At 59.9% G+C, this 57671-nt stretch carries 52 protein-coding genes (1 of these 52 running past the window's edge); 26 read left to right on the top strand and 26 right to left on the bottom strand.

Annotation, left to right across the window (positions count from 1 at the left end; translation table 11 throughout):
- The 11 genes from HNQ83_RS19280 to yaaA form a co-directional block, all read right to left on the bottom strand.
- Positions 1-953: the 5' portion of an alginate O-acetyltransferase gene (locus HNQ83_RS19280; protein WP_175390401.1), read on the bottom strand. The gene continues 223 nt to the left of window position 1, outside the view; the window shows 953 of its 1176 coding nt (coding positions 1-953); the start codon lies at positions 951-953; its stop codon lies beyond the left edge, outside the window.
- Positions 954-964: 11 nt separating this feature from the next.
- Positions 965-2530 (bottom strand): MBOAT family protein, encoded by a 1566-nt coding sequence (locus HNQ83_RS19275; RefSeq protein WP_175390400.1) that lies wholly within the window; start codon positions 2528-2530, stop codon positions 965-967.
- A 214-nt stretch (positions 2531-2744) separates the two neighbouring features.
- Positions 2745-3860 (bottom strand): mannuronate-specific alginate lyase, encoded by a 1116-nt coding sequence (locus tag HNQ83_RS19270; protein WP_175390399.1) that lies wholly within the window; start codon positions 3858-3860, stop codon positions 2745-2747.
- An 8-nt stretch (positions 3861-3868) separates the two neighbouring features.
- Positions 3869-5320, bottom strand: a complete 1452-nt coding sequence (locus HNQ83_RS19265) for an alginate O-acetyltransferase (RefSeq protein WP_175390398.1) — start codon at positions 5318-5320, stop codon at positions 3869-3871.
- 10 nt (positions 5321-5330) lie between these two features.
- Positions 5331-6917 carry a mannuronan 5-epimerase AlgG gene (algG, locus tag HNQ83_RS19260; RefSeq protein WP_175390397.1) on the bottom strand — a complete coding sequence of 529 codons (1587 nt, stop codon included), beginning with the start codon at positions 6915-6917 and terminating at the stop codon, positions 5331-5333.
- A gap of 26 nt (positions 6918-6943) precedes the next feature.
- Positions 6944-8428, bottom strand: coding sequence for an alginate export family protein (locus tag HNQ83_RS19255; protein ID WP_175390396.1), 1485 nt, complete (start codon positions 8426-8428; stop codon positions 6944-6946).
- Positions 8425-9921 (bottom strand): alginate biosynthesis TPR repeat lipoprotein AlgK, encoded by a 1497-nt coding sequence (gene algK, locus HNQ83_RS19250; RefSeq protein ID WP_175390395.1) that lies wholly within the window; start codon positions 9919-9921, stop codon positions 8425-8427. Before algK ends, HNQ83_RS19255 begins: the two co-directional genes overlap by 4 nt.
- A gap of 15 nt (positions 9922-9936) precedes the next feature.
- A complete protein-coding gene (locus HNQ83_RS19245) occupies positions 9937-11106 on the bottom strand; it encodes an alginate biosynthesis protein Alg44 (protein WP_175390394.1) in 1170 nt (389 codons plus the stop codon).
- A gap of 35 nt (positions 11107-11141) precedes the next feature.
- On the bottom strand, positions 11142-12623 hold the full coding sequence (gene alg8 / locus HNQ83_RS19240; protein ID WP_178132036.1) for a mannuronan synthase: 1482 nt from the start codon (positions 12621-12623) through the stop codon (positions 11142-11144).
- A gap of 151 nt (positions 12624-12774) precedes the next feature.
- Positions 12775-14091 carry a nucleotide sugar dehydrogenase gene (locus HNQ83_RS19235; protein ID WP_175390393.1) on the bottom strand — a complete coding sequence of 439 codons (1317 nt, stop codon included), beginning with the start codon at positions 14089-14091 and terminating at the stop codon, positions 12775-12777.
- Between the two features lie 809 nt (positions 14092-14900).
- A complete protein-coding gene (yaaA, locus tag HNQ83_RS19230; RefSeq protein ID WP_175390392.1) occupies positions 14901-15680 on the bottom strand; it encodes a peroxide stress protein YaaA in 780 nt (259 codons plus the stop codon).
- Between the two features lie 227 nt (positions 15681-15907).
- Here yaaA and HNQ83_RS19225 point away from each other — a divergent pair, with 227 nt between their 5' ends.
- The 6 genes from HNQ83_RS19225 (at position 15908) to HNQ83_RS19200 (ending at position 21221) form a co-directional block, all read left to right on the top strand.
- Positions 15908-16984 carry a polysaccharide deacetylase family protein gene (locus HNQ83_RS19225; protein ID WP_372241919.1) on the top strand — a complete coding sequence of 359 codons (1077 nt, stop codon included), beginning with the start codon at positions 15908-15910 and terminating at the stop codon, positions 16982-16984.
- Between the two features lie 378 nt (positions 16985-17362).
- Entirely contained in the window at positions 17363-18757 is a 1395-nt protein-coding gene (locus HNQ83_RS19220; RefSeq protein WP_175390390.1) for a PhoH family protein, read from the top strand.
- 240 nt (positions 18758-18997) lie between these two features.
- On the top strand, positions 18998-19471 hold the full coding sequence (gene moaC / locus HNQ83_RS19215) for a cyclic pyranopterin monophosphate synthase MoaC (RefSeq protein WP_175390389.1): 474 nt from the start codon (positions 18998-19000) through the stop codon (positions 19469-19471).
- Complete coding sequence (moaD, locus tag HNQ83_RS19210; RefSeq protein WP_175390388.1) at positions 19468-19710, top strand: molybdopterin converting factor subunit 1; 243 nt, start codon at positions 19468-19470, stop codon at positions 19708-19710. Before moaC ends, moaD begins: the two co-directional genes overlap by 4 nt.
- A gap of 2 nt (positions 19711-19712) precedes the next feature.
- Entirely contained in the window at positions 19713-20165 is a 453-nt protein-coding gene (gene moaE, locus HNQ83_RS19205) for a molybdopterin synthase catalytic subunit MoaE (protein ID WP_175390387.1), read from the top strand.
- Positions 20166-20444: 279 nt separating this feature from the next.
- Positions 20445-21221 (top strand): ABC transporter substrate-binding protein, encoded by a 777-nt coding sequence (locus tag HNQ83_RS19200; RefSeq protein ID WP_175390386.1) that lies wholly within the window; start codon positions 20445-20447, stop codon positions 21219-21221.
- A gap of 105 nt (positions 21222-21326) precedes the next feature.
- Here HNQ83_RS19200 and HNQ83_RS19195 read toward each other — a convergent pair whose 3' ends face one another.
- From HNQ83_RS19195 to HNQ83_RS19175, 5 genes are all read right to left on the bottom strand, one after another.
- A complete protein-coding gene (locus HNQ83_RS19195; RefSeq protein ID WP_175390385.1) occupies positions 21327-21968 on the bottom strand; it encodes a transcriptional regulator in 642 nt (213 codons plus the stop codon).
- A gap of 104 nt (positions 21969-22072) precedes the next feature.
- Positions 22073-23200, bottom strand: a complete 1128-nt coding sequence (locus tag HNQ83_RS19190; RefSeq protein ID WP_175390384.1) for an FAD-binding oxidoreductase — start codon at positions 23198-23200, stop codon at positions 22073-22075.
- Between the two features lie 151 nt (positions 23201-23351).
- Complete coding sequence (locus tag HNQ83_RS19185; RefSeq protein WP_175390383.1) at positions 23352-24296, bottom strand: ornithine cyclodeaminase family protein; 945 nt, start codon at positions 24294-24296, stop codon at positions 23352-23354.
- A gap of 141 nt (positions 24297-24437) precedes the next feature.
- Positions 24438-25910, bottom strand: a complete 1473-nt coding sequence (gene rhlB, locus HNQ83_RS19180; RefSeq protein WP_175390382.1) for an ATP-dependent RNA helicase RhlB — start codon at positions 25908-25910, stop codon at positions 24438-24440.
- Positions 25911-26021: 111 nt separating this feature from the next.
- A complete protein-coding gene (locus HNQ83_RS19175; protein WP_175390381.1) occupies positions 26022-26678 on the bottom strand; it encodes an alpha/beta hydrolase in 657 nt (218 codons plus the stop codon).
- A gap of 468 nt (positions 26679-27146) precedes the next feature.
- Between HNQ83_RS19175 and HNQ83_RS19170 the strand changes: the two genes are divergently transcribed.
- From HNQ83_RS19170 to HNQ83_RS19155, 4 genes are all read left to right on the top strand, one after another.
- The gene (locus HNQ83_RS19170) at positions 27147-28178 is read left to right on the top strand and encodes an amino acid ABC transporter substrate-binding protein (RefSeq protein WP_175390380.1); all 1032 of its coding nucleotides are present in this window, start codon (positions 27147-27149) and stop codon (positions 28176-28178) included.
- 65 nt (positions 28179-28243) lie between these two features.
- A complete protein-coding gene (locus HNQ83_RS19165; protein ID WP_175390379.1) occupies positions 28244-29425 on the top strand; it encodes an amino acid ABC transporter permease in 1182 nt (393 codons plus the stop codon).
- A gap of 10 nt (positions 29426-29435) precedes the next feature.
- Positions 29436-30533, top strand: coding sequence for an amino acid ABC transporter permease (locus tag HNQ83_RS19160; protein WP_175390378.1), 1098 nt, complete (start codon positions 29436-29438; stop codon positions 30531-30533).
- 28 nt (positions 30534-30561) lie between these two features.
- Positions 30562-31326 carry an amino acid ABC transporter ATP-binding protein gene (locus HNQ83_RS19155; protein ID WP_003178331.1) on the top strand — a complete coding sequence of 255 codons (765 nt, stop codon included), beginning with the start codon at positions 30562-30564 and terminating at the stop codon, positions 31324-31326.
- Positions 31327-31390: 64 nt separating this feature from the next.
- On the opposite strand, the gene HNQ83_RS19150 is transcribed toward HNQ83_RS19155, so the two are convergent.
- Positions 31391-31879 carry a type II toxin-antitoxin system MqsA family antitoxin gene (locus tag HNQ83_RS19150; protein ID WP_175390377.1) on the bottom strand — a complete coding sequence of 163 codons (489 nt, stop codon included), beginning with the start codon at positions 31877-31879 and terminating at the stop codon, positions 31391-31393.
- Positions 31876-32187: a type II toxin-antitoxin system MqsR family toxin gene (locus tag HNQ83_RS19145; RefSeq protein WP_175390376.1), complete on the bottom strand. Its 312-nt coding sequence runs from the start codon at positions 32185-32187 to the stop codon at positions 31876-31878. Before HNQ83_RS19145 ends, HNQ83_RS19150 begins: the two co-directional genes overlap by 4 nt.
- Before the next feature lie 165 nt (positions 32188-32352).
- Between HNQ83_RS19145 and HNQ83_RS19140 the strand changes: the two genes are divergently transcribed.
- The 5 genes from HNQ83_RS19140 to HNQ83_RS19120 all read left to right on the top strand — a co-directional run bounded on the left by HNQ83_RS19140 (position 32353) and on the right by HNQ83_RS19120 (position 36259).
- Positions 32353-33012 carry a FadR/GntR family transcriptional regulator gene (locus tag HNQ83_RS19140; protein WP_175390375.1) on the top strand — a complete coding sequence of 220 codons (660 nt, stop codon included), beginning with the start codon at positions 32353-32355 and terminating at the stop codon, positions 33010-33012.
- Positions 33002-34303 (top strand): CynX/NimT family MFS transporter, encoded by a 1302-nt coding sequence (locus tag HNQ83_RS19135; protein ID WP_175390374.1) that lies wholly within the window; start codon positions 33002-33004, stop codon positions 34301-34303. Before HNQ83_RS19140 ends, HNQ83_RS19135 begins: the two co-directional genes overlap by 11 nt.
- Positions 34304-34415: 112 nt before the next feature.
- Complete coding sequence (locus HNQ83_RS19130; protein WP_175390373.1) at positions 34416-34886, top strand: nuclear transport factor 2 family protein; 471 nt, start codon at positions 34416-34418, stop codon at positions 34884-34886.
- A gap of 40 nt (positions 34887-34926) precedes the next feature.
- Entirely contained in the window at positions 34927-35235 is a 309-nt protein-coding gene (locus tag HNQ83_RS19125) for a GIY-YIG nuclease family protein (RefSeq protein WP_175390372.1), read from the top strand.
- A gap of 88 nt (positions 35236-35323) precedes the next feature.
- Positions 35324-36259 (top strand): glutathione S-transferase family protein, encoded by a 936-nt coding sequence (locus HNQ83_RS19120; protein WP_175390371.1) that lies wholly within the window; start codon positions 35324-35326, stop codon positions 36257-36259.
- 143 nt (positions 36260-36402) lie between these two features.
- Here HNQ83_RS19120 and HNQ83_RS19115 read toward each other — a convergent pair whose 3' ends face one another.
- The gene (locus HNQ83_RS19115; protein WP_175390370.1) at positions 36403-36753 is read right to left on the bottom strand and encodes a glutaredoxin family protein; all 351 of its coding nucleotides are present in this window, start codon (positions 36751-36753) and stop codon (positions 36403-36405) included.
- On the bottom strand, positions 36753-37757 hold the full coding sequence (gene yejK / locus HNQ83_RS19110) for a nucleoid-associated protein YejK (RefSeq protein ID WP_175390369.1): 1005 nt from the start codon (positions 37755-37757) through the stop codon (positions 36753-36755). Before yejK ends, HNQ83_RS19115 begins: the two co-directional genes overlap by 1 nt.
- Before the next feature lie 394 nt (positions 37758-38151).
- Here yejK and HNQ83_RS19105 point away from each other — a divergent pair, with 394 nt between their 5' ends.
- Complete coding sequence (locus HNQ83_RS19105) at positions 38152-38433, top strand: HU family DNA-binding protein (RefSeq protein ID WP_003221909.1); 282 nt, start codon at positions 38152-38154, stop codon at positions 38431-38433.
- Positions 38434-38575: 142 nt separating this feature from the next.
- Here the strand turns inward: HNQ83_RS19105 and rlmF are convergent, their stop codons facing one another.
- The 5 genes from rlmF to HNQ83_RS19080 all read right to left on the bottom strand — a co-directional run bounded on the left by rlmF (position 38576) and on the right by HNQ83_RS19080 (position 46543).
- Entirely contained in the window at positions 38576-39595 is a 1020-nt protein-coding gene (rlmF, locus tag HNQ83_RS19100) for a 23S rRNA (adenine(1618)-N(6))-methyltransferase RlmF (protein ID WP_175390368.1), read from the bottom strand.
- Between the two features lie 233 nt (positions 39596-39828).
- Positions 39829-42675, bottom strand: a complete 2847-nt coding sequence (locus HNQ83_RS19095; RefSeq protein ID WP_175390367.1) for a valine--tRNA ligase — start codon at positions 42673-42675, stop codon at positions 39829-39831.
- 240 nt (positions 42676-42915) lie between these two features.
- Positions 42916-44232 carry an MFS transporter gene (locus HNQ83_RS19090; RefSeq protein WP_175390366.1) on the bottom strand — a complete coding sequence of 439 codons (1317 nt, stop codon included), beginning with the start codon at positions 44230-44232 and terminating at the stop codon, positions 42916-42918.
- Positions 44233-44473: 241 nt separating this feature from the next.
- A complete protein-coding gene (locus tag HNQ83_RS19085; protein ID WP_175390365.1) occupies positions 44474-45718 on the bottom strand; it encodes an HlyC/CorC family transporter in 1245 nt (414 codons plus the stop codon).
- A 12-nt stretch (positions 45719-45730) separates the two neighbouring features.
- A complete protein-coding gene (locus tag HNQ83_RS19080; RefSeq protein WP_175390364.1) occupies positions 45731-46543 on the bottom strand; it encodes an inner membrane protein YpjD in 813 nt (270 codons plus the stop codon).
- A 210-nt stretch (positions 46544-46753) separates the two neighbouring features.
- Between HNQ83_RS19080 and ffh the strand changes: the two genes are divergently transcribed.
- The 6 genes from ffh to HNQ83_RS19050 all read left to right on the top strand — a co-directional run bounded on the left by ffh (position 46754) and on the right by HNQ83_RS19050 (position 50829).
- A complete protein-coding gene (gene ffh / locus HNQ83_RS19075) occupies positions 46754-48130 on the top strand; it encodes a signal recognition particle protein (protein ID WP_095193056.1) in 1377 nt (458 codons plus the stop codon).
- A 249-nt stretch (positions 48131-48379) separates the two neighbouring features.
- On the top strand, positions 48380-48631 hold the full coding sequence (gene rpsP / locus HNQ83_RS19070) for a 30S ribosomal protein S16 (protein WP_003198088.1): 252 nt from the start codon (positions 48380-48382) through the stop codon (positions 48629-48631).
- A gap of 5 nt (positions 48632-48636) precedes the next feature.
- Complete coding sequence (rimM, locus tag HNQ83_RS19065; protein ID WP_077046480.1) at positions 48637-49173, top strand: ribosome maturation factor RimM; 537 nt, start codon at positions 48637-48639, stop codon at positions 49171-49173.
- Positions 49174-49175: 2 nt separating this feature from the next.
- Positions 49176-49928 carry a tRNA (guanosine(37)-N1)-methyltransferase TrmD gene (gene trmD / locus HNQ83_RS19060; RefSeq protein ID WP_175390363.1) on the top strand — a complete coding sequence of 251 codons (753 nt, stop codon included), beginning with the start codon at positions 49176-49178 and terminating at the stop codon, positions 49926-49928.
- 45 nt (positions 49929-49973) lie between these two features.
- Positions 49974-50324, top strand: coding sequence for a 50S ribosomal protein L19 (gene rplS, locus HNQ83_RS19055; RefSeq protein WP_003175895.1), 351 nt, complete (start codon positions 49974-49976; stop codon positions 50322-50324).
- Between the two features lie 91 nt (positions 50325-50415).
- A complete protein-coding gene (locus tag HNQ83_RS19050) occupies positions 50416-50829 on the top strand; it encodes an acyl-CoA thioesterase (RefSeq protein WP_064586120.1) in 414 nt (137 codons plus the stop codon).
- A gap of 21 nt (positions 50830-50850) precedes the next feature.
- Here HNQ83_RS19050 and HNQ83_RS19045 read toward each other — a convergent pair whose 3' ends face one another.
- The gene (locus HNQ83_RS19045) at positions 50851-52659 is read right to left on the bottom strand and encodes a sodium:proton antiporter (RefSeq protein WP_175390362.1); all 1809 of its coding nucleotides are present in this window, start codon (positions 52657-52659) and stop codon (positions 50851-50853) included.
- Positions 52660-52767: 108 nt separating this feature from the next.
- Here HNQ83_RS19045 and xerD point away from each other — a divergent pair, with 108 nt between their 5' ends.
- The 4 genes from xerD (at position 52768) to thrC (ending at position 57558) form a co-directional block, all read left to right on the top strand.
- Entirely contained in the window at positions 52768-53664 is an 897-nt protein-coding gene (xerD, locus tag HNQ83_RS19040; RefSeq protein WP_175390361.1) for a site-specific tyrosine recombinase XerD, read from the top strand.
- A 249-nt stretch (positions 53665-53913) separates the two neighbouring features.
- Positions 53914-54645: a bifunctional protein-disulfide isomerase/oxidoreductase DsbC gene (dsbC, locus tag HNQ83_RS19035; protein ID WP_175390360.1), complete on the top strand. Its 732-nt coding sequence runs from the start codon at positions 53914-53916 to the stop codon at positions 54643-54645.
- 132 nt (positions 54646-54777) lie between these two features.
- On the top strand, positions 54778-56082 hold the full coding sequence (locus tag HNQ83_RS19030; RefSeq protein ID WP_175390359.1) for a homoserine dehydrogenase: 1305 nt from the start codon (positions 54778-54780) through the stop codon (positions 56080-56082).
- Positions 56083-56148: 66 nt separating this feature from the next.
- A complete protein-coding gene (gene thrC / locus HNQ83_RS19025) occupies positions 56149-57558 on the top strand; it encodes a threonine synthase (protein WP_175390358.1) in 1410 nt (469 codons plus the stop codon).
- The last annotated feature ends 113 nt before the right edge of the window (positions 57559-57671 follow it).

Here is a 57671-nt window from a genome sequence, read left to right as displayed (position 1 = left end):
TGGCCGTCTTCGGCGTAATTGACCACGTCGCTGCGCAGGGCTTGCTTGAGCGCACCGACGAAATTCCAGTTGGGGTTGGCGCTGTAGCTGGTACCGATCAGCGCGACGGGAACTTCGGTGTTGGCGAACAAGGCGTCGTCACCGGCAGGCTGATCGCCCGCGGCCACGGTATTGCGCTTTTGCAACGGTTCTTGCGCCGGCATCAGGTTTTCGAACAGCGGGTCCAGCGGCAGGAACAGGCGCAGGTCGCCCTTGTGCGTGATCTTCTCCGCGGGCTCGGTGACGAAGTCTTGCGGATCGCCGCTCAACGGAAACTTGTCGGCAATGGTCCTGGCCAGGCGGTTGGCGGCGATCTCGGCGCCTTCCGGGGTCCAGTGGGTGTCGGTGCGCAGGAACACTTGCTTGCCGTCGTTTTTGGCGGCTTGCAGCGGGCCCAGCAGGTCCGGTGCCGGAATCCGGTCGGCCGCCAGGCGCTGGTGGAAGTCCTTGTAGAGGTTGGCGTGGATGCTGGCGGGTTTCACCTCGCCGAGGTGTTCCGGGTACAGGCGCACCTTGGCCGGTACCACGGCCATCACCAGTTGCACGCCTTTTTCTTTCAGGGTCTGGCGCACGCCTTCGACCAGCGCGTAGTTGCCTTGCAGGTTCAGCTCTTCGTTGACGACCGGATGGAATTCTTCATCGCTGTACAGCCACTGGTCGCGACCGAGCACCACGCCCGGACGGCCTTCGTTGAACAGCTTGAAATCCAGTGCTGCCCAGAGGTTGGTGCCCAGGCGCTTGATCGGGAACTCGTCGTCGTAGTGCGTCTCCACCGCCTTGGTCCAGCGGCCGTTGAGCACCGTCGCGTCGGCGTTGGTGCTGAAGCCCAGGAAGCTGCGAACCGACCACAGGCCCAGGGCCAGCAGGGTCACCAGAAACAGGGCGATGTAGAAGATGCGTAATGAGCGGGTCATGGTCAGATCCCTCAGAACTGGAAGTAAAGGAACGGCGAGAAGCTTTGCGCCGAGAGTTTGAGAATCGAGGCGATGAACAGCAGCAGCACCAGGGCGCGCATCGCATAGCGCGACCAGTCAGCGGTCCAGTAGGCCGGTTGCACCTGGGCTTCGACGCCGACGGTGTAACCAGGCTGGTGGATGCTCGCCGGGTTATCCCCAGGGACGGCTTTGATCGTTCCGGCTGTCGCGGCGGCCGGGCCGTCGGCATCGACGTTCACCTCAGGCTTGGTCTTGACCGGTGGCTGGTTGGTGTAGAAATCACGCAGGCCGAAGAACGCCAGGGTCACGTACGCCACAATCAGCGTCGCCACTTGCAGGCCGGTGAGGCTGGCCTGGTTGAGTTCCGACAGCGACCAGTCGCCGAAGCTGAACATCGCGCCGTACATGCGGCCGGCGACGTGCAGGTTTTCCGCCCGGAAAATCACCCAACCCATTACCACCAGCAGGAAGGTCAGCACCCAGCGAATCGGATTGAAGCTGCGCGGCGAGGTGTTCAAACCGAGGGCTTTTTCAATCGCCAGCCACATGCCGTGCCACGCACCCCAGACGATGTAGGTGATGTTCGCGCCGTGCCACAGACCACCGAGCAGCATGGTCAGGAACAGGTTGCGATAGGTCATCAGCGTGCCTTTGCGATTGCCGCCGAGGGTGATGTACAGGTAGTCACGCAGCCAGGTCGACAGGCTGATGTGCCAGCGGCGCCAGAACTCGGTGATCGACTGGCTGATGTACGGCTGCTTGAAGTTTTCCATGAAGCGGAAGCCCATCATCAAGCCCAGGCCGATGGCCATGTCGCTGTAGCCGGAGAAGTCGAAATACAACTGCGCGGTGTACGCCAGGGCGCCGAGCCAGGCATCGCCCGTGGTCGGGTTTTGCAGGGCGAAGCAATGGTCGGCCACCACCGCGAGGGTGTCGGCGATGAACACTTTCTTGATGAAACCCTGCATGAACCGCGTGCAGCCCTCGGAGAATTTGTCGAGGGTGTGGGTGCGGTTGTTGAACTGATCGGCGAGGTCGCGGAAACGCAGCACGGGACCGGCGATCAGGTGCGGGAAGATCGCCACGAACGCTGCGAAGTCGATCAGGTTGCGGGTTGCCGGGGTGTCACCACGGTAGACGTCGATGATGTAGCTGATGGACTCGAAGATGTAAAACGAGATCCCGATCGGCAACAGCACGTGGGTCAGGATGAACGGCTCCAGGCCCACCGACGTCATCATGGCGTTGATGCTGTCGACGCCGAAGTTGGCGTACTTGAAGTAGCCGAGGATGCACAGGTCGACGGCCACGCCGAGCAGCAGCCAGCGCTGCGCCGGTTTGGTCTTGACCCCGGCGGCACCGACTTTGAGGCCGATCCAGTAGTTCCACAGCGTGACGGCGGCGAACAGCGCCAGGAAGTCCACACGCCACCAGGCGTAGAACACGTAGCTGGCAATCAGCAGCAGTAAATTGCGATAGCGTTGCCCGCTCAGGTAGTACAAGCCGAGAAAGATCGGCAAGAACAAAAACAGGAACACGTTGGACGAAAAAACCATCCCGATCTCTCCTTGTTTAACCAACAGTCAAGGGCCAACGGCCCCCCCAAACCCCCCATCGAAAACCGGGGGGATAACCCACAAAACTAAAACTCGATACATGCCCCCTGTAGGAGCGAGCCTGCTCGCGATGAGGCCCTGTCAGTCGACATCGATGTTGGATGTCAGACCGCAATCGCGAGCAGGCTCGCTCCTACAGGTTTTTTTGTCTGTTCTAGGAACCCTTGTTGCCCTTTTCGTTTGCCGGGTCATAGACCTTGGTCAGGTCCCCCCCAAGGCGGAAGGTCTTGAACGGCTGCATCGAGTGCTTCTTCTGCAGCACATCCGGCGAACAGGTGTAGAGGGTGCAGAACGGTTCGAGCCAGGCGAATTTCATGTCCTCCTTCAGGTCGGTCATGTCCTGTTCCTTGCCGTTCTTTTTCTCGAACTCATCCGGGTCTTTCACCCCGGCGAGCACGCGATCACCCAGGCGTTTGAGCGCGCCGTTGTTTTCCTGACGCAGATCCACACCGTTGACCTGGGCAAAACTGGCGATCATCGCCAGCGGCGGCAGGGCGTAGTTGTGGTAGGCGAGGGCGCGTTGCTGGCGCTTGAGTTCGTTGGGCAGGTAGCCATCAGCGTCGACCTGATGGGCGCCGACCTTGTATTCCTTCACCGCCCAGTCGAACAGGTCGCGGCGGTTGGTGGCGATGGACGTTGCCATCACCGACCAGGCGGCCCAGTACGAATGGTTGTTGGTCTTGTCCAGCGGCAGGTTGTCCCAGTCGCTCACCACTTGATCAGCCATTTTGCTGAACCAGGCTTCGATCAACTGCGACTCCTGCTGATGGTTGGCCAGCGGGTGGGAGTCGGAAAATTTCAGGCGAATGTAGGACGACGCCATGCTGCCCAGCGCCCATTTGCGCATGGACTTGCCGGTGTGGTTGAAGTCCTTGGACATCAAGGCATCGGCCTTGGCCCAGGCCGTCAACCAGTTGAGCGTGCATTCCAGTTGTTCCGGGCGACCGTCACGCATGAACTGCATCACCCGCTTGCTGGTGCCGCGCTCGATCTTGGTGATGTCGGCGGTGCTGTCACGGAAGGCTTTTTCCGATTGCACGTTCAGCGTTGAACGGGCCTTGTCCGAGCCTTCGTACTTGCTGCGAAACTGCAGCGAGCCGGTGTACGGCGTCGGCATGGCATCGCAGCCTTCGCTCTTGTCGCCGGTTTTGACTTTCTCGATCGGCGCGAAGTAGCCCTGCGGCGGACGCAGTGGCGCGGCCGCTTGGGTTGCGCCGGCGAACATCGCCAGGCTCAACAGCGTCAGTGTTGCAAGTGTCGGATTTCGCATAGCAGACCTCATTGCCCGACCGAAGCAGTACGCTGCTCGGCGCCCGGGAATACGTTGCGTTTGCAGATTTTCGCTTCGACCTTCTGTGGCGCGGCACCTGCTTTTTCAGGCCCCTGGATTTCAACGGCCAGCAGATTCTGCGAGGCCCAGTCTTCGTCCGTGCGCAACTCGAAGGCGAAACGCCCGTCGGTGTCGGAGGTTTCCGGTTTGTCGATCTTGATGTCCTCGTGGCGCCCGTTCATGTACCAGAGGGTGGCTTGCAGGGTTTTCACCGAGGTGTCGGCGAAGCGGATGTCGACCTGGTGACTGCTGTTACGCAGGTCGAGGTTTTTGCTGTTGACCATCAATTCGTTCTTGCCCGGTTTCAAGGTGGTGCTGCCGGACATCTGTGCAGCCTTGCCTTCGCAACCGTTGTCCAGCAGCGCCATCATCTGGCGGTAGATGGTTTCCTGGTCGAGGCGATAGAGCGGCGAGAATTCCCAGATGAGAATCTTCGGCGGGTTTTTCTGGAACTCGTCGCTGCCCAGGTACTGCAGCATCGAACCTTCCAGGCCGCCGCCGGGGAACGCCACGTTGAGAATGTCGGCGCCGATGGCCTCTTCGAGGAAACCGGCGAAGTTGTAGTTCTTGCCACTGTGGCTGGTGCCGACCAGGGTGATCTGCGGATTGCCGGAATCGCCGAACAGGTCGCCATCGCCCGCTTCGCCTTTCGGCTCGGTGGTGAATTGATCCATGTACTGGATCGCGTAGCTGGTGCCACAGAGTTGACCGGCCATGTTGTGTAACGTTCCGGTCTTGCCCATGCGACCCGACTTATGGGTCTCGAATTCACGCTTGGGAATGTCGGCGAAGGCCGGGATCTGCTTGACCTTCTCGGCGACGATTTTCGCCGTGCGCTGGGCACCATAAGGCGTCCAGTGCTGGTCGCCACGGAAGTAGAAGTCGTGGGCGGGCAGGGTGTCGGGCAGTTGTTCGTTGGTCAGCGGCGAGAGGTCCGGCACCACGTAACCCATCTGCGCGAAACGCCCGAGCATGGTCTTGTAGTTGCGCAGCGCCTTGTCGAAATCGAAGCTGGCTTTCTCGGCCGGATTCAACTTGTTGCGGTTCACCAGGCCACGGGTCGGTTGATAAACAACAACGAGCTCCACGCCTTTGCTCTTGAACGCATCGTGTAGCTGTTTCATGCGTTTGTAGCCGGCGGGGGTGGTGTCGAATTCAGTGCGCAAGTCTTCCTGGGTACGGAACAGCCAGTCGCCCTGGGCCTGCACCAGCGTGGTGAAGTTCTGCTGGTAGCGGGTGGTGTAGTTCTTCGGGTCGTGGGCGGCCGGGCACAGGCTGCAGCACGGCTCGGCCGAGAATGTCGGCGCCTGGGATTCATCGGCGCGCACGCCGTTGCTGGCGGCAAGAATGCCGGCGGCCAGGGCCGACAGGCTGAGTAATTTGATCAGGTGTGGGTGCATAAAATTATCCTCAGTCCCGCATTTCGGTCTGGCGTTCGACAGGGTCGATCAGCACGGCTTTCTGCTGGCGCACCAGCAGGTCGAGAATTTCATCCTGGCGCTCGCCGAGAATCCCCGAGAAGCTGATGCCGCTGGATTTGGTCGGCGCGAGCATGGACACGCGATACAGCTCCACGCTCAACGGCGAGTCGATGGACAGCGGGCCGCTGCCGTTGGCCGCCAGTTCGCCGCCGACCACGATCAGCGACACTTGGGCGTCGAACGGGTCGAGCTTGATGTCGCGGTCGGTGTTGGACAGGTCCTTGATGTGGCCGTAGACGCCGGTCAGGCCGTTGGCCATGGCGACGTTTTCGTAGAGACGGATGTTCACGCTGTTACGAATGCGGATGCCGTGGCGACGGTTGCTGAGCACCTTGTTGCCCCACAGCAGGTTGTCGGCACTCTCGTAGAGGGTGATGCCGTCGGTGTGGTTCTGGTAGATCTCGTTGTGGGCAATGATGTTGTTGACGCTGTTACGGTCGATCACGATGCCGGACAACTTGTTGTCGTAGCTGCGGTTGTTGAAGATGAAGCTGTCGTTGACCTCACGGGAAATAATGATCCCGTGCTTCTTCTTGGTACCGAACACCGTGTTGTCGGCAATGATCAGACCGTGGGAACGGTCATGGGGGTCGATGCCGTAGACGATGTTGTCCTTGTAGGTATTGCCTTTGACCACGAAGTCGCGGGTTTCGTAGCAGTAGAAGCCGTACCACATGTCCGAGAACTCGGAACCGACGATCCAGCCAGTCGGTTCAGGACGCTTGAGCACCTTGGCCATGTTCGGGGTGTATTGGGAAATACTCACGCCGTAGGACTTACTGTTGGCGTAGCCGAAGCTGGCCATTTTGCTGTTGGCAATGTAGGTCTCGGTGCCGCCCCAGGCCAGCAGGAACGGGCGGAATTCCTTCGGCGAACGGAACGTCGCCGGACCGTTGTCCTTCTCGCGCCACCCGGTGATTTTGGTGTCACGGACAAACAACTGGCCGTCGTTGACCAGGAACGAGCCGGCCTCCTGGGACAGGCGCAATTCCTGGGTCTGCTGATCGATTTCCAGGATCCCGTGTTGACCCACCACGATCGGCAACCTGGCCAGGAACACACCCGGCGAGGTTTCGCTGAAGTACTGCTTGGGCAGTTTCTTCGCCAGGTCCTTGAGGTTCATGTAGCCGTCGTCGACAAAGATCGCCTGCGGGATGCCGTGCTGACGCACCACCCATTCGGCCATTTTGTTGTCGCCGCCGATGAAGTCCTTCAGGGCGTCTTCCTGCATCATCCGGCGCACGCTGATTTTGCCCGCCTTGCTGCGCACGACTTTCGCCGCGATGGCCTCGCTGGTGTAGCCCGAAAGGTCCGGCAGTTTCGGCGTGGCCAGTTCCAGCGGCGCCGTCGGCGCGCTGCTGACGGTGTAGGTCTTGGCTTGTTGCAGTCCTTTGGCCATGGTCGACGGCCTCGCAGGTTGAGGCGCTACCGGCTCCACACTGGCGAAGGTGGCCGCACTGGCCAGCAGCATTGCACCGGCCAGCAAGCTGATCGAGCCGCGCTTGCAATTGTTCATGTCGGGCACTCCCTTCGCGGTTTGCATCAGAAGCGCCAGATCACGTCGATGAACGCGCGGTGCATGTACGAATCGACTTCTTTGCCATAGGCGTCACCCGGCTTGAACACGCCGCCACGGAACCGCACCAGGGCCGAAGGTTCGTCGACCGCCTGGCTCAGCGAAGCCGGCAACAAGCCCTGCTTGAAGTACTTGGTGACCACCAGGTCCATTTCCTGACCCATGTCCTTTTCGCCATCGTTCAGCGGCAGCGAGGTGCTGGACAGCACGGCGCCGGTGACGTCATCGGTATCGTTCTGCACCGCGTCGATGCCGTTGCTGCCGACCGGCTTGTTGCCGTCGACGCGCCAGAATTTGTGGTAGATCAGGCTGGCGTCGTATTCGTCGTTGAGCATCCACGAACCGAACAGCGTCGCGGTTTGCAGGTTGTTCATTTCGCCACGGAAGGCCTCGCCGAAACGGTGCACCCGCGAGCGTGTACCGGTGAAGTTCGAGCGGTTGCTTTCCAGGCCGTTCTGTTCGTAATCGGCGCTGGCACGGGCGTAGGCCGCACCCACTTGCCATTGCGGATCGAGGCGCAGGCGTACACCCAGGTCGGTGGCCCAGCCGTCGACATCGCCACTGCGTTTGGCTTGTGCGGGCGCGCTGCCATCGGCGTTCAGCGGGTTGACCGTGTCGCGGTCGCCGCTCATGCCGGTGATGCTGCCCCAGTAATTGACGGTGTTGGTGTTGCGCCAGTTATAGGCGTCGCTGTCGGCGGTAAGGCCCAGCCAGCTGATGTCGCCGTTCTGTTTCTTGTCCAGGGTGTCGGCAGGTTCACCCGGCGTCGGGTAGTCGAGCTTGCCGTCATCGTGGGTGTGATGGCCGCGAATGCCGACCCAGTTGCCCGGTGTCCACTGGTAGGCGGCATCGGCGTAGGCGTGCAGGCGATCCTTGTCCTGGGGCGACAGTTCCTTCAGGTCGGTGCGGTACTCGCTGAAGCGTTCGGCGATACCGGCGTTGGCGCGCAACAGGGTGGTGTCGAACGTCCAGTTCAGGGCTTCGATGTTGGTGTCGCGCCATTGGCCGTCGTCATTGCGCAGGCGCTGGCGACCGAACTTGAGGATCTCGCCGGGGTAGGGTGTGAAGCCGCTGTAGCCGACCCAGAACTCGCGCATGGCCAGGTAGTTTTTCTTGGCCTTGCGATCGCCGTCATCGGTGGTTTCGGTGCCGTCGGCCTGTTGCAGGGTATCGGTCTCGATGATGTCGGTGGACGTCACCGCCTGGCCCATGGCGTAGGCGCTCCACGCGCCGCTCTCGCCATAGACCCACGGACGCAGGTCCAGGCCCACGCCATTGACGTCGCCACCGCTTTGGGTGCCGAGGTCGCGGTCGTCTTCGGACTGGCCGGTGATTTTCACGTCCAGGCCGAAGTTCTTGGTTTCTTCCGTCATCGCCGCGAGCGTCGGGCACGACCAGATCAGAGCGAACGTCAGGCCGATGCCGGCCTTCATGAATGGATTCAATTTCATAGGGATTCCTCGCCGTCTTCTTGCAGGGCCTGCAGTTGCGGTGTGTTCTGGCTCAGGGCACCACGGGTCGCCTGTTCCTGTTTCAACAGACGTTGGGCCTCAGCCAGCTGCGCAGGCGGCAGTTGGGCTTCGAGTGTTTGCGCAAGCTCGGTGGCTTGCGGGGTGTTCTGGGCTTTGGCGAGCTGGCTGAACACGTAGGCGTTGAGCGGGTCGGGCTTGGTGCCCTTGCCTTGGGAAAACAGTTGGGCGATGGCGAAGTCGGCGCTGTTCTGGCCGTTGCGCGCAGCGGTCAGCAGGTGGTCGAGGGCCTTCTGCGGATAGACCTTGCCCAGGTAACCACGGCGATAAATCTGGCCGAGGTAGTAATCGGCGGCGACTTCGCGGCCGACGGCTTTCTGGAAGTGCTCTTCGGCGACCTTGGCATCGGCCGGAACCATCTTGCCTTCGTAGTACAGCTTGCCCAGCAACAGTTCGGCGCGCGGTTGGTCGGCGGCACGGCCGTTGTCCAGGTACTTCATCATCTGGTCGACATCGCCCAGTTCGGGGAAGTCGTAGATCAGTTGCGCGAGGGTGACCCATGACGCCGGGTAGCCGGGGGCGATGGGTTCGAGCAGCGACTGCGCGGTTTTTTCGTCGGTCTTGCCCAGGGTCGAATCGGCGAGCACGCGAGCGACGCTGTCGACGCGCTGAGCGGAGACGGTGCCGCGACTGTGCGCCGCCTGCAGCTGCTTGATCAGCTCGGCCTGTTGCTCTGGCTGGGCTTTTTTCTGATAGACCGTGGCCAGTTCGACGTAGCAGATGTCGGTGGTATTGAGCGCGGCCTTGCAGATGTTTTCCACGTCATCCAGGTGCTGGTCGTAGGTGCCTTGGGTGCGGTACAGCAGCACTTGCGCCAGACCCGCTTCCGGCTTGCCTTCGGCGCGCCATTGGCTGATCTGCTTTTGCGCGTCGACGTTGGGGAAGCTGTGCGGGTATTGCAGGTACAGCATCGCCAACGGGATCAGGGTGTTGCCTTCGCCGGCGGCAGACGCTTTTTTCAGCAGGCCTTCGGCCTCCAGATGTTCGGCTTCGCTGGCGCCGGGCTTGGCCACCAGCAAACGACCGAGACGCGCCTGGGCACGAGGCGAAACACTGGCCGCCGCACGGTAGGTGGCTTCGGCCTGTTTCATCTGCGCCGGGTCGCGGCTGTCGACCTGGATATCGGCCAGGCCAACCTGGGCTTCGCTGTAGCCCAGGGCCGCCAGCTGCTGATAGTTCGCCGCGGCGGTGGCGGTGTCGCCACGCTTGAGGGCTTCGTTGGCCAGGCGCTGGTCGGGCAGGCCGGCGCAACCGGCGAGGCTGACTGCCAATGCCACTGCGCATAGAGATCCCATGTGGGAGCGAGCCTGCTCGCGAAGCAGGCGGCGCGGTGCATCAGACAAACCGAGTTGACCGCTTCGCGAGCAGGCTCGCTCCCACAGGGTCAGCGGTGTGTTGAGGGTAGGAGTACTCACAGGCATGTCCTCCGGTTACAGACCAGCTGCCATGGCTTTTTCGATCAGCCAGTTCAGGTTCGGGCCACGGTCGCTGTTCACTTCAACCGGGCGACCGGCGAGGGTGCTGTCCAGGGCTTCGTCCGGCTGGATCAGGACGCGGATGTCGGACGACAGGTCGGCGCTTTTCAGGCTGGTGCTGCTGACGATCTTGCCGGTGCGGGTCTTGTCTTCACCGGCGATCTGGAAGCGCACGGCAGTGCCTGGCAGCACGTCGCCGAACTGACGGTAGGAGAAGCGGGCTTCGACGTTGGCTTCGGTGTTGCGTGGCACCAGTTGGAAGATCACATCGCCCTTGCTGGCGTATTGGCCGTTGGCGACCAGTTGCTGACCCACGGTGCAATCGCACGGTGAGGTCAGGGTGCCGGTCATTTGCTTGCCGAACAGTTCTTCAACCTTGGCCGGGGCCAGTTGATCGTCTTCCAGATGGCCCTTGAGCACGTCGAGCATGCTGGTGCTGAAGGTCGCCAGCGGTGCGCCTTTGGCCGCCACGCCGTCGGCTTTCACCAGGCTCTGCACGGTACCGTCGCGGGGCATGGTGATGTTCACGCCCGGCACGCTGACCAGGCCGGCTTGGGCGTGGCTGACGAAGTACATGCCGTACACCGATTTGAAGATGAAGCCGAACGCGGCCAGGCCGACGACGAAAATCCCCAGGCTGAAGGTCACGGCTTTCAGGCGCCCGAACGCGCTCATGCCATGGCCGCCGTCCTTGGTCTTGCGTGCCTTGGTGAAGTTATCGCGCTGCAGGGTCGCCAGCACTTCGCCGATGCTGACGATGTCGCCGGCCAGGTGCGAAGTGATCAGGTGACGCAGGGTCGAAATGTCTCGTGGTTCCAGGTTCTGGAACTGGCAACCGGTACGGCCGGTGTCGCGATCGTAGGAACGCACTTGCAGTTCCACATCCATGGCCAGGCCGAGGTTGTCGATGACGAATTGCAGGCGGGCCTTGTACACGTCGCCAGTCTTGAGCGGCAGTTGTCCGGCATTGAAGGCCAGGCCACCGGCGGACAGGTCGATCACTCGCGCTTCGACCGGCGTGCGGTCGGGACCGAAGAAGCGCAGCTTGGCCGGGATTTTCACGCGGGCGTGCTGGCGCTGGGCTTCGGATTCATGCACTACGTTGGCGTTGACGGCGGTATTCATAAGGGCGGTTTCCTAGTTAATTCAGGCGAGTTCGGTCAGACCATCATCAGCAGCACGGCGACAAAGATGCTGCCGGCGGAGAAGGTCATGGTCCGAGACGACCAGGTGTTGAACCAACGTTGAAAGCTGGCGAGATCACGGGACAGAGAAGTGGGCTGGCGAGTCCAGGACTGTTGGTCGAGGCGGAAGAACACGTAGATCTTCACCAGTGCGCCGACGATCTGGTTGTAATAGAGAATCGCCGGGTAGGCCGGGCCGATCCGGTGGCCGGAGCAGGACAGCAACAGGGTCAGGATCAGGCGGGTGATGCCGATCCACAGCAGGTACACCAGGATGAACGCGGTGCCGTACTTGAAGCTGGCAATCAGCGCCACGGTCAGGCCCAGCAGGGAGGTCCACATCGACACGCGTTGATCGAACAGCACCACCGAGGTGAACGCACCGAGGCGCTTGATCCCCAGGCCCAAGGCACGGGAGTTCTGACGCAGGTTGTTGCCGTACCAGCGGAACATCAGTTTGCGACTGGCCTTGATGAAGCTCTTTTCCGGCGGATGCTCGACGGTGTTGATCGCCGCATCCGGCACGTAGAAGGTGTCGTAGCCCAGGCGCATCAGGCTGAACCAGCTGGACTTGTCGTCGCCGGTGAGGAACTTGAAACGGCCCAGGCGCCAGTGTTGCAGCGAGTCGCTTTCCACGTCGGCAATGAATTCCGGGTTGGTGACCACGGTGGCACGGAACACCGACATCCGCCCGGTCATGGTCAGCACGCGCTTGGACAGGGCCATCGAGCACATGTTGATGTGACGCTGGGCGAAACGCAGCTTGTGCCATTCGCTCATGATGTAGCCGCCGCGCACTTCGCAGAATTCGTTGGTGGTCAGGCCGCCGACATTGCCGAACAGCTGGAACCACGGCACGGTCTTGCGCACTACGCCTTCGCCGAGCACGGTGTCGCCATCGATCACCGCCACCACGGCGCGGTCGTCCGGCAAGTGGCGGGAGATGGCGCGGAAACCGAAGGCCAGGCCATCGCGCTTGCCGGTGCCGGGAATGCGCACGAAGTCGAGCTTGACCCGCGCCGGTGGGTTCATCCGGTTCCACAGGCTTTTCACCAGCAGCTCATCGGACATTTCCACGATGGAGCAGACCACGGTGGTCGGCAGGTCGCAGTCGATGGCCTCGCGAATCACCGAGCTGTAGACCTGCGCGGTGGTCAGCGCGTCGATACGGAAGCTGGTGACCATCAGGAATACGTGGGACGGGTCCGCCGCCTTGCCCAGCTTGCGCACTTTGCGCCGCAGGTGCGGGTAGACCACGTACAGAAACAGCATGCCGCGCAGAAAGTGCGTGGCCCCCATCGAGTAGCGCCAGATACCGACGATACCGATCAGGAAAATGAAGTCCTTCGACTCGGGGTCGAATGTGGACACGGGCAACGCCATGGCGAGGCCCATCAGTAAACTTAGATAAAACAGCCAACCGGCGGCCTGGAGTAGGCCGTGCTTTAGCCTGAGCATAATCGGAATCCTAAAGTCATTTGCGAGCTCCCCGCCCCTGTAGGAGCACGGCTTGCCGGCGATGGCGCTCGCAAGTGCGTCATCGCCGGGAAGCTGTGCTCCTACAGGTGTTTCATGCGCGAAAGCGCGGTGTCGGAGACGGGATTCCGTGTTACCAGCAGATCCCTTCAGCGCGGCCAGCCTGGCTGGTGGCCTTGGACATGAAGCCGACCAGGTCGATCACTTGCTTGCCGTGCGGAACGTCCTTGACCAGCGAGCGGAATTTCTCGTCGCGGTTGCCGAGGATGATCACGTCGGAGTTGTTGATCACGTCGTCGAAGTCAGCGTTGAGCAAGGACGAGACGTGCGGGATCTTCGACTCGATGTAGTCCTTGTTCGCGCCGTGGACGCGAGCGTACTCAACGTTGCTGTCGTAGATTTTCAGGTCGAAACCCTTGCCGATCAGCATTTCCGCCAGGTCGACCAGCGGGCTTTCACGCAAGTCGTCGGTGCCGGCCTTGAAGCTCAGGCCCAGCAGGGCGACTTTGCGCTTGTCGTGGCTGGAGACGATGTCGAAGGCGTTCTGCACCTGGGACTCGTTGCTGCGCATCAGCGAGTTGAGCAGCGGGGCTTCCACGTCGAGAGAACCGGCGCGGTAGGTCAGGGCACGCACGTCCTTGGGCAGGCAGGAACCGCCGAAAGCGAAGCCTGGGCGCATGTAGTACTGGGACAGGTTCAGGGTCTTGTCCTGGCACACAACGTCCATGACTTCACGACCGTCGACGCCCACAGCCTTGGCGATGTTGCCGATCTCGTTGGCGAAGGTCACCTTGGTGGCGTGCCACACGTTGCAGGTGTACTTGATCATCTCGGCGACGGCGATGTCCTTGCGGATGATCGGTGCGTCGAGTTCTTCGTACAGCGATTGCAGAACGTCGCCCGAAGCTTTGTCGAACTCACCGATCACCGTCATTGGTGGCTGGTCGTAGTCGGCGATGGCGGTGCTTTCACGCAGGAACTCAGGGTTCACGGCCACACCGAAGTCGACACCGGCTTTCTTGCCGGAGCAGTCTTCGAGAATCGGGATGACAACGTTTGCGACCGTGCCCGGCAGAACGGTGCTGCGCACCACGATGGTGTGGCGGGTGGATTTGTCGCGCAGGACAAAACCGATCTCGCGGCACACGGCTTCGATGTAGTTCAGTTCCAGATCGCCGTTCTTCTTGCTTGGCGTGCCGACGCAGATCATCGACAGATCGGTGTCGCGAATCGCCTCGGCGAAGTTGGTGGTACCGCGCAGGCGGCCCGTCTGAATACCTTGGGCCAGAAGTTCGCCCAGGCCCGGCTCAACGATTGGCGATTTGCCTGCGTTGATCATATCGATCTTGTCTTTGGCAACATCAACGCCAACGACGTCATGGCCCCGTGCAGACAGGCAACCGGCACATACAGCGCCCACGTAACCCAAACCAAATATGCTGATGCGCATCGCAAATTACCTCTGTGTTTATCAAGCCATTAGATGGCCGGAGTTAATGGTGTTCAGCGGTCATAGTGCACTCGGAAGTGCGCCTGAGAGGCGCAGCAATACCCTGTAGTGGCATCAAAGTTCCGAGTGTCTAAATAAGTGCACTCAAGGTGTGCGCAACTTGGGCTTGTTGTTATGACTTGCCCTGTTATGCAGCCGATCCTCTGTTCCGAAGATATTCGTGCAATGTTCCTGCGCGCTCGATCTCAGGCCGAAAGCCCGTGGATCAAGCGGTTGAGTGCTCGTGTGAGCACGTTATAGGGGCGCTGCCTTGGCCCTGTAGGGGATAGTTCTCATCGGTTATCTCCTGTCCTTACTGTATTGCCAAAATCAGGGATTAGTCTGCGAAAGTTAATGTGACAACTTTGCTACTTGGATCTCTGTTCTGCGTAAGTCATCTCCTACAAGATCTGTGAGAATCGTTACCGGTGGTATGAGCGGTGCATTCGAATGAAGTTCCGACCCACCCATCGCGAATTCTGAAATTTCTTGAAATATTGAAAAAGATGGCACTGCTTTCAAATTGATAGCACTTGACGTTTCGCCCTTTATATATAGGCGGATTATTGGAAGGGATAGTTTTTTGCCACTACCGATAAAAATTTTCAGTGCCACTACTGAAAAAAAAGATCGAAGTCGAATGAAACTAAAGTTAAAAAAACGAATGATGAATTTTTGACGCCATAAAAATGGCGATATAGGCGGGGAAAGTGGCGTCAATCAATGGTCGGCGCAGGCGGGATCTCCATGCCATGCGCCGACCGGATGGATCACTCGGGGGCGTGATCGCGCAGGAACACCAGGTTGTCCGGTTTAGACTGTTCGGCGCTGTAGCGATAACCCTGGATGTCGAACTGTTTCAGGGCTTCAGGATCGTTGATGCGCTCCTCGATGACGAAGCGACTCATCATGCCCCGGGCCTTTTTCGCGTAGAAGCTGATGATCTTGTACTGACCGTTCTTCAGGTCCTTGAACTCGGTATTGATGATGCGTGCGTTCAGGGCGTTGCGCTTGACTGCCGAGAAGTACTCGTTGGAGGCCAGGTTCAACAGCACGTCATCGCCTTGATCGACCAGGGCTTCGTTCAACCATTCGCTGATGCGCGAGCCCCAGAAGGCATACAGGTCCTTGCCGCGGGCGTTGGCCAGTTTGGTGCCCATTTCCAGACGGTAAGGTTGCATCAGGTCCAGCGGACGCAGCAGGCCGTAGAGGCCGGAGAGCATGCGCAGATGTTGCTGGGCGTAATCGAAATCGGCTTCGCTGAAGGTTTGCGCATTCAATCCGGTGTACACATCACCCTTGAACGCCAGCAATGCCTGTTTGGCGTTTTCCGGGGTGAAGGCCGGGGTCCAGCTGCCGAAGCGCGCGGCGTTGAGTCCGCCGATCTTGTCGGAGACGTGCATCAACTCGCTGATCTGTGCCGGCGTCAGGTCGCGCAATTGCAGGATCAGTTCCTGGGAATGGTCGAGGTACTGCGGCTGGGTAAAGCGCTGGGTCGCCGGCGGTGTTTCGTAATCGAGGGTCTTGGCGGGTGAAATCACCATCAGCATGAAGTCGTCTCCTTTAATCGTGGGGGCGATTCTAGGGGGTTGTCCTTGATGACTCCAGCTATAGGGGCAATAGGTGATCGGTGGCTATCCACAATTCCCCTGTGGGGGGATGTGCTGCTGCGGGAATAGGCGGCGTATCAGCTATAGTGCCGCGCGGGTTTTGTTATGGAGACATCCCATTGCGTATCGTTTTACTACTTGCCGCGTGGCTGCTGAGCGTCGGCGTCATGGCGGCACCGGGTGATGTGGCGACGCTGGATCGCGCCACCTGGCCGGAAAAGCTCAACAACCCGACGCTGTTCGACGTGGCGTCCCGTGCCGAAATTTTGATGTTTGCCCGGGGGTTGCTGGCCAGCGAGTCCCTGAATGAGCCCGCATTGGCCCAGCGCTTGGGCCTGCGTACCGTCAATATGGAATCGGTCAATCAGGTTCGCCAGCGAATGTGGGAGCGCCTGCTGACCAGCTTCACTTTCGCCCAGCAGAGTTGCGACCAGGATGCCTCCTTCTGTTTCCTGGTCGAGGACATGGCCACCCTGCGTGAGCAAGCCGGAAAATTCCAGGTCAGCGAAGACAGCTACTACATCAAGTGGGCCGAGCCGAGCCGCCTGTTCCATGCCCAGTACCTGGACGAGCAATTGCGCAAGGCTGCGCTGTTTCCGCAAACCAGTAGCGAAGTCGATCGTTTTGGTGACTATGAGCGCAATGGCGATGGGATGCATGACCGCTTGTTTCTACTGACCTTCGATAGCGCCGCCAATGCCGTGCCGGACAACACCGACTGGGTCACCGAGTACCTGCGCAAGTCGAATATGAACGGTACGTTCTTCGTTCTCGGCAAGGACATCCAGGCGCGCCTGGCGGAGCGCTCCGTGGCCAGCCTGCAAACCATGTATTCGACCCAGTGCATCGGCGTGCAAGGTTGGGAGTTCCGCTCCCACAGCCACTGGCAGGACTGGCAGGATTCGGTGCGGCGCAGTGTCGAGCTGATCAAAAGCAAACTGCCGGAAAACTACGTGCCGCTGTTCCGGCCACCCGATGGCCAGCGCCGCTCGGATGCCGAGGGCTTCTTCAAGTCCCAGGGCTTGCAGGTGGCGCTGTGGGACATCGATGCCCAGGACGGCGCCGGCAAGCTCAAGGCCAATCAGAGCGCACAACGGGTGCTGACCCTGATGCTGCTGTGGCGCCATGGCGTGATCAATTTCAATGTGAAACAGGATGGGGTGAAAACGGCGCTGCCCTGGCTGATGACGCAAACGTCACAGAGTGGTATCGGTTGGGAAGACTGTCAGAGCGGCTTTCAATAAAAAGCCAGGGCGGGTTTCAAAAAAGCCAGGACGGGTTTCGATGAATACGCCGAAAGCCCGTAAACATTGGTCGAGGGGCGATTTTGGGAGGGATTTTGCTGCAGGTTGATCTCCGACTGTAAACGGGTGATGGCAGTCCGCCAAGGGCTTTTCGTCACTCTGCAAAATAAACTTCAAAAAAGCGTCAAAGTACTTTTTTCTGTCATGGGTTTTGGAGTATTACGAAGACAGACCGCCGAAACCTGCAACACAGGTGGCGTCTCCCAAGACCCGTTTGTTTGCAGTCACTTAAGTCTCCGTAGGTGAGATCGGCGGCCACTTCGAGGCGCAGCACCGCCCAGGTATTGCGTCCACTGGCTCTGACAAAGGTGACCGAGTATGGATGATCACGGACGTAGCTCTTCTTCCAACCAGCCAATCCTTTATGTACTCGATACCAACGTACTGATTCACGATCCAAACGCGCTGCTCAATTTCGAAGAACACCACGTCGCCATCCCGATGACTGTGCTGGAGGAGCTGGACAAGCTCAAGAGCGGTCATCACAGCGTTGCTGCCGAATGCCGCCAGGCCATTCGCCTGATCGACAAGACCCTGGGCGATGCCTCACCCGAGGACGTCGAGCAGGGTGTGCCGATCCAGAGAGGCAAGAGCGGGCCCAAGGGCTTGCTGTCAATTCTGATGAGCAAGCGCGCCGAGCCGAACATCCTTCTGCCCGAGCATCTGAACGACAACATCATCATCAACCAGTTGATCGACCTGCACGCGCGCGATCCGAAATTGCCCGTGGTGCTGGTCACCAAAGACATCAACATGCGCCTCAAGGCCCGGGCGTGCGGGATCGCGGCCGAGGACTACAGCACCGACCAACTGGTCGACGACGTATCGCTGCTGCCCAACGGCTATCACGAGATGAAGGGCTCGTTCTGGGACCTCGTGAGTAAGGTCGAAACCCGTCAAGGCCATGGTCGGACGTGGCATCAGGTGAAGTTGATAGACAACTTGCCAGCGGTGCATATCAACGAGTTCATCATCGATGAACAGGGGTTCGTCGGCTGGATCAAGGAGATCGAGAATGACCAGCTGCTGATCCTCGACCTGCACCAGGAACCGCTGCTGCACCAGGAAGCCTGGGGCCTGAAACCGCGTGACATCTATCAGAGCCTGGCGTTGTTTGCCTTGCTTGATCCGGATATCCACCTGGTCAACCTGTCCGGTGCCGCCGGTTCCGGTAAAACCATCCTGGCCCTGGCGGCGGCCATCGAACAGACCATGGTCAGCAAGCGTTACCGGCGGATCATCGCCACCCGAAGCGTGCAGGGCCTGGACCAGGAAATCGGCTTCCTGCCCGGCACCGAAGCGGAAAAAATGGAGCCTTGGCTGGGCGCCATCACCGACAACCTCGAAGCCTTGCACATGGACGACGAAAGCACCCATGGCAGCGTCGATTACATCCTCAGCAAGGTGCCGTTGCAGTTCAAATCCCTCAACTACATTCGCGGCCGCAGCTTCCAGCAGAGCCTGATCCTGATCGATGAATGCCAGAACCTGACACCGCACCAGATGAAAACCATCATCACCCGTGCCGGCGCCGGTTCCAAAGTGGTGTGCCTGGGCAACCTGGCACAGATCGACACTCCTTACCTGTCCGCGACCAGTTCCGGGCTGACGTACCTGACCGAACGCTTCAAGGATTTCCCCAACGGCGTGCACATCACCCTGCAAGGGGTGCCTCGTTCGATTCTGGCCGAATACGCCGAATCGCATCTGTAACCGTTTCACTCAAACCGGGCGGCCTCAACACCGCCCGGTTTTTCATGCCCGACACAAAACCCCCTTGTGGGAGCGAGCCTGCTCGCGAAAGCGGTGTGTCAGTCACGCTGATATTGGCTGGCACGACGCCTTCGCGAGCAGGCTCGCTCCCACAGGGGGGGATTGCGTGATCCGATAATCGCGCGTGCGGAAATCTGACCCGCAGGTTTACAATCGACGCTCCTGATCAGGAGTAATCCCGTGCTGACTCATCTCGATTCCCAAGGTCGCGCCAACATGGTCGACGTCACCGAAAAAGACGTGACGTTCCGTGAAGCGACAGCCCAAGCGCTAGTGCGCATGCTGCCCGAAACCCTGCAGATGATCGTCAGCGGCGGTCACCCCAAGGGTGATGTGTTTGCTGTGGCGCGCATTGCCGGCATTCAGGCGGCGAAGAAAACCAGTGATCTGATTCCGCTGTGCCATCCGCTGATGCTCACGGGCGTCAAGGTCGAACTCAGTGCCGAGGGCGTTGACAGCGTGCGTATCGTGGCGCGCTGCAAGTTGTCCGGGCAGACCGGCGTGGAGATGGAAGCCTTGACGGCTGCCAGTGTCGCGGCGCTGACCATCTACGACATGTGCAAGGCCGTTGATCGCGGCATGACTATCGAAAGCGTTCGTCTGCTGGAAAAAGTCGGCGGCAAGAGCGGTCACTTCCAGGCGGACCAGCCATGAACGTCACCGTGAAGTTTTTCGCTCGTTATCGTGAAGCCCTGGGCGTGGATTCGGTGAAGGTCGAAGGTCCGTTCAATACGGTCGACGACGTGCGGGCGCTATTGGCCCAGCGTGATGGCGCCGAAGTGCTGAGCGAACAGAACCTGATGTGTGCGCGCAACGAAGACCTTTGCCAGCTCGACGAGCCGGTGAGCGATGGCGATGAAGTGGCGTTTTTTCCGACCGTGACCGGGGGCTGATCATGGCGATTCGCGTGCAGTCCCAAGCGTTCGATCCGGGGGCGGAAGTCAACGCCATGCACGCCGCCAATGTCGGCGTGGGTGCGGTGGTGAGTTTCGTCGGCTACGTGCGCGACTTCAATGACGGGCTCGACGTGGCCGGGATGTTCCTCGAACACTATCCGGGCATGACCGAAAAAGCCCTCGGCAAAATCGCCACCGAAGCCGAACAGCGCTGGCCATTGCTCAAGCTGGAAGTGCTGCATCGTATCGGCGCGCTGGAGCCGGGCGAGCCGATCGTCTTCGTCGGCGCCGCCAGCGCCCACCGCCAGGCCGCGTTCGATGCCTGCGCCTTTGTCATGGACTACCTGAAAACCCGCGCACCGTTCTGGAAGAAAGAAAACACCAGCGACGGTCCGCGCTGGGTCGAGGGGCGCGACAGCGATCATGCGGCGGCGGATCGCTGGAAGCAGTAAGGCCATCGGCGCTTTCAAGTCAGTCTTCGCGAGCAGGCTCGCTCCTACAGTTGATCGCATTCCCCTGTAGGAGCGAGCCTGCTCGCGATGGCGTCATCTGCCCACTAAAAATCTTGATGATTCACCACCCGACCATCGGCCGGCACGGGCCGCATTTGCCCGATTGACGATTTATACATAAAAGTCCAGTATGGAATTATAAGTACAAAAAAGGCTTTTCCCTGTTTCCGCTTTTTCTTCTGTCTTGCAAAACCAACAACAACCCGCGAGAGAACGAATATGAAGAAGTTCCCCCTCATCACCGGTCTGGCCCTGAGCCTGTTGGCGTGCAGTAGCCTGTTTGCCGCCGAGAAAACCCTGCGTATCGGTATCGAGGCCGCTTATCCACCGTTTGCTTCGAAAACCGACAAGGGCGAAATCGTCGGTTTTGACTATGACATCGGCAATGCCTTGTGCGCCGAGATGAAGGTCAAATGCGTGTGGGTCGAAGGCGAATTCGACGGTCTGATTCCTTCCCTGAAAGTGAAGAAGATCGACATGGCGCTGTCGTCCATGACCATCAATGACGACCGCAAGAAGTCGGTGGATTTCACCCACAAGTACTATTTCACCTCTTCGCGCCTGGTGATGAAGGAAGGCGCGGTGGTGGATGATCAGTACGCCAGCCTCAAGGGCAAGACTGTCGGCGTGCAGCGTGCGACCACCACTGACCGTTATGCAACCGAGGTGTTCGAACCCAAGGGCATCAACGTCAAGCGTTACGGCAATAACGAAGAAATCTACATGGATCTGGCCGCTGGCCGCCTGGACGCCATTTTTGCCGACACCATCCCGCTCAGTGACTTCCTGTCGATGCCACGCGGCAAAGGCTATGCGTTTGTCGGGCCTGAGTTGAAGGATCCGAAATACGTGGGCGAGGGCGCCGGGATTGCCGTGCGCAAGGGCAACACCGAGTTGGTCGGCCAGTTGAATGCGGCCATCGACGGTATTCGGGCCAATGGCGAGTATCAGAAGATTTCCGAGAAGTACTTCAAGTCTGACATCTACGGCGATTGATCAACCGCTATCGCGGGCAAGCCCGCTCCCACAGTCGAATGCATTTCCCTGTGGGAGCGAGCCTGCTCGCGAAGAGGCCGGATCAGCCAGTCCATAACTGAAGGCTCAGCCCTTCAATTCCTTCAAATGCTTGTACACCGTCGCCCGCCCCATGTTCAGCACATTGGCCACATAGTTCGATGCGCTTTTTCCCTTGAACGCCCCCTCGGCATGCAATGCCAACACCAACTCCCTTTTGTGATCGCGAGTCAGCAGATTCAAGCTCAGCTGCCGTTCGCGCAGCCAGGCGTGGAGGAAGGTGTTGATCCGTTCCTGCCAGTCATCACGGAACAGTGAGTCTGGTTGCGGGATCAGTTTGGTCGGCGACAGGAACAGGTCCAGCGCGGCCTTGGCATTCTCGAACAGCGAAATATTCAGATTGATGCACAGCACGCCCAGCGGATGACCTTCGCTGTCGCGCAGTACCGTGCTGACACTGCGAATCTTCTGGCCATCCCAATTGAGCTTTTCGTACGGCCCGATGTTTCGTTCGCTGACTTCGTCGCTGAGCATGTCCTCCAGCGACGAGTCATCACCGACTTCCCGTTTCGACAGGTTGTTGGCGATGTAGTCGACCTTTTGCGTGCGCAGGTCATGCAGCACCACCTCGGCGTGAGGGAAAAACAACGTGGCGATGGCATCGGCGATCGCCCGGAAGTTATCCAGTGACGTTTCGCTTTGGGCCGGGTCTTTTTCGGGGGCATTCATACTGTGGGGCTTTTCATAGAGTAGGGCTCCGGGAAGCATCAGTGCCCCGTAAAACAGGGCTCTGAAAGTGTGCCGCAAGTCGGCACGTCATGCGAGCGCAGCGATCAGCCGAGGCGGGCAGGGGAGAGCATGTCGGCGGTCAGGCCGAAGCGGGTGAGTTGCTCCGGCAGTGCCTCGCCACGCACCAGCGCGGCGCTGGCCTGGCCCATGGCCGGCGAGGTCTGGATGCCGTAGCCACCCTGTGCAGCGACCCAGAACAGCCCCGGCACCTGTGGGTCGAAACCGGACAGCAAGTCACCGTCGCTGACGAAACTGCGCAGGCCGGCCCAGGTACGGGTCGGGCGGGGGATGGTCAGGGTCGTGGCCTCTTCGATCTGGTAAATGCCCATGGCGATGTCCAGCTCTTCGGGCTGCACGTCGTGGGGCTCCACCGGGTCGGCGTTGGCTGGCGAGCCGAGGAACATGCCGGCGTCGGGCTTCATGTAGAAGGATTCGTCGAGGCTGACCAGCATCGGCCAATGGTGGATGTCCACGCCCTCGGGGCCGGCGAAGATGAAGGCGGCTCGACGCTTGGGTTGCAGACCCAGCGGTTTGGCGCCGGCCAGTTCCCCGATTCTGTCGGCCCAGGCGCCAGCGGCGTTGATGATGACCGGCGCGCTGAAGGTCTGGGTGTTGGTGTGTACCTGCCAGACACCGTTGGCGTCACGGCTCAGGTTCTGGACTTCGCAGTCGGTGTGCACTTGGCCCTGGTTGCGGCGGATTGCGCGCAGGTAGCCCTGGTGCAGGGCGTCGGTATCGATGTCGCTGGCGGTCGGGTCGTAGATCGCGCCGTGGACTTTTTCCCGGCGCAGGATCGGCAGACGCACGCAGGCCTCCTCGGCGCTGAGCAATTGCATCTCCGGCACCGTGGCTTTCGCGCTCAGGTATTGGTTGTTCAGTTCCGCCGGATCGCCGGTGAAGTCCACGGTCATTTCGCCGCGCGGGGTCAGCAGCGGGTGTTCGCAGAAACCGCTGGGCGGGGCGTCGAAAAAGTCCCGGCTGGCCAGGGTCAGGGCGCGAACCTGCGGAGTGCCATAAGCCGCAGTGAACAACGCCGCCGAGCGACCGGTGGAGTGATAGGCCGGATGGGATTCGCGTTCGAGCACGACCACGCGCCCGTGCTGCGACAGCCAGAAACCGGTGGAAGCGCCGGCGATCCCGCCGCCGATGATGATGAAATCTGCCTGGCTCATGAACGTCTCCTGATCAAGCGAAAAATGCCAATGTCGTAGAGATTTTCTGTGGGAGCGAGCCTGCTCGCGAAAGCGTCGGATCAGTCACTATTAATGTTGAATGAAAGATCGTATTCGCGAGCAGGCTCGCTCCCACAGATGAATTGTGGTGTCAGTGCTGCAGGCGATAGATCGCATTGGCCAGCGCAATGTCTTCCAGGCCCAGGCCGATGGAGCGGAAAAACACGTGACGGTTGTAGTCGGGGCGCTGCACCTTGTTGCTGAGCAGATCGGGCAGGTCGCCGACGATTGTGTTCTTGTCCCAGCCGTGTTGTTCGCCTGCAATCAGCATTTCACCGGCCGAACCCGGGGTGGTCAGGCGATAATCGCAGAACACCTGCATGCCATTGAGGCTTTGCGGCGGCACCTCATGGGCACGCGGGGCATTGGTGCTGATGGAGGTGATCAGCGCCGGATTGCTCAAGTCGGACGGATCAATCACCGGGCCGGCGGACGAGGTGCACAGCATGATCACATCGGCGCCGGCAATGGCCGCTTCGCGGCTGTCGGCGAGGGTCAGGCTGGGCTCGATGCTTTTCAGCAGGTTTGCGGTTTCAGCGTCTTGGCTCAGGCTCGGCGAATACAGGCTGATGCTCTGCCAGTCCCGCAGGTTCTTCACGTAATGCAAGTGCGCCTGGGCCACTTTGCCGCTGCCGATGATCGCCAGACGAGTCGCCTTCAGCGGTGCCAGGGCATCGACGGCCACTGCGGTGGTGGCAGCGGTACGCGCCGTGGTCAGCTCACCGGCATCGCACAGCAGCAGCGGCTGGCCGGTCTGCATGGACATCAGCAAGGTCCAGGCGGTCACCAACGGCCCTTGTTCGCGCACGATGTACGGTGAAGTCTTGACTCCGTACACGCCATCTTCGGCCAGCACACCCAGGTAGTTGATGAAGTCGCCGGCACCCTGTGGAAATTCCACCAGTTGCTGCGCCGGCTGCACCGCTTGCCCGGCAGCCAGGTCGCGGAACAGCTTGCGCAGGATCTGCGGCACGTCGACTTGCGCCAACAGTTCGCGGGCCTGGGGTTGGGTGATCACGTAGGGGGTGCTGGACATGGTCGGCTCCGAGAGCGGCAAGTAAACTAATTTGTCTATTATGGACTTTTAGATATGTCTCGCAAGCGCTTGACGACGAAAAGTCGGGCGAAAAAAAAGCGCAGTCCGTTTCCGGCTGCGCCTCTTTCTGCACTTCGTCAGTTAGTGACGTTTGCGCTCAACCGCCCGCAGTAGATGCGTCGGCGGTGTTTCACAGCTGATTTTACGACCCAACAACGCCTCGATGGACGGTAGCTGATAGGAGTCGTCTTCGCCGGCAAAACTGATGGACACGCCATCGGCACCCGCGCGGCCCGTACGACCGATGCGGTGCACGTAATCGTCCGGCACTTCCGGCAGGGTGAAGTTGATCACGTGGCTGATGCCGTCGATGTGGATGCCGCGACCGGCCACATCGGTGGCGACCAGCACGCGGATCTTGCCTTCGCGGAAGCCTTCCAGGGTCTTGATGCGCTTGTGCTGCGGCACATCGCCGGACAGTTGCGCCGCGTTGATGCCATCGCGCACCAGGCGCTCTTCGATGCGTCGCACCTCATCCTTGCGGTTGGCAAAGACAATGACCCGCTCCCAACCGTTGTCGTTGACCAGGTTGTAGAGCAGTTTGTATTTGTCGGCACCGGCCACCGCATAGATGTGCTGCTCGACGTTTTCGCTGGCCACGTTGGTGACTTCGATTTCGACGATGGCAGGGTCGGTGGTCCATTGCTTGGCCAGGTTCATCACGTCTTCGGTGAAGGTCGCGGAGAACAGCAGCGTCTGACGCTCGGACTTCGGTGGAGTCTGGCGAATGATCTGACGCACTTGTGGGATGAAACCCATGTCGAGCATCCGGTCGGCTTCGTCCAGCACCATGACTTCGACCATGTCCAGGTGCACGTCGCCGCGCTGGTTGAAGTCCAGCAGGCGGCCCGGCGTGGCCACGAGGATGTCGCAGTGACGGGCTTCGAGGTGCTTGAGCTGCTTGTCGAAGTCCATGCCGCCGACGAACGTCATGACGTTGAGGCCGGTGTACTTGGTCAGGTCTGCGGCGTCCTTGGCGATCTGCACCACCAATTCGCGGGTCGGGGCGATGATCAGCGCCCGCGGCTCACCCATGTAGCGTTCTTTCGGCGGCGGGGTTTGCAGCAGTTGGGTGATGATCGAAATCAGGAACGCCGCGGTTTTGCCGGTACCGGTCTGGGCGCGGCCGATGGCGTCTTTGCCGGCGAGCGTGAAGCCCAGGACCTGTGCCTGGATCGGCGTGCAGTACGGAAAGCCCAGGTCCTGGATGGCGTGCATCAGTTCCGGAGCGAGTTTGAAATCGTGGAAACGGGTTTTGCCTTCCTGGGGTTCGACGACGAAGTCTTCGAGTTTCCAGGGAATGACCGGCGCCTTGGGCTTGGGTTCGCGGCGCGGTTTGGCGGGTTTCGGGGTTTCGCTGCGGGCCGGTTCGGCGACGGTGGCGGCGGGAGCGGGTATGGGTTCGCTTTTCGGTGCGGCTACCGGAGCGTGGCGCTCGGCCTGACTGGCGTCATTGCGATGGCCGTGGGAGCTCGACGGCACGCTGGGGACTGGCGCGAGTTGCTCAGTCTCGCTTTTTCCGAACATTTTCTTGAGTGCTTTGAGCACGGTCATCTCATCAATTGGTTAAGGAATGTACGCCGGCCAGTGTAATGCAAGAATCGGGCGCGGCGTAGTGGGATGGATCAAAGGGCGCTTTTAAACAAAAACAGACGCAAAAAACGTTTAATTCAAGCGCTCGGTGAGCCAGGCGCCGATGTCGCGAATTTCCTCGGGTAACACTTCGTGGCCCATTGGGTACTCCTGCCATGTCACGGTGACACCATGCTGCTTCAGGTACTCATAGGCAGTACGCCCCATCGAGTTCTGCACCACGTCATCGTACTGGCCATGCAATGACAGCACCGGAATGCGCTGCTGGCTCGCCGATAATTCAAGCTCATCGCTGAAGGTCGGTGCGTAAGTCGAGAGGGCAACGACGCCACCCAACGGCCCCTGCCATTTCAGGAATGCTGTGTGTAACACCACCGCGCCGCCTTGGGAAAAACCGGCGAGGAAGATCCGCGAAGCGTCTATTCCAACGGCTCGCTGCACGTCGATCAAATGGGTGATGCGCTGTGCCGACTCTTCCAGTTGATCGCGGTTGATCGCGCGCGCCGGGCTCATGGCCAGGATGTCGTACCAGCTAGGCATCTCGTAGCCGCCGTTGATGGTGACGGCGCAAGTAGGGGCTTGGGGCAGAACGAAGCGGGTGGTCAGCAGTTTTTCCTGCAGCGCTTCGGCCACTGGCAGGAAATCATAGCGATCGGCGCCCAGGCCGTGCAGCCAGATCACGCAGGCGTCGGCGTGCTTGACGGGTTCAAGAATCAGGGGCTCGGTCATGGCTGCTCCAAATGTGTGCGTGCGCTCTCATTGAGTGCGAGGTGTGAGAGCGTGTCTGGTTGATCAGTTACGAAGATGTCGCAAGGTTACAAGTTTTGCTATTGACCTGTCGCTTAACCGCTTAAGTAGCCGGTGTGGTACGGGCTTTGCTATAGGCAAGCTGGTACGAAAATCCCACATCTGCGGTAACACTATCAGGCCATTTTTGGCAGTGGGATAGCAAAAAATCCGGTGATGGATGTTCGCCAGTGGCCGCTACGGGCTTCGCGAACGTGAAAGGGCTACAGCCCGTTCGGCCGATTGGTGAGAAGTGAGTTGTCCATTATGTGGATTTTCTCCTACTAGACTCATAGCTACGGTCTCTACGTCGGTTGACCCCAAAACAAGCCAGCACGGGTCAACAACGCCTCAAAAGGGTGCGGCAGGACTCACGCTCCGACACAACAAGAGCAAAAACTGGAGGTTTGAATGAAGATGTTGAAATCCACCCTGGCAGTCGTGACTGCAGCCGCAGTACTCGGTGTCAGCGGGTTCGCTCAGGCGGGTGCAACCCTGGATGCAGTGCAGAAGAAAGGTTTCGTGCAGTGTGGCGTCAGCGATGGTCTGCCAGGCTTCTCGGTTCCGGACGCTACCGGCAAGATCGTGGGTATCGATGCTGACTACTGCCGCGCTGTGGCCGCTGCCGTGTTCGGCGATGCGACCAAGGTCAAGTTCAGTCAGTTGAACGCCAAAGAGCGCTTCACCGCGTTGCAGTCGGGCGAAATCGACATCCTGTCGCGCAACACCACCATGACCAGCTCCCGTGACGCGGGCATGGGCCTCAAGTTCCCTGGCTTCATTACTTACTACGACGGCATCGGCTTCCTGGTAAACAACAAGCTCGGCGTGAAAAGCGCCAAAGAGCTGGATGGCGCAACCATCTGCATCCAGGCCGGTACCACCACCGAGCTGAACGTTTCCGACTACTTCCGCGGCAACGGTCTGAAATATACCCCGATCACTTTCGACACTTCCGATGAAAGCGCCAAGTCGCTGGAATCCGGCCGTTGCGACGTACTGACCTCCGACAAGTCCCAGCTGTTCGCCCAGCGCAGCAAGCTGGCTTCGCCGAAGGACTACGTGGTTCTGCCGGAAACCATTTCCAAGGAGCCACTGGGCCCGGTCGTGCGTAATGGCGACGACGAGTGGCTGGCCATCGTGCGCTGGACTGGCTACGCCATGCTCAACGCTGAAGAAGCCGGTATCACTTCGAAGAACGTCGAAGCCGAAGCCAAGGGCACCAAGAACCCGGACGTCGCTCGTCTGCTGGGCACCGACGGTGAATACGGCAAAGACCTGAAAGTGAAGAAAGACTGGGTTGTGCAGATCGTCAAGCAAGTCGGTAACTACGGTGAAGTGTTCGAGAAAAACCTCGGCAAGGGCACTCCGCTGGAAATCGACCGCGGGCTGAACGCCTTGTGGAACGCTGGCGGCATTCAATACGCACCACCAGTGCGCTGATGGTTCTATCACCCGGTGGGCCAACCACCGGGTGATGTTCTGTTCCATTATTTCCGGGGCACTACATGCAAAATTCAATCGGCGCACCAAAGCAGAGGCTCAGCCTCAGCGATCCAAAAGTGCGTGCGTGGCTCTTTCAGATCATCACCATTGTCGCGGTGGTCTCGATGGGCTGGTATCTGTTCGATAACACGCAGACCAATCTTCAGCACCGGGGCATTACCTCCGGTTTCGACTTTCTGGAGCGCAGTGCCGGTTTCGGCATCGCTCAACACCTGATCTCCTACACCGAAGCGGACAGTTATGCCCGTGTGTTCGTGATCGGCCTGCTCAACACGTTGCTGGTGACCTTCATCGGCGTGATCCTGGCGACCATCCTCGGTTTCATCATCGGTGTGGCCCGCCTGTCGAAGAACTGGATCATCGCCAAGCTGGCGACGGTGTACGTGGAAGTTTTCCGTAACATCCCGCCGCTGCTGCAGATCCTGTTCTGGTACTTCGCGGTGTTCCTGACCATGCCGGGGCCGCGCAACAGCCATAACTTCGGCGATACCTTCTTCGTCAGCAGCCGTGGCCTGAACATGCCGGCCGCGCTGATGGCCGACGGTTTCTGGGCATTTGTGATCAGCGTCGTGGTGGCCATTGTCGCCATCGTGCTGATGACCCGCTGGGCCAACAAACGCTTTGAAGAAACCGGTGAGCCGTTCCACAAGTTCTGGGTCGGCCTGGCAATATTCCTGGTGATCCCGGCATTGTGCGCGCTGGTCTTCGGCGCCCCGCTGCACTGGGAAATGCCCAAGTTGCAAGGCTTCAACTTCGTCGGTGGTTGGGTACTGATCCCGGAACTGCTGGCCTTGACCCTGGCACTCACGGTGTACACCGCGGCGTTCATCGCCGAGATCGTGCGTTCGGGCATCAAGTCGGTCAGTCACGGCCAGACCGAGGCCGCCCATTCGCTCGGGCTGCGCAACGGTCCGACCCTGCGCAAGGTGATCATCCCGCAAGCCCTGCGCGTGATCATTCCACCGCTGACCAGCCAATACCTGAACCTGGCGAAAAACTCCTCGCTGGCGGCCGGTATCGGTTACCCGGAAATGGTTTCGCTGTTTGCCGGCACGGTGCTGAACCAGACCGGGCAGGCGATCGAAGTGATTGCGATCACCATGAGTGTGTACCTGGCGATCAGTATCAGCATTTCCCTGCTGATGAACTGGTACAACAAGCGCATTGCGCTGATCGAGCGGTAAGGAATAGCGCATGAGTACTCATACTTTCAAACCCGACATGCCACCGCCGGCCAAGGTCTTCGGCCCGATGGCGTGGATGCGCGCCAACATGTTCTCCAGCTGGCTCAACACCCTGCTGACCCTGTTCGCGTTCTACCTGATCTACCTGGTGGTTCCGCCGATCCTGCAGTGGGCGATCCTCGACGCCAACTGGGTTGGCACCTCCCAGGCCGACTGCACCAAGGAAGGTGCCTGCTGGGTGTTCATCCAGCAGCGTTTCGGCCAGTTCATGTACGGTTACTACCCGCCGGAACTGCGCTGGCGCGTGGACCTGACCGTGTGGCTGGCGGTCATCGGCGTGGCACCGTTGTTCATCTCGCGCTTCCACCGTAAAGCGGTGTATGGCCTGAGCTTCCTGGTGCTGTACCCGATCATTGCCTGGTGCCTGTTGCATGGCGGCGTGTTCGGCCTGACCCAAGTGGCGACCAGCCAATGGGGCGGCCTGATGCTGACCCTGGTGATCGCCACTGTCGGCATTGCCGGTGCATTGCCGCTGGGGATTATCCTGGCATTGGGCCGACGTTCGAACATGCCGGCGATTCGTGTGGTCTGCGTGACCTTCATCGAATTCTGGCGCGGCGTGCCGTTGATCACGGTGCTGTTCATGTCCTCGGTCATGTTGCCGTTGTTCCTGCCCGAAGGCATGAACTTCGACAAGCTGCTGCGGGCGTTGATCGGCGTGATCCTGTTCCAGTCGGCCTACGTGGCCGAAGTGGTGCGCGGCGGTCTGCAGGCGATCCCTAAAGGACAGTACGAAGCGGCTGCAGCGATGGGCCTGGGCTACTGGCGCAGCATGGGCCTGGTGATTCTGCCGCAAGCCCTGAAGCTGGTGATCCCCGGCATCGTCAACACCTTCATCGCGCTGTTCAAGGACACGAGCCTGGTAATCATCATTGGCCTGTTCGACCTGCTCAACAGCGTCAAGCAAGCCGCCGCCGACCCGAAATGGCTGGGCATGGCCACCGAAGGCTATGTGTTCGCCGCCCTGGTGTTCTGGATTTTCTGTTTTGGTATGTCGCGCTATTCCATGCATCTGGAACGCAAGCTCGACACGGGCCACAAGCGCTAAGTCGCTACCTTATTTAGGAAGTTTTTCGATGAGCGAAGCAATTAAACAGCCTGTGAGCCCTGAAGGCATTATTCAGATGCAGGGCGTGAACAAGTGGTACGGCCAGTTCCACGTGTTGAAAGACATCAACCTGAACGTCAAGCAGGGCGAACGTATCGTCCTGTGCGGTCCGTCGGGTTCCGGCAAGTCCACCACCATCCGCTGCCTCAACCGCCTGGAAGAACACCAGCAGGGTCGCATCGTGGTCGATGGCGTCGAGCTGACCAACGACCTCAAACAGATCGAAGCGATCCGCCGTGAAGTCGGCATGGTGTTCCAGCACTTCAACCTGTTCCCGCACCTGACCATTCTGCAGAACTGCACCCTGGCGCCGATGTGGGTACGCAAGATGCCCAAGCGCAAGGCCGAGGAAATCGCCATGCACTACCTGGAGCGCGTACGCATTCCGGAGCAGGCGCACAAGTACCCGGGGCAACTGTCCGGTGGTCAGCAACAGCGTGTGGCGATTGCCCGTGCACTGTGCATGAAACCGAAAATCATGCTGTTCGACGAACCAACGTCTGCACTCGACCCGGAAATGGTGAAGGAAGTGCTCGACACCATGATCGGCCTGGCCGAAGACGGCATGACCATGCTCTGCGTAACTCACGAAATGGGCTTTGCCCGCACCGTGGCCAACCGCGTGATCTTCATGGACAAGGGCGAAATCGTCGAACAGGCTGCGCCGAATGACTTCTTCGACAACCCGCAGAATGATCGCACCAAGCTGTTCTTGAGCCAGATCCTGCATTGATCGATGCTTGGCAGTGAAATAAACCCGGACTCTGTTCCGGGTTTATTTTTGCCTGATTCTTGGGTCAGCAGACCTTTACGGTTTCCTGTTCCGGAAAGCGTTCGGCCAGCAAGCGCTTCAAATCGGCGCCTTCGTTCAGCGCTTGCACTTCAGCCAGTAAATGAGGATGACGATCCAGCAGGCGCATCAATGTGAACAGCGGTTGCGGAGGGGCGAGTTCGCCGCGTTCGTAGCGGGAGAAGGCATTGTGCCCGCCGCCTGAAAGCAATTTGACCGCCTCCTTCTGTGTGAGGTGCAGTTTGCGGCGGATGCGTTTCATCTCGGAGCCCATGACCTGGAAACAATCTTCAAGCAGTTGATCCCCCGCATCCGAGTAGCGATCTGCGGAGTCGGTGTCATGATCGAATTCGATTTCGCCGCAGACCCTGCATTCCCAGCCGGCGATATCCTGGACAAGCCGTGACATTTGTTTGTAGTCGACCGAGAGCGTGCGTCCATTGAAATGGCTCATTCCGTCAGGGGTACCGCAGCTTACGCATTGTTGTGATTTCAAAGGTTTTTCTCCTTGAAGGAGATTACCGGATGCCCACCGCCAGGGCGGTAAGACACTTTGATGTATATCTCCATACCGTAAAACTTCATGTGATAAACGTCCTGCCAGACTCGATGATCTGCGTAGGAAGTCATGGACTTGTAGAGCATTCTGCGTTCCAGCAAGCAGATTGCCTGCACCATGAGTGGATACTTCAAACCCATGTCATGACCCGACGCCAAAGCGCGTTGTGTGAACGCTTTTTTGCCTGATTTGACAACCTCTGCCTTGATCACAGACAAGTCGTAATGGGGTGTGCTCTTTTCCATGAGACCCTTAACCCTATTCCTGAAATTACCCTTAAAGGGTAATTTTGACTAATCGAAAATCCCGCTTCTTTTGCCTCCCTCTGACCGTAGGCGGTTGCCGTCCTACTTGAAGCTGACTAACATGTCAGAAAATTCATCCTATGATTGGATGAAAGGATGAGCCCAATGTCAGAAATTTCTCCGTTAGTGAAACGATCCCTGGTCGATCAGGCCCTGGATCAGTTGCGTCAGCGCATCAATCAGGGTGTCTGGGTGGTCGGCCAGCGCTTGCCCACCGAACCCGAACTGTCCGCCGAGCTGGGCATCAGCCGTAACACCGTGCGCGAAGCCATGCGGGTGTTGGCGTTTTCCGGGTTGATCGAGATCCGTCAGGGCGACGGCAGTTACCTGCGGGCGGTGGTCGATCCGCTGGACACCCTGAAGGTGTTGTCGCAGTGCTCCCTCGAACAGGCCCGCGAGACCCGGCACATCCTTGAGGTCGAAGCCATCGGCCTGGCCGCGTTGCGTCGTACGGACGAGGACCTGATGGCCTTGCGTGAAGCGCTGGGCGTCAGCGGCAGCCACTATCACGGCGATCTCGACACCTACATCGCCTGCGATCTGGTGTTCCACCGCCGCCTGGTAGATGCCGCGCACAACCCGACCCTCAGCGAGTTGTATCGCTATTTCTCCAGTGTCGTTGGCGAGCAATTGCGCCACTGCCTGAACATCACCCCGCGCCGCCAGGAAGTGTTCGACCTGCATATCGAGCTGCTCGATGCCGTCGAGCAACGCGATCCGGAGCGCGCCAAGGCCCTGTCGAGGCAGTTAATCAATGAACCTTGAAACCAGGAATGTCATGTCCAGCAGTGACCTCTCACAATCCAAACGCACGGCGGACCTCGAAGAACTGTTGATCGACGCCGAGGCCGATGACGCACAAGTGCAGCAAAGCCAGCCAGTGTTGCGTCGCCCGTGGCTGTTGCTGCTGGGCCTCGTTCTGGTTGCTTTGAACCTGCGTCCGGCGCTGTCGAGCATGGCGCCGATGCTCAGCGAGGTGTCGAAAAGCCTCGGGTTGTCGGCGTCGCAGGCGGGCTTGCTGACAACCCTGCCGGTGCTTTGCCTGGGCCTGTTCGCACCATTGGCGCCCGTGCTGGCGCGACGGTTTGGGGCTGAACGTGTGGTGTTGGGTATTCTCCTGACGCTGGCGGGCGGGATCATCCTGCGCAGTTCGTTCGGTGAAGTTGGCCTGTTTACCGGCAGCGTGCTGGCCGGCGCGAGCATCGGCGTGATCGGCGTATTGCTGCCGGGGATCGTCAAGCGCGACTTCCCGAAACAGGCCGGGGCCATGACTGGTGTCTACACCATGGCCCTGTGCCTGGGCGCGGCGATGGCGGCGGGTGCGACCGTGCCGCTGAGTGAACACTTCGACAAAAGCTGGGCGCTGGGCTTGGGCTTCTGGGCGATTCCAGCGCTGGCGGCGGCGATGTTCTGGTTGCCGCAAGTCGGCCAAAAGCACGGCGCGCATCACGTCGCCTACCGCGTCCGGGGCCTGCTGCGCGATCCGCTGGCATGGCAAGTGACCTTGTACATGGGCCTGCAATCGTCCCTGGCGTACATCGTGTTCGGCTGGTTGCCGTCGATCCTCATCGGCCGCGGCCTCACTCCGACCCAGGCTGGTCTGGTGCTGTCGGGTTCGGTGATCGTTCAACTGGTCAGCTCCCTGGCTGCGCCTTGGCTGGCCACCCGTGGCAAGGATCAGCGCCTGGCAATTGTGATCGTGATGGCGTTGACCCTTGGTGGTTTGTTCGGCTGCCTGTACGCACCGATCGAAGGCTTGTGGGGCTGGGCGATTGTGCTCGGGCTGGGGCAGGGCGCCACGTTCAGCCTGGCGTTGACGTTGATCGTGTTGCGCTCGCGGGACTCCCACGTGGCGGCGAACCTGTCGAGCATGGCCCAGGGTTTTGGCTACACCCTGGCTTCCATGGGGCCGTTCGCGGTGGGCATCGTCCACGACTGGACGGGTGGCTGGACTGCCGTGGGATGGATCTTCGGCGTGATCGGCATCGGTGCGATCATCGCCGGGCTCGGGGCCGGGCGAGCGCTGTATGTCCAGGTGCAAAGCGAAAAAATCTGAATCGGGCGCACTGCTGGCATTCGGCCCACGAATGCCAGTGGTCTTGCGGACGTTTGCAGACTATCGTGCAGGCAATCTTTCGACGCCATTTTGCACAACAGGGAGTCTGCCCATGAGTGAAGCCCACAGCGCCTTGATCACCCGGTTCTACCAGGCCTTCCAGCGACTGGATGCCGAGGCGATGGCCGCGTGCTACACCGACGACGTGGTGTTCAGTGATCCGGCGTTCGGCGAACTGCGGGGGCGCGATGCCGGTGACATGTGGCGCATGCTCACCACCCGGGCCAAGGATTTCTCCCTGACCTTCGACAACGTGCGCAGTGATGACCGCAGCGGTGGTGCCCATTGGGTCGCGACCTACCTGTTCAGCCAGACCGGCAATACCGTGGTCAACGACATCCAGGCACGTTTCGTCTTTCGCGATGGCAAGATTTGCGAACACCACGACAGCTTCGATCTGTGGGCATGGTCGCGTCAGGCCCTGGGTTTCAAAGGCGTGTTGCTGGGTTGGACGCCGCTGGTGCGCAATGCCGTTCGCGCGCAGGCCCTGAAGGGGCTGAAGGCATTCCAGGCCAGTCGCTGATAAGATCGCGGCTTGTTTCCTTTCAAGCCTTGATCGTTTCATGACCCCCCTCACCGAAACCCCTGTCGAAGCTGATTCCGCAGTGAGCAAGCCGTGGTTCGTTTACCTCGTGCGTGCGGCCAATGGTTCGCTCTACTGCGGGATCAGCGACGATCCCGTGCGCCGCTTCGCCAAACATCAGAGTGGCAAAGGTGCACGCTTCTTTCTCTCCAGCCCTGCCATGGCGCTGGTCTACACCGAACGCTGTCGTGACAAAAGCGATGCGCTGCGTCAGGAACGGTTGATCAAAAAACTCAAGAAGAGCGCCAAGGAATGCCTGGTGGCCAGTGCCACCGGCTTATCAATCTGACTGATCGGTTCCCATCAGGCTGATCCGTATTCTGCAAATCGATTGCGCGCTAAGCTGGAGACTCCTTCTGAGTGCGGCGGAGCCGAGCATGTCCGAGTTGATTCTTCATCACTACCCGACGTCCCCCTTCGCCGAAAAGGCCCGACTGCTGTTGGGCTTCAAAGGCTTGTCCTGGCGCTCGGTGAAGATCTCGCCAGTGATGCCAAAGCCTGATCTGACGGCGCTGACCGGTGGCTACCGCAGGACTCCGGTGTTGCAGATCGGCGCGGATATCTATTGCGATACGGCACTGATCGCCCGTCGCCTGGATCAGGAAAAAGCCCTGCCCGCGTTTTTCCCGGAAGGCCAGGAAATGATCGCTGCGACCTTCGCCGCCTGGGCCGATTCGGTGGTGTTTCAGCATGCCGTCAGCCTGGTGTTTCAACCGGAATCGGTTGCTGTGCGTTTCGGTCATCTGCCGCAGGAGGTGATCAAGGCTTTCCTGGCTGACCGCGCCCGATTGTTCAGCGGCGGCAGCGCTACGAAGTTAACCGCTGAGCAAGCGCGGCATCAGTGGCCGACGATCATGTCGCGTCTGGAGCAACAGTTGCAACGCGAAGAGGGTGATTACCTGTTTGGCGAACCGTCGATTGCCGACTTTGCCATGGCGCATCCGTTGTGGTTCCTCAAGGCGACACCGGTGACGGCGCCGCTTGTGGATAACTATCCAGCCGTCTCGGCCTGGTTAGGTCGGGTCCTGGGTTTCGGTCATGGGGCGCCCAGCGAGATGACCTCGGAAGAAGCGCTGGCGATTGCACGCAACGCGACACCGGCAGCGTTGCCGGATGAGCCATTCATCGATCCGAACGGGTTCGAGGCTGGCCAGCAAGTAGTTGTCGCGGCCACTGACTATGGCGTCGATCCGGTGGCGGGGGAATTGCTGTTCGCGGGTAGTGAGGAATTGATCGTGCTGCGTGAGGATGAACGCGGTGGCGTGGTACATGTGCACTTTCCGCGGCTGGGTTTTCGCGTGGAGGCACGCTGATACATCTGTATCTGCATACACACTGCTGTGGCGAGGGGATTTATCCCCGTTGGACTGCGTAGCAGTCCCTCTTTTTCCGGGGATGCTACCCAGCTCAACGGGGATAAATCCCCTCGCCACAAAGATAAGTCATGCCGGGCGCGTTATTTCAGGGCGGCCAGGATCGCATCCGGGTCATACCCGCGAATCAGCGTCCCGTTCACATCGATGAACGGAATCCCGCCGCCACCCAAGGCTTCATAGGCCTTGCGCGCCTCGGCGTCTTTCTCGATATCGAATTCCTTGTACGGAATACCTTTCTGATCGAGAAAGCGCCGGGTCAATTTGCAGTAGCCGCACCATTCGGTGCTGTAGAGCACAACATTGGCCGTGGCCTGAATCTGCTCGGACACCACTTGCGAGGGATTGAACACCCGCTCGATCTTGCCCCAGTTCTGGTAAACGACCACGACCAGCAGAATCAGCAGGACTTTTTTCAGTACGTTGCCCAGCATCAGTTGCGGCGCTTGAGCTGGTCGGTAAGCGAGGTCGGCAGGCCTTTGATGATCAGGGTGCCGGCTTCTTCGTCGTACTCGATCTTCGAGCCCAGCAAGTGCGCTTCAAAACTGATCGACAGGCCTTCGGCGCGACCGGTGAAGCGGCGGAACTGGTTCAGGGTGCGTTTGTCAGCCGGGATCTCCGGCGACAGGCCGTAGTCCTTGTTGCGAATGTGGTCGTAGAAGGCTTTCGGGCGATCTTCGTCGATCAGTTCCGACAGCTCCTCCAGACCCATGGGCTCGCCGAGCTTGGCCTGGCTACTGGCGTAATCCACCAGGGTCTTGGTTTTCTCCCGGGCGGACTCTTCCGGCAGGTCTTCGCTTTCCACGAAGTCACTGAAGGCCTTGAGCAGGGTGCGGGTTTCGCCCGGGCCGTCGACGCCTTCCTGGCAGCCTATGAAGTCGCGGAAGTATTCCGACACTTTCTTGCCGTTCTTGCCCTTGATGAAGGAAATGTACTGCTTGGACTGCTTGTTGTTCTGCCACTCGGAGACGTTGATCCGCGCCGCCAGGTGCAACTGGCCCAAATCCAGGTGACGGGACGGGGTCACGTCCAGTTCGTCGGTCACCGCCACGCCTTCACTGTGGTGTAGCAGGGCGATCGCCAGATAGTCGGTCATGCCTTGCTGATAGTGTGCGAACAGCACGTGGCCGCCGACCGACAGGTTGGATTCCTCCATCAGCTTTTGCAGGTGTTCGACCGCCACTCGGCTGAATGCGGTGAAGTCCTGGCCGCCATCGAGGTATTCCTTCAGCCAGCCACTGAAGGGAAAGGCGCCGGACTCCGGGTGAAACAGGCCCCAGGCTTTGCCTTGCTTGGCGTTGTAGCTTTCATTGAGGTCGGCAAGCATGTTCTCGATGGCGGCGGACTCGGCCAATTCAGAGTCGCGGGCGTGAAGAACCGCGGGTGTGCCGTCGGGTTTTTTGTCGATCAGGTGGACGATGCAATGACGGATCGGCATGGGCTTCTCGGCTGGTTTGAGAGGAGAGGGCGTGCTCCCCGAAAAAGCGCTCAGTGTACCGCAACCGCTGGTTTTGGAGCGGTGCGAAGGGCAATTGCACGGCGACCGGCGGCGCTTATGCGTTTTTTTCCCGATTTAGCGCAATAAAGCTGACCAAATGGGTAGCTAGAGGCGGATATTTCCCCGTCTCTGTGCTAGTTTTGCCCGGTCTTACGCGAAGTCACTGCGTTAAGCGTGCAGTCAGCAAATGTCAGGTCGAACCAAACCCTGATTTCGGCATCTATAACCCGACTCGTCGCGGTTATTGCCGAGGGTGCCAGATCCAGAAGATCGGGCTCGATGGCTGACACTGCACTCTGCAATCCATATGAATTTGATAGGGAAGGAACACTACATGGCTCTTACTAAAGACCAACTGATCGCCGACATCGCTGAAGCTATCGACGCGCCAAAAACCACCGCGCGTAACGCTCTGGACCAACTGGGCCAAATCGTTGCCGATCAGCTGGAAAACGGCGGCGAAATCACTTTGCCAGGCATCGGCAAACTGAAAGTGACTGAGCGTCCTGCCCGTACCGGCCGTAACCCTTCGACTGGCGCTGCCATCGAAATCCCTGCCAAGAAAGTGATCAAGCTGGTTGTGGCCAAAGGCCTGACCGACGCTGTGAACAAGTAAGACGCAGTGAAAAAAAAACCGTGCGCCGGAGCAGTCCGGGCACGGTTTTTTTGTGCCTGTGATTCAGCGATTGCTCTGTAAACACCGTTGAACCACGGTGGGAGCGAGCCTGCTCCCACCATTAACCTGTGTCTGTCCGGCTTTAGCGCGTCCAGCGCTCGCGGCGCCAGATTTGCTGTTCGGACTTGGTCTGGAAGGTCCAGGCAACGAAGCGACTCTGTTTCTGTCCTTGCGACATCTCCACGACCTGGCTTTCCAGTACGCCCGCCTTTTTCAGCGCGGTCTCGATGGCCGGCAGGTTCGAGGCTTTCGACACCAGGGTGCTGAACCACAGCACTTTGTGCTGGAAGTTCGCGCTTTCGGCGATCAGTTGCGTCACGAAACGCGCTTCACCCCCTTCACACCACAATTCCGCCGACTGACCGCCGAAGTTCAGCACCGGCAGTTTGCGTTTCGGGTCGGCGCGGCCCAGTGCGCGCCATTTGCGCTCGCTGCCCTTGGTGGCTTCGGCCATCGAGGCGTGGAACGGCGGGTTGCACATGGTCAGGTCAAAGCGCTCACCCGGCTCCAGCAAGCCGATCAGGATGTGCTTGGGATTGGTTTGCTGGCGCAACTGGATGGCTTTGTTCAAGCCATTGGACTGAACGATGGCCTTAGCCGAAGCCACCGCCGTCGGGTCGATTTCCGAGCCGAGGAAGTGCCAGCGGTAGTCACTGTGCCCGATCAACGGATAAACGCAGTTGGCGCCCATGCCGATATCGAGGACATTGACCTGCGCGCCGCGCGGGATTTTGCCTTCGTTCATGCTGGCCAGCAGGTCAGCCAGGAAGTGCACGTAATCGGCACGGCCCGGCACCGGTGGGCACAGGTAGTCGGCCGGGATGTCCCAATGGGCGATACCGTAGAACGCCTTGAGCAGCGCCCGGTTGAACACGCGCACCGCATCGGGGCTGGCGAAGTCGATGCTTTCCTTGCCATACGGGTTGATGATCACGAATTTCGCCAGTTCCGGCGTGGTTTTGATCAGCGCGGGGAAGTCGTAACGACCCTGATGGCGATTGCGCGGGTGCAGGCTGGCCTTTTCACGCGGCTCGACGGCTTTGGTCGGGGTCGCGGTTTCAGGCTTCTTGCGCGCAGGTTTGGGTGTGCGGGGGGCGTTCATGGGCGTGGTCGATTCGGGTATGGCTGAAAGTGGCGAGCATTGTCCCACATCTACGGGCAACACCGATCAACTGTGGGAGCGAGCCTGCTCGCGAAATCGGAGTGTCAGCCTATTCAAATATTGAATGTTGAACCGCATTCGCGAGCAGGCTCGCTCCCACAGGGGATTTTGGGTGTTGCAGGCACAAAAAAGGGAGGCCATTGCGGGCCTCCCTTTTTCATTGCGATTTGCCGTTACAGGCTGGCAATCCGCGCATGTTGCTCGGCCAGTTTGCCCAAGGCCTGCTCAGCCTCGGCCAGTTTGGCGCGTTCCTTGTCGATGACTTCAGCCGGTGCCTTGTCGACGAAACCAGCGTTGGACAGCTTGCCGCCCACGCGCTGGACTTCGCCTTGCAAGCGCTGGATTTCCTTGTCCAGACGGGCCAGTTCCGCACCCTTGTCGATCAGGCCGGCCATCGGCACCAGCACTTCCATTTCGCCGACCAGTGCGGTCGCTGACAGCGGTGCTTCTTCGCCGGCGGCGAGTACGGTGATCGATTCGAGGCGCGCCAGTTTTTTCAGCAATGCCTCGTTTTCGCTCAGACGGCGCTGATCTTCGGCGCTGACGTTCTTCAGGAACAGCGGCAGCGGTTTGCCCGGGCCGATGTTCATTTCGCCACGGATGTTGCGCGTGCCGAGCATCAGGCCCTTGAGCCATTCGATGTCGTCTTCGGCGGCCTGATCGATGCGTGCTTCGTTGGCCACTGGCCAAGGCTGCAGCATGATCGTCTTGCCTTCGATACCGGCCAGCGGCGCGATGCGCCGCCAGATTTCTTCGGTGATGAACGGCATGAACGGATGCGCCAGGCGCAGGGCCACTTCAAGCACGCGAACCAGGGTGCGACGAGTGCCGCGCTGACGTTCGACCGGCGCGTTTTCGTCCCACAGCACAGGCTTGGAGAGCTCCAGGTACCAGTCGCAGTACTGGTTCCAGATGAACTCGTACAAGGCTTGTGCCGCCAGGTCGAAACGGAACTGGTCGAGCTGACGGGTCACTTCGGCTTCGGTGCGTTGCAGCTGCGAAATGATCCAGCGGTCAGCCAGCGAGAGCTCGTAGGCTTCGCCGTTCTGGCCGCAGTCTTCGCCCTTGTCCAGCACGTAGCGCGCTGCGTTCCAGATCTTGTTGCAGAAGTTGCGATAGCCTTCGACGCGGCCCATGTCGAACTTGATGTCGCGACCGGTGGACGCCAGCGAGCAGAAAGTGAAGCGCAGGGCGTCGGTGCCGTAGCTTGCGATGCCCTCGGCGAACTCGTCGCGGGTCTGCTTCTCGATCTTCTTCGCCAGTTTCGGCTGCATCATGCCGGAGGTGCGCTTCTGCACCAGCTCTTCCAGCTCGATGCCGTCGATGATATCCAGCGGGTCCAGGACGTTGCCCTTGGACTTGGACATCTTCTGGCCCTGGCCATCACGCACCAGGCCGTGCACGTAAACGGTCTTGAACGGTACTTGCGGCGTACCATCCTCGTTCTTGATCAGGTGCATCGTCAGCATGATCATCCGGGCAACCCAGAAGAAGATGATGTCGAAACCCGTCACCAGCACGTCGGTGGAGTGGAATTTCTTCAGGAATTCGGTCTTTTCCGGCCAGCCCAGAGTGGAGAAAGTCCACAGGCCCGAGCTGAACCAGGTGTCGAGTACGTCGTTGTCCTGCTGCAGCGCAACGTCCGGGCCGAGGTTGTGCTTGGCACGCACTTCGGCTTCGTCGCGACCGACGTAGACTTTGCCCGACTCGTCGTACCACGCTGGAATCCGGTGGCCCCACCACAGCTGACGGCTGATGCACCAATCCTGGATGTCGCGCATCCACGAGAAGTACATGTTTTCGTATTGCTTGGGCACGAACTGGATGCGACCGTCTTCAACGGCGGCAATCGCAGGCTCGGCCAACGGCTTGGTGGACACGTACCATTGGTCGGTCAGCCACGGCTCGATGATGGTGCCGGAACGGTCGCCTTTCGGTACTTTCAGGGCGTGATCATTGACGCTGACCAGCAGGCCGGCAGCATCGAATGCAGCGACGATCTGTTTGCGCGCTTCGAAACGGTCGAGACCAGCGTATTCGGTCGGGATCTTGCCGTCGATGCTCTCGTTCAGCGTGCCGTCGAGGTTGAACGCCTGGGCGGCCGGCAGAACGATGGCGTTCTTGTCGAAGATGTTCAGCAGCGGCAGGTTGTGGCGCTTGCCGACTTCGTAGTCGTTGAAATCGTGGGCCGGGGTGATTTTCACGCAGCCGGTGCCGAATTCGGGATCGCAGTAATCGTCGGCGATGATCGGGATGCGGCGGCCGACCAGCGGCAGCTCGACAAACTTGCCGATCAGGGCTTTGTAGCGTTCGTCGTTCGGGTTAACGGCCACGGCGGAGTCGCCGAGCATGGTTTCCGGACGAGTCGTCGCGACGATCAGGTAATCATTGCCTTCAGCGGTCTTGGCGCCGTCGGCCAGCGGGTACTTCAGGTTCCACAGGAAACCCTTCTCGTCGTGGTTTTCCACTTCGAGGTCGGAAATCGCCGTGTGCAGCTTGGTGTCCCAGTTGACCAGACGCTTGCCGCGATAGATCAGGCCGTCTTCGTGCAGGCGGACAAAGGCTTCTTTAACGGCTTCCGAGAGGCCGTCGTCCATGGTGAAGCGCTCGCGGCTCCAGTCCACGGACGAGCCGAGGCGGCGGATCTGACGGCTGATGTTGCCGCCGGACTGGTCCTTCCACTCCCAGACTTTCTCGAGGAATTTGTCGCGGCCCAGATCGTGACGATTCTGGCCCTGGGCTTCGAGTTGACGCTCCACCAGCATTTGCGTGGCGATACCGGCGTGGTCGGTGCCCGGCTGCCACAGGGTGTTGCGGCCCTGCATGCGGCGGAAACGGATCAGGGCGTCCATGATCGCGTTGTTGAAGCCATGACCCATGTGCAGGCTGCCGGTGACGTTCGGCGGCGGGATCATGATGGTGTAGGACTCGCCCGCGCCTTGCGGGGCGAAGTAATTTTCAGACTCCCAGGTGTTGTACCAGGAAGTTTCAATGGCGTGCGGCTGGTAGGTCTTATCCATGCGCGGCGGGACCCTATTGGCATTTATTCAGGAAAAGCCGATGAGTATAGCGGGGATAAGCTGTTACGCGTAGAGCGAGGGGCCAACGGGCAGGGGAAAATTCGCGACCGGTTGGGGATGTGTTTTGCCGGTCAGGACGCCATCGCGGGCAAGCCACGCTCCCACAGGACCTGTATCGATCACAACATTGTGGTCCGACACATAACCTGTGGGAGCGTGGCTTGCCCGCGATGGGGGCTATCAGGCGACTCGATTCAAATCGTTATGCCGCGTTTCCTTCAGGCACAGCACGGCAATCAAGCTCAGCACCGCCGCCCCGGACACATACCCGCCGACATAGCTCAAACCACCCATCGCCACCAGTTTCTGCGCGAAGAACGGTGCCGCCGAGGCCCCGACAATCCCGCCCAGGTTGTAGGCCGCGGAGGCGCCGGTATATCTCACGTGAGTCGGAAACAGCTCCGGCAGCAGGGCGCCCATCGGCGCGAATGTCACGCCCATCAGAAACAATTCGATACACAGGAACAACGCCACGCCCCAAGTCGAGCACTGGGTTAGTAATGGCTCCATTAGGAATCCCGAGAGAACGGCCAGCACGCCACCGATGATCAATATCGGTTTGCGCCCGAACCGGTCACTGGCCCAGGCCGACAGTGGCGTGGCTGCGGCCATGAACAATACGGCGAAGCACAGCAGTGCAAGGAAGGTTTCGCGGGTATAGCCGAGTGTCGAGACGCCGTAACTCAGCGAAAACACCGTGGAGATATAGAACAGTGCGTAACACACGACCATTGCGCCGGCGCCCAGCAATACCGGCAGCCAGTACTGGCTGAACAACTCGATCAACGGGATCTTCACCCGCTCTTCTCGCGCCACGGCATTGGCGAACACCGGCGTTTCGTGGAGCTTGAGGCGCACGTACAGGCCAACCATCACCAGTGCAGCGCTGAGCAGGAAAGGAATGCGCCAGCCCCAGGAACGGAACTGTTCATCGTTCAAAACCATGGCCAGCGTCAGGAACAGGCCGTTGGCGGCCAGAAAACCGATGGAGGGGCCGAGCTGGGGGAACATGCCGAACCAGGCGCGTTTGCCCTTGGGTGCGTTCTCCGTGGCCAGCAACGCCGCGCCACCCCATTCGCCGCCCAGTCCAAGGCCCTGGCCGAAACGCAGCACGCAGAGCAGGATGGGGGCCCAGGCGCCGATACTGTCGTAACCCGGCAGCACGCCGATCAGTGTCGTGCACACGCCCATCAGCAGCAGCGAGGCCACCAGGGTCGATTTTCGGCCAATGCGATCGCCAAAGTGCCCGAACAGTGCCGAACCCAAGGGGCGGGCGAGGAACGCAATGCCGAAGGTGAGGAAAGCCGACAGCATCTGCGCCGTGCCGGATGTTTGCGGAAAGAACACTGGGCCGATCACCAGTGCCGCGGCGGTGGCGTAGACGTAAAAATCGTAGAACTCGATGGCGGTGCCGATGAAACTCGCCGTGGCCACGCGGGTGGCGGAGTTTGTCGGTTGCGCAGGTGTGGAATCGCTGTAAGTCGTGCTGGTCGTCATGCGGTTATCCCTGACAGTCATGTGCCCAAGTGGAGCGAATTATTATGGTCGAACACCCAGGGATGTGGGTTGAGGCGCGCTCGCTGTTCCAGGTAGGAGCAGTCGTCGGTGTGATGCGGATGGAACTGATGGTCGCGCCGGAACCAGTGGAGTGCGGGGTAAGCACGGGGGCGGCGAGGCTTGGGTAAGCGCCCCGATTATAGGAAGGTGGCTAACGATTCAACAAGGGGCCAGATAACGGTTAGCCAGCGGTGGCTGCGACGGGCGCGGGGCCGGTGTGCCAGATCAGTACCCGCGTCACGCGATTGTCTTCTGTCTCGAGAATTTCCAGGCGATAGCGACCGATTTTCAGGCATACCGCGCTTTCGGGTATGGTTTCCAGTGCTTCAGTCACCAGGCCATTGAGGGTTTTCGGGCCGTCGCTTGGCAGATGCCAGCCGAGGCTCTTGTTCAGTTCGCGAATCGACGCGGCACCATCGATTACCAGGCGCCCGTCAGCCTGCGGATGGATATGCGGGTTATCGAGGCTTTGCTGGCTTTCGAACTCGCCGACGATTTCTTCGAGAATGTCTTCCAGTGTCACGATGCCGAGCACTTCGCCGTACTCGTCAACTACCATGCCCAGGCGTCGCTGTTGCTTGTGGAAGTTCAGCAACTGAAGTTGCAGCGGGGTGCTTTCCGGAACGAAGTAGGGTTCGCGACTGGCTGCCAGCAACGCCTCCAGCGTCAGGCTGCCATCAGGGAGCAAATGGCCGATTTGCCGGGTGTTGAGCACCGCTTCGACCTGATTGATGTCGCTGTGGAACACCGGCAGGCGTGTACGCTTGTTCGTGCGCAATTGCTCGATGATGTCCTCGATCGGGTCGTCGAGGTTGATCCCGTCGACTTCACTGCGGGGTACAAGAATGTCGTTGACCGTGATGTTGTCCAGCGCATGGATGCCTGGCAGCGAGTGCGGGCGGCAAACGGCGGGTTCGCGATCGTCGTTGCGCTCCTTGGGCATTTCGTCTTCGCTCTTTTGCACGACTTTGACTGTGCGGGCGAACGGGCGCATCAGCAACTGGCTGATGGCGTTGAGCAGCCAGGCTGCCGGGTAGATGATTTTCAAGGGCATGGGCAGCAAGGTGTTGCCTAGGGCCAGAATCGCGTCCGGATGGCGGACGGCGAGGGCGCGCGGAAGATAGTCGGCGAACACCAGCACGATTGCGCCGGCGCCGAGGCAGGCCACCCACGGACCGTTTTCGGCCCAGGTGAAAATCGCCAGCAAGGTGCAAATGACCACCACCAGCGTGCGGCACAGGGTATTGCAGAAAATCAGGCTGTTGAGTGGAAAGTTCAGCCTGGCCAGCGGCTTGTCGCCTGAGCGCGAGGCCGTACGCTTGGCCAGTAAATGCAGGTGCGCGGATTCAATGGCGGAAAACAGGCCTGACCATAGAATCAGCAGGGCTACTACTGCGAGCATCGGCCCTAAGGGCAAGTCGTCCATTAAAGCCGCCCGTCAGATGTGCAGGATGTATTCACGGACCAGCTTGCTGCCGAAATAGGCCAGCATCAGCAGGCAGAAACCGGCGAGGGTCCAGCGAATGGCTTTGTGTCCGCGCCAGCCGAGGCGGTTACGGCCCCAGAGCAGCACACTGAAGACGACCCAGGCCAGGCAGGCCAGCAGGGTTTTATGCACCAGATGCTGCGCGAACAGGTTGTCGACGAACAGCCAGCCGGAGATCAGCGACATCGACAACAGCGACCAGCCGGCCCAGAGGAAACCGAACAGCAGGCTTTCCATGGTTTGCAGGGGCGGGAAGTTCTTGATCAGCCCCGACGGGTGCTTATGTTTGAGCTGATGATCCTGAATCAGCAGCAGCAAGGCCTGAAACACCGCGATGGTGAACATGCCGTAGGCCAGAATCGACAGCAGGATGTGGGCGAGGATGCCCGGCTCCTCGTCGATCACTTGCACCGTACCGGCCGGGGCGAATTGCGCCAGCAACACCGTGATGGCGCCCAACGGGAACAGCAGCACCAGCAGGTTTTCCACCGGAATCCGCGAACAGGCCAGCAGGGTCAGGGCGATGACCGCTGCGGCGATCAGGCTCGATGCGCTGAAAAAGTCCAGGGCCAGGCCGATCGGGGTCAGCAGGTGGGCGAGCAGGCTGGCGCCATGGGCCAGCACGGCGAGGACGCCGAGCGTGACCAGCAGGCGTTTGTTGGCCTTGGCGCAGGTGGCCAGGCGAGTGCCCTGGTAGAGAGTCGCAGCGGCATATAAACAGGCGGCGGCGAGGGTGGTCAGCAAACTGGGTGACAAGGGGAGCATAAGTCCTGTTAGGCAAGCCCGAAAGTCGCTGAGTTTGGCATAGAACCCCTGCGGCACGAAAGACCAGACAAGCTGACGGCGAGGTGTCCGCCGGCCGCAGTCTTCGCTATAATCCGCGACCTGCCCACGCCGCAGGCTCGCCGAGCACATGTTTAGTCCGGTTCGGGCCGCCATTATCCCGGTCTACACAGGGCCTGAAAGGATCGCGCAATGTTTGAAAACTTAACCGACCGTCTCTCGCAGACGCTGCGCCATGTCACCGGCAAGGCCAAGCTGACCGAGGACAACATCAAAGACACCCTGCGCGAAGTGCGCATGGCGTTGCTCGAAGCCGACGTCGCCTTGCCGGTGGTGAAGGACTTCGTCAATTCGGTCAAGGAACGTGCCGTCGGCACTGAAGTGTCGCGCAGCCTGACCCCGGGCCAGGCCTTTGTGAAAATCGTCCAGGCCGAACTCGAAAGCCTGATGGGCGCGGCCAACGAAGATCTGAACCTGAGCGCCGTTCCGCCTGCCGTCATACTCATGGCCGGTTTGCAGGGCGCTGGTAAGACCACCACCGCTGGCAAGCTCGCGCGCTTCCTTAAAGAGCGCAAGAAGAAGTCGGTCATGGTCGTGTCCGCGGACGTTTACCGTCCGGCGGCGATCAAGCAGCTGGAAACCCTGGCCAGCGACATTGGCGTGACGTTCTTCCCGTCCGACCTGAGCCAGAAACCGGTCGACATCGCCCAGGCGGCTATTAAGGAAGCAAAACTCAAATTCATCGACGTGGTCATCGTCGATACCGCCGGTCGCCTGCACATCGATGAAGAGATGATGGGCGAGATCAAGGCCCTGCACGCCGCGATCAACCCGGTTGAAACCCTGTTCGTGGTCGATGCCATGACCGGCCAGGACGCCGCGAACACGGCCAAGGCCTTCGGTGACGCGCTGCCGCTGACGGGTGTAATCCTGACCAAGGTCGACGGCGATGCCCGCGGCGGTGCGGCCCTTTCGGTTCGCGCCATCACCGGCAAGCCGATCAAGTTCATCGGTATGGGCGAGAAGAGCGAGGCGCTCGACCCGTTCCACCCTGAGCGTATTGCGTCCCGTATCCTCGGCATGGGCGACGTGCTCAGCCTGATCGAGCAGGCGGAAGCGACCCTCGACAAGGACAAGGCCGACAAGCTGGCCAAGAAGCTTAAGAAGGGCAAGGGTTTCGACCTGGAAGACTTCCGCGACCAGCTGCAACAGATGAAGAACATGGGCGGCCTTGGCGGTCTCATGGACAAACTGCCGAACATGGGCGGTGTGAACCTGGCGCAGATGGGCAATGCCCAGAGTGCGGCAGAGAAACAATTCAAGCAGATGGAAGCCATCATCAACTCCATGACCCCGGCCGAGCGCCGTGACCCTGAACTGATCAGCGGTTCGCGCAAGCGTCGTATCGCCATGGGCTCCGGCACCCAGGTGCAGGACATCGGTCGCTTGATCAAGCAGCACAAGCAGATGCAGAAGATGATGAAGAAATTCTCCGCCAAAGGCGGGATGGCCAAAATGATGCGCGGCATGGGCGGTATGTTGCCCGGCGGCGGCATGCCGAAAATGTAAAGAATCCGCGCCGGCCATCGTGTCGGCGCAGACCCGCAAGGAGGCGGGATCTCCAGCAAACCCGCACGTGGCGGGAGCTGACCGGCCGTTTTCAACGACGGCTCTATAGCAAATCTGCATGGCGGCCGATAGGCGCCGGAAAAAGTCATTTGCAAAAGTCCGGATATTCCTTAGAATATGCGGCCTTTCGGGCACCCATGCCCGCTGTGCATTTAGATTTGCAGCACCGACTACAGGAACGATGTTCACATGCTAACAATCCGTCTTGCCCTTGGCGGCTCCAAAAAGCGCCCGTTTTACCACTTGACCGTAACCGACAGCCGCAACCCGCGCGACGGTTCCCACAAGGAACAGGTTGGTTTCTTCAACCCGGTTGCTCGTGGTCAAGAAGTCCGTCTGTCCGTGAACCAAGAGCGCGTAGCCTACTGGCTGAGCGTTGGTGCACAACCTTCTGAGCGCGTTGCTCAGTTGTTGAAGGAATCTGCTAAGGCTGCGGCCTGAGCAATATGAACGCGACGCCAGCTGTTGCTGATGATTTGATCGTTATCGGCAAGATTTACTCTGTTCACGGCGTTCGCGGCGAAGTGAAGGTGTATTCCTTTACTGATCCGATTAAGAACCTGCTGGATTACAAAACCTGGACGCTCAAGCGTGACGGCAATGTAAAGCAGGTAGAGCTAGTCAGCGGACGCGGGAACGACAAGTTCCTGGTCGCAAAGCTCAAGGGTCTCGATGATCGTGAAGAAGCTCGTCTTCTGGCCGGTTATGAGATCTGCGTGCCGCGCAACCTGTTCCCTGAACTGACCGACGGCGAGTACTACTGGTACCAGCTGGAAGGTCTCAAGGTCATCGACACCCTCGGGCAACTGTTCGGGAAGATCGATCACCTGCTGGAGACCGGCTCGAATGATGTAATGGTGGTCAAGCCTTGCGCTGGCAGCCTGGATGATCGCGAACGCCTGTTGCCCTATACGGAGCAATGCGTGTTGGCCGTCGACCTGGTCGCGGGCGAGATGAAGGTGGATTGGGACGCGGATTTCTAAGCGTGGCTAACTTGCGCGTAGAAGTGATCAGTTTGTTTCCCGAGATGTTCTCCGCCATCAGCGAGTACGGCATCACCAGTCGTGCGGTGAAACAGGGGCTCTTGCAGCTGACCTGTTGGAATCCGCGAGACTACACGACGGATCGACATCACACTGTGGATGATCGCCCATTTGGCGGTGGTCCGGGCATGGTGATGAAGATCAAGCCCCTGGAAGACGCTCTGGTTCACGCCAAGGCAGCTGCCGGGGAGGGCGCGAAGGTGATTTACCTGTCGCCCCAAGGCCGTCAACTGACACAGTCGGCGGTACGCGAGTTGGCGAATCTGGATGCATTGATCCTGATTGCCGGCCGCTATGAAGGCATTGACGAGCGGTTTATTGAAGCTCATGTCGATGAAGAGTGGTCGATTGGCGACTATGTACTGTCTGGCGGCGAGCTGCCGGCGATGGTCCTGATCGATGCGGTTACACGACTGCTGCCTGGAGCTTTAGGGCATGCGGACTCCGCCGAGGAAGATTCCTTTACGGATGGTTTGCTGGATTGCCCGCACTACACCCGACCGGAGGTGTATGCGGATCAGCGTGTTCCCGACGTATTGCTAAGTGGCAATCACGCGCACATCCGGCGTTGGCGTTTACAGCAGTCCCTTGGTCGGACCTATGAACGACGCGCCGATCTTCTGGAAAGCCGCTCGCTTTCTGGAGAAGAGAAGAAGCTGCTCGAGGAATACATCCGCGAGCGGGACGATAGTTAACAACGTATCGATGGTAGATCCGACGATTTACCTTAGGAGCACAGCATGACTAACAAAATCATCCTTGCACTCGAAGCAGAGCAGATGACCAAAGAGATCCCTACCTTTGCCCCGGGCGACACCATTGTCGTTCAGGTGAAAGTGAAGGAAGGCGACCGTTCGCGTCTGCAAGCGTTCGAAGGTGTTGTTATCGCCAAGCGTAACCGCGGCGTAAACAGTGCATTCACCGTTCGTAAAATCTCCAACGGTGTTGGCGTAGAGCGTACTTTCCAGACCTACAGCCCGCAAATCGACAGCATGGCTGTCAAGCGTCGCGGTGACGTACGTAAAGCCAAGCTGTACTACCTGCGTGACCTGTCGGGTAAAGCAGCTCGCATCAAGGAAAAACTGGCTTAAGTCCAGCTTCCGATGCAGAAAAAAGCAGCCTACGGGCTGCTTTTTTGTTGCCCGCAGTTTATTCCCGTAATTCGTATCAGGCCTTGAACCCATGACCACCCGCGATCAGGAAATCGAACGCCGTACCGAGCTCTCGGTAACCCGCGTGACCAAGGCGGTATTCCCGCCGACCACCAACCACCACAACACACTGTTCGGCGGCACCGCACTGGCCTGGATGGACGAAGTGTCGTTCATCACGGCGACACGTTTTTGCCGCTTGCCATTGGTGACGGTCTCCACGGACCGCATCGACTTCAATCACGCCATCCCTGCCGGGTCCATCGTCGAGCTGGTAGGGCGGGTGATCAAGGTGGGTAACACAAGCCTCAAGGTCGAGGTTGAAGTATTTGTCGAAAGCATGAGCTGCGACGGTCGCGAGAAGGCGATTCATGGCCAGTTCAGCTTTGTGGCCATCGACGATGACAAGCGTCCGGTGCCAGTACTGCCGGGGTTTGCGGCCTGAACTGACAACGGATGCGCACCTTCAGGCACCGCCAGGTTCCGGTTGGATCAACGCCAATAGCGTCCACCCCGCCGACGGCTTCAGCATGCTATCCGGCGTCACCACATGCACCCAACCGGCAACATCGCGCATGAACAGCAGCGTCGCGCGATCACCGTGCAACGCCCGGTAATCCTCCCAGTCGAAGCCTTCCTTCAGTGTCGTGGTGTACAGCTCGGCACCCTGGCTCAGTTGACTGGCGAACTTGCCGTAGGTCAGCGCCTCGCTGCCCAGTTGATTGGCCCGATGCTCCAGGCTGGTCCGGTGTTTGTCGGAACGGCGGCTCTCCTGGCCGCTGGCCAGCCCGAACATCCGCTGATGGCCGAAGTCATGACGAAAACGCATCAGCGCCAGCGTGTTCATTTCGCCTGAAGGTGACAGCGCCAGCAAATGGCCAAGCCCCACCAGATCCAGATGCGCGTCAGCATGTTGCGAGGCGGGATTACCGAAATAGGTTGGCAGTCCTTCCATTCGTGCCGCCCGGATATTTTCCCAGCTTGAGTCGGTCAGCAAAACGCGCGTATTCAGTTGTTGCAGTACTTTACCGAGGGTACGTGCAGGTCCATTGGCGCCAATGATGAGAAAGCCACTGGGTGCCGGCTCCGCGACTTTCAGCATGCGCGCCAGCGGGCGCGCCGTTGCACTTTGCAGCACCACGGTGCCGATGATTACGGCAAAGGTCAGCGGCACCAGTAACAGTGCGCCTTCGTGCCCTATCTCGTCCAAGCGGATGGCGAACACGGCGGACACCGCTGCGGCGACGATGCCGCGTGGGGCGATCCACGCCAGCAGTGCCCGCTCGCGCCAGCTCAGGCTTGAACCTGCCGTGCAGAGCAACACGTTCAAGGGGCGCGCAATGAACTGAATGATCAGCAGCAGAATCAACACCAGCGGTCCAAGGGCGATCAGGGCGTTCAGGTCCAGCCGAGCCGCCAGCATTATGAACAACCCGGAGATCAGCAGGACGCTGAGGTTTTCCTTGAAATGCAGGATATGCCGCACGTCCACGCCCTTCATGTTGGCCAGCCACATGCCCATCAGGGTGACCGCCAGCAGGCCGGACTCATTCATGACTTCACTGGCAGCAATGAAAATGCCCAGAACGACGGCCAGGGAAGCCAGGTTGTGCAGGTACTCCGGTAGCCAATGCCGACGAATGATCGTGCCCAGTACCCAGCCGCCAAGAATGCCGAACAGGCTGCCGCACAGAATGACGCCACCAAAGGTGAGCAGGCTTTGGGTCAGGCCACTGTCCTCGGCACGGGCGATGATGAAGCTATAGACCACCACGGCCAGCAGGGCGCCGATAGGGTCGATGACAATGCCTTCCCAGCGCAGGATGCTGGCAATCGAGGCATTTGGGCGCACAACCCTCAGCATGGGCACAATGACGGTCGGACCGGTGACCAGCGTCAGGCTGCCGAACAAAGCCGCCAGCATCCAGTCGAACCCCAGCAGCCAGTGAGTGGCCGTGGCGATGATGACCCAGGTCGCGAGGGCGCCGAGGGTCACCAGGCGACGGACGACGCTGCCGATTTCGCGCCATTCCGACAAATGCAGCGTCAGACTGCCTTCGAACAGGATCAATGCCACTGCCAGGGACACCAGAGGCATCAGCAAGGGCCCGAACATGTCCTCGGGATCGAGCAGATGCAATACCGGCCCGACCAGAATGCCGGTCAACAACAGAAACAGAATGGCTGGCAATTTCAGGCGCCAGGCCAGCCATTGGCAACCCAACGCTGCCGCACCTATCCCGCCAAACGCCAGTAAAATCTGCTGTTCGCTCATGACCGTTTCCTGTTCCTTGAAGTAGCGGGCTATGAAAGACTAGCGGCCGTTTCCAACGTCCATGCTGATTTTTGTGCGCAGGTTTCAATCTGCGCGATTTGAGTGCCCATGCCTGCCATCGAACATCCCTTGATAGACCAATTCCTCGACGCCCTGTGGCTGGAGAAGGGTCTTTCCGATAACACCCGCGATGCCTATCGCAGCGACCTCGCACTGTTCAACGGCTGGTTGCAGGAAAAAGGCCTGGAGCTGGCCAGTGCGGGTCGGGAATTGATCCTCGATCACTTGGCCTGGCGCGTGGAGCAAAATTACAAACCTCGTTCCACCGCACGATTTCTCTCTGGCGTGCGGGGCTTCTATCGCTACTTGTTGCGGGAAAAGCTGATCGCCGTCGATCCGACCCTTCGCGTCGATATGCCGCAACTCGGCAGGCCGCTGCCAAAATCCCTGTCGGAAGCAGACGTGGAAGCACTACTAAAGGCGCCGGACTTGAGCGAAGCGATCGGTCAGCGCGATCGGGCCATGCTCGAGGTGTTGTACGCCTGCGGCCTGCGGGTGACGGAACTGGTCAGCCTGACGCTGGAGCAAGTCAACCTGCGCCAGGGTGTCTTGCGGGTGATGGGCAAGGGCAGCAAGGAGCGGCTGGTGCCGATGGGCGAGGAAGCGATCGTCTGGGTCGAGCGTTACCTGCGCGATGGGCGTGGCGAGCTGCTCGGTGGACGGCCCAGCGATGTGTTGTTCCCCAGCCAGCGTGGTGAGCAGATGACTCGCCAGACGTTCTGGCACCGGATCAAGCATCAGGCCAAGGTCGCGGGGATCGGCAAGTCGCTGTCGCCGCACACCTTGCGCCATGCGTTTGCCACCCATCTGCTCAACCATGGCGCCGACTTGCGGGTGGTGCAGATGTTGCTGGGGCACAGCGACCTGTCGACCACGCAGATCTACACTCACGTCGCCCGGGCGCGATTGCAGGACCTGCATGCCAAACACCACCCCAGAGGCTGACCCTGTTCACTGTGGGAGCGAGCCTGCTCGCGAATACGGCGGCTCACTCAGCATTGATGTCACGAGTAGGCAGCTTTCGCGAGCAGGCTCGCTCCCACAAAATGCCTTCGCCAATGCCTTGTATCACCGGCATTCGGCCCCACGGACCTTATGTGATAGGCTTTGCCGGTTTGCACGATGGGCGGTTATGACCCGGTGTTTTGCCACCGGCGTTCTGACGGTCCCATTTGTCCGCCTTCAGGAGTTCTCATGCGTCTGACCCAGATTTTTGCCGCCGCCGCCATTGCGTTGGTCAGCACCTTTGCCGTCGCCGATGATGCGGCCGACAAAGCCATCCGTAAAAGCCTGGAAAACCTCCAGCTCGAAGTACCGGTAGAAACCATCACCGCCAGCCCGTTGCCGGGCCTGTACGAAGTCAAGCTCAAGGGCAGCCGCGTGCTGTACGCCAGTGCCGACGGCCAGTACGTGGTTCAGGGCTACATGTTCCAGCTCAAGGACGGCAAGCCGGTCAACCTGACCGAGAAGACCGAACGCCTGGGCATCTCCAAACTGATCAACGAAATTCCGGTCGCTGAAACCGTGGTCTACCCGGCCATCGGGGAAACCAAGTCGCACATCACCGTGTTCACCGACACCACCTGCCCGTACTGCCACAAGTTGCACGCCGAAGTGCCCGAGCTGAACAAGCGCGGCATCGAAGTGCGTTACGTGGCGTTCCCGCGCCAGGGCCTGGGTTCGCCGGGTGACGAGCAACTGCAAGCCGTGTGGTGCTCGAAAGACAAGAAAGCGGCCATGGACAAGATGGTCGACGGCAAGGAAATCAAGGCCGCCAAGTGCGATAACCCGGTGTCCAAACAGTTCGCCCTGGGCCAGTCGATTGGCGTGAACGGTACGCCGGCCATCGTTTTGGCCGACGGTCAGGTCATTCCGGGCTACCAGCCTGCGCCACAAGTCGCCAAACTGGCGTTGGGCGCGAAGTAAATTCGCATCGTCACGGTCAGCCTTGACGATCATGGTCCGGCAGCGACATCGCCGGGCCATTAATAGAGAGCCGCGATTCTGCGGCTGTTTTCACGGCCGGCCTCGAGTCGGCCGTTTTATGGGGAGTTCACAGTGAAACCGGTCAAAGTAGGCATCTGTGGGTTAGGGACCGTCGGTGGCGGTACCTTCAACGTACTTCAGCGTAACGCCGAGGAAATTGCTCGTCGTGCCGGGCGTGGGATCGAAGTGGCGCAAATTGCCATTCGCACGCCAAAGCCTCAGTTCCAAACGACCGGTATTGCGATTACCACCGATGTCTTCGAAGTGGCCACGAACCCTGAGATCGACATCGTCATAGAGCTGATGGGCGGCTATACCGTTGCCCGCGAGCTGGTACTCAAGGCCATCGAGAATGGCAAGCATGTGGTCACCGCGAACAAGGCGCTTATCGCCGTTCACGGTAATGAAATTTTCGCCAAGGCGCGCGAGAAAGGCGTGATCGTTGCGTTCGAGGCGGCCGTGGCTGGCGGCATTCCGGTGATCAAGGCGATCCGTGAAGGCCTGTCCGCCAACCGCATCAACTGGGTCGCCGGCATCATCAACGGCACCGGCAACTTCATTCTTACCGAAATGCGTGAGAAAGGCCGGACCTTTGAAGATGTGCTGGCCGAAGCCCAGGCGCTGGGTTACGCCGAAGCCGATCCGACGTTTGACGTCGAAGGCATCGATGCGGCGCACAAGCTGACGATCCTGGCGTCCATCGCATTCGGTATCCCGCTGCAATTCGACAAGGCCTACACCGAAGGCATCACCAAGCTGACCACCGCTGACGTGAACTACGCCGAAGCATTGGGCTACCGCATCAAGCACCTGGGCGTGGCGCGCAGCACCGCGACCGGTATTGAACTGCGCGTGCACCCGACGCTGATCCCGGCCGATCGCCTGATCGCCAACGTCAACGGCGTGATGAACGCAGTGATGGTTAACGGCGACGCCGCCGGTTCGACCTTGTTCTACGGCGCTGGCGCCGGCATGGAGCCGACCGCTTCGTCGGTGATCGCCGACCTGGTGGACGTGGTTCGCGCCATGACCTCCGATCCGGAAAACCGCGTACCGCACCTGGCCTTCCAGCCGGATGCGTTGTCGGCGCACCCGATCCTGCCGATCGAAGCCTGCGAAAGTGCTTATTACCTGCGCATCCAGGCCAAGGATCATCCGGGCGTACTGGCCCAGGTGGCGAGCATCCTGTCCGAGCGCGGGATCAACATCGAGTCGATCATGCAGAAGGAAGTCGAGGAACACGACGGCCTGGTGCCAATGATCCTGCTGACCCACCGCGTGCTGGAGCAGCACATCAACGATGCGATTGCCGCACTGGAAGCCCTGGCGGGCGTGGTCGGTCCGGTCGTACGGATCCGCGTCGAGCACCTGAACTAAGCCGATATCCTTTACCGGGTTCGCCTGCGGGCCCGGCATTGCGAACACTGCCCATTGGAGTCAGTCATGCGTTACATCAGCACCCGCGGCCAGGCACCGGCCCTGAATTTCGAAGACGTCCTACTGGCCGGTCTGGCCACTGACGGCGGTTTGTACGTCCCGGAAAACCTGCCACGTTTCACCCAGGAAGAAATCGCCTCCTGGGCCGGCCTGCCGTATCACGAGCTGGCTTTCCGCGTCATGCGCCCGTTCGTCACCGGCAGCATTCCGGACGCCGATTTCAAAAAGATTCTTGAAGAAACCTACGGTGTGTTCGCCCACAACGCCGTTGCGCCGCTGCGTCAGCTGAACGGCAACGAATGGGTACTGGAGCTGTTCCACGGCCCGACCCTGGCGTTCAAGGACTTCGCCCTGCAACTGCTCGGCCGCCTGCTCGACTACGTGCTGGAAAAGCGCGGCGAGCGCGTGGTGATCGTCGGTGCCACGTCCGGTGATACCGGTTCGGCTGCCATCGAAGGCTGCAAGCACTGCGAAAACGTCGATATCTTCATCCTGCACCCGCACAACCGTGTGTCCGAAGTGCAGCGTCGGCAGATGACCACCATTTTCGGTGAGAACATCCACAACATCGCCATCGAAGGCAACTTCGACGACTGCCAGGAAATGGTCAAGGCGAGCTTCGCCGACCAGGGCTTCCTCAAGGGCACTCGCCTGGTGGCGGTGAACTCGATCAACTGGGCGCGGATCATGGCCCAGATCGTTTACTACTTCCACGCAGCCCTGCAGCTGGGTGGCCCGGCGCGTTCGGTGGCGTTCTCGGTGCCGACCGGCAACTTCGGCGACATTTTCGCCGGTTACCTGGCGCGCAACATGGGCCTGCCGATCAACCAGTTGATCGTCGCCACCAACCGCAACGACATCCTGCACCGCTTCATGAGCGGCAATCAGTACGTCAAGGAAACCCTGCACGCCACCCTGTCGCCGTCCATGGACATCATGGTCTCGTCAAACTTCGAGCGCCTGCTGTTCGACCTGCACGGTCGCAACGGCGAGGCGATTGCTGGTTTGATGGACAGCTTCAAGCAGGGCGGTGGCTTCAGCGTCGAGCAAGAGCGCTGGACCGAAGCTCGCAAACTGTTCGACTCGCTGGCTGTGGATGATGCGCAAACCTGCGAAACCATCGCCGAAGTCTACGAGCAGACCGGCGAAGTACTGGACCCGCACACGGCCATCGGCGTCAAGGCCGCGCGCGAATGCCGCCGCAGCCTGGATATCCCGATGGTGATCCTCGGCACGGCCCATCCGGTCAAGTTCCCGGATGCCGTGGAAAAGGCCGGTGTAGGAAAAGCGCTGGAGCTGCCAGTGCATCTTTCTGATCTGTTTGAGCGGGAAGAGCGTTGCACCGTGTTGCCCAATGACCTGAAAGCCGTACAGGCCTTCGTCAGCCAGCATGGTAATCGCGGTAAGCCGCTTTAACCCGCGATAGCTGAACATCGCGAGCAGTCTTGTAACCCCTGTGGGAGCGAGCCTGCTCGCGAAAGCGGTCTTTCCTTCAAGAAGATGCTGACTGATTCGCCGCCTTCGCGAGC

The organism is Pseudomonas sp. C2B4 (genome assembly GCF_013359695.1).
Classification (GTDB): Bacteria; Pseudomonadota; Gammaproteobacteria; order Pseudomonadales; family Pseudomonadaceae; genus Aquipseudomonas.
The sequence above is the reverse complement of the archived record's forward strand: the minus strand, read 5'-3'. Positions and strand labels throughout refer to the sequence as shown.

Coding starts and splice junctions, on each gene's coding strand:
- HNQ83_RS19275 (WP_175390400.1), bottom strand. CDS start 2,530: ATGGTTTTTTCGTCCAACGTGTTCCTGTTTTTGTTCTTGCCGATCTTT.
- HNQ83_RS19270 (WP_175390399.1), bottom strand. CDS start 3,860: ATGCGAAATCCGACACTTGCAACACTGACGCTGTTGAGCCTGGCGATG.
- HNQ83_RS19265 (WP_175390398.1), bottom strand. CDS start 5,320: ATGCACCCACACCTGATCAAATTACTCAGCCTGTCGGCCCTGGCCGCC.
- algG (WP_175390397.1), bottom strand. CDS start 6,917: ATGAACAATTGCAAGCGCGGCTCGATCAGCTTGCTGGCCGGTGCAATG.
- HNQ83_RS19255 (WP_175390396.1), bottom strand. CDS start 8,428: ATGAAATTGAATCCATTCATGAAGGCCGGCATCGGCCTGACGTTCGCT.
- HNQ83_RS19245 (WP_175390394.1), bottom strand. CDS start 11,106: ATGAATACCGCCGTCAACGCCAACGTAGTGCATGAATCCGAAGCCCAG.
- alg8 (WP_178132036.1), bottom strand. CDS start 12,623: ATGCTCAGGCTAAAGCACGGCCTACTCCAGGCCGCCGGTTGGCTGTTT.
- HNQ83_RS19235 (WP_175390393.1), bottom strand. CDS start 14,091: ATGCGCATCAGCATATTTGGTTTGGGTTACGTGGGCGCTGTATGTGCC.
- yaaA (WP_175390392.1), bottom strand. CDS start 15,680: ATGCTGATGGTGATTTCACCCGCCAAGACCCTCGATTACGAAACACCG.
- HNQ83_RS19225 (WP_372241919.1), top strand. CDS start 15,908: ATGGCGGCACCGGGTGATGTGGCGACGCTGGATCGCGCCACCTGGCCG.
- HNQ83_RS19220 (WP_175390390.1), top strand. CDS start 17,363: ATGGATGATCACGGACGTAGCTCTTCTTCCAACCAGCCAATCCTTTAT.
- moaD (WP_175390388.1), top strand. CDS start 19,468: ATGAACGTCACCGTGAAGTTTTTCGCTCGTTATCGTGAAGCCCTGGGC.
- moaE (WP_175390387.1), top strand. CDS start 19,713: ATGGCGATTCGCGTGCAGTCCCAAGCGTTCGATCCGGGGGCGGAAGTC.
- HNQ83_RS19200 (WP_175390386.1), top strand. CDS start 20,445: ATGAAGAAGTTCCCCCTCATCACCGGTCTGGCCCTGAGCCTGTTGGCG.
- HNQ83_RS19195 (WP_175390385.1), bottom strand. CDS start 21,968: ATGAATGCCCCCGAAAAAGACCCGGCCCAAAGCGAAACGTCACTGGAT.
- HNQ83_RS19190 (WP_175390384.1), bottom strand. CDS start 23,200: ATGAGCCAGGCAGATTTCATCATCATCGGCGGCGGGATCGCCGGCGCT.
- HNQ83_RS19185 (WP_175390383.1), bottom strand. CDS start 24,296: ATGTCCAGCACCCCCTACGTGATCACCCAACCCCAGGCCCGCGAACTG.
- rhlB (WP_175390382.1), bottom strand. CDS start 25,910: ATGACCGTGCTCAAAGCACTCAAGAAAATGTTCGGAAAAAGCGAGACT.
- HNQ83_RS19175 (WP_175390381.1), bottom strand. CDS start 26,678: ATGACCGAGCCCCTGATTCTTGAACCCGTCAAGCACGCCGACGCCTGC.
- HNQ83_RS19170 (WP_175390380.1), top strand. CDS start 27,147: ATGAAGATGTTGAAATCCACCCTGGCAGTCGTGACTGCAGCCGCAGTA.
- HNQ83_RS19165 (WP_175390379.1), top strand. CDS start 28,244: ATGCAAAATTCAATCGGCGCACCAAAGCAGAGGCTCAGCCTCAGCGAT.
- HNQ83_RS19160 (WP_175390378.1), top strand. CDS start 29,436: ATGAGTACTCATACTTTCAAACCCGACATGCCACCGCCGGCCAAGGTC.
- HNQ83_RS19155 (WP_003178331.1), top strand. CDS start 30,562: ATGAGCGAAGCAATTAAACAGCCTGTGAGCCCTGAAGGCATTATTCAG.
- HNQ83_RS19145 (WP_175390376.1), bottom strand. CDS start 32,187: ATGGAAAAGAGCACACCCCATTACGACTTGTCTGTGATCAAGGCAGAG.
- HNQ83_RS19140 (WP_175390375.1), top strand. CDS start 32,353: ATGTCAGAAATTTCTCCGTTAGTGAAACGATCCCTGGTCGATCAGGCC.
- HNQ83_RS19135 (WP_175390374.1), top strand. CDS start 33,002: ATGAACCTTGAAACCAGGAATGTCATGTCCAGCAGTGACCTCTCACAA.
- HNQ83_RS19130 (WP_175390373.1), top strand. CDS start 34,416: ATGAGTGAAGCCCACAGCGCCTTGATCACCCGGTTCTACCAGGCCTTC.
- HNQ83_RS19125 (WP_175390372.1), top strand. CDS start 34,927: ATGACCCCCCTCACCGAAACCCCTGTCGAAGCTGATTCCGCAGTGAGC.
- HNQ83_RS19120 (WP_175390371.1), top strand. CDS start 35,324: ATGTCCGAGTTGATTCTTCATCACTACCCGACGTCCCCCTTCGCCGAA.
- HNQ83_RS19115 (WP_175390370.1), bottom strand. CDS start 36,753: ATGCTGGGCAACGTACTGAAAAAAGTCCTGCTGATTCTGCTGGTCGTG.
- yejK (WP_175390369.1), bottom strand. CDS start 37,757: ATGCCGATCCGTCATTGCATCGTCCACCTGATCGACAAAAAACCCGAC.
- HNQ83_RS19105 (WP_003221909.1), top strand. CDS start 38,152: ATGGCTCTTACTAAAGACCAACTGATCGCCGACATCGCTGAAGCTATC.
- rlmF (WP_175390368.1), bottom strand. CDS start 39,595: ATGAACGCCCCCCGCACACCCAAACCTGCGCGCAAGAAGCCTGAAACC.
- HNQ83_RS19095 (WP_175390367.1), bottom strand. CDS start 42,675: ATGGATAAGACCTACCAGCCGCACGCCATTGAAACTTCCTGGTACAAC.
- HNQ83_RS19090 (WP_175390366.1), bottom strand. CDS start 44,232: ATGACGACCAGCACGACTTACAGCGATTCCACACCTGCGCAACCGACA.
- HNQ83_RS19085 (WP_175390365.1), bottom strand. CDS start 45,718: ATGGACGACTTGCCCTTAGGGCCGATGCTCGCAGTAGTAGCCCTGCTG.
- HNQ83_RS19080 (WP_175390364.1), bottom strand. CDS start 46,543: ATGCTCCCCTTGTCACCCAGTTTGCTGACCACCCTCGCCGCCGCCTGT.
- ffh (WP_095193056.1), top strand. CDS start 46,754: ATGTTTGAAAACTTAACCGACCGTCTCTCGCAGACGCTGCGCCATGTC.
- rpsP (WP_003198088.1), top strand. CDS start 48,380: ATGCTAACAATCCGTCTTGCCCTTGGCGGCTCCAAAAAGCGCCCGTTT.
- rimM (WP_077046480.1), top strand. CDS start 48,637: ATGAACGCGACGCCAGCTGTTGCTGATGATTTGATCGTTATCGGCAAG.
- rplS (WP_003175895.1), top strand. CDS start 49,974: ATGACTAACAAAATCATCCTTGCACTCGAAGCAGAGCAGATGACCAAA.
- HNQ83_RS19050 (WP_064586120.1), top strand. CDS start 50,416: ATGACCACCCGCGATCAGGAAATCGAACGCCGTACCGAGCTCTCGGTA.
- HNQ83_RS19045 (WP_175390362.1), bottom strand. CDS start 52,659: ATGAGCGAACAGCAGATTTTACTGGCGTTTGGCGGGATAGGTGCGGCA.
- xerD (WP_175390361.1), top strand. CDS start 52,768: ATGCCTGCCATCGAACATCCCTTGATAGACCAATTCCTCGACGCCCTG.
- dsbC (WP_175390360.1), top strand. CDS start 53,914: ATGCGTCTGACCCAGATTTTTGCCGCCGCCGCCATTGCGTTGGTCAGC.
- thrC (WP_175390358.1), top strand. CDS start 56,149: ATGCGTTACATCAGCACCCGCGGCCAGGCACCGGCCCTGAATTTCGAA.